The sequence below is a fragment of the Sphingobium sp. IP1 genome (assembly GCF_002708645.1).
GTDB classification, from domain to species: domain Bacteria; phylum Pseudomonadota; class Alphaproteobacteria; order Sphingomonadales; family Sphingomonadaceae; genus Sphingobium; species Sphingobium yanoikuyae.
Map to the genome: position 1 here is coordinate 114204 of NZ_NOIW01000001.1, position 57671 is coordinate 171874.

Genomic DNA, 57671 nt, shown 5'->3' on the forward strand with positions numbered 1-57671 from the left:
GCGACGGCATTGGCGATCTGGCCGGCATCACCGCCCATCTTCCCTATGTCGCCTCGCTGGGCGTCGACGCCATCTGGCTCTCGCCCTTCTTCAAGAGCCCGATGCGCGATTTCGGCTATGACGTGTCGGATTATTGCGATGTCGATCCGATCTTCGGCACGCTCGCCGATTTCGACGCGCTGATCGCCCGCGCCCATGACCTCGGCCTGCGCATCATCGTCGATCAGGTCTGGGCCCATACCTCCGACGAACATCCCTGGTTCATCGAAAGCCGTTCCAGCCGCCAGAACGACCATGCCGACTGGTATGTCTGGGCCGATGCGAAGCCCGACGGCACGCCGCCCAACAACTGGCAGTCGGTGTTCGGCGGCCCGGCCTGGACCTGGGACGCGCGGCGCGGCCAATACTACATGCACAATTTCCTGAAGGAACAGCCGCAGATCAACCTGCACAATGGAAAGGTGCAGGCGGCGGTGCTGGATATCGTGCGCTTCTGGCTCGATCGCGGCGTCGACGGCTTCCGCATCGACGCGATCAACCATTCGATGCCCGACCCGCAACTGCGCGACAATCCGCCCGCGCCCGAAGACGGCCGCATCCGCACGCGTCCCTATGATTTCCAGATCAAGCGCTACAGCCAGAGCCACCCGGACATTCCACTGTTCCTGGAAAAGGTGCGTTCGGTGTTCGACGAATATCCCGATCGCTTCACCGTCGCCGAAGTCGGCGGGGATGACAGCGATGCCGAGATGAAGGCCTTCACCCAGGGCGATCATCGCCTCAACACCGCCTATGGCTTCGACTTCCTCTACGCCCCCAAATTGACCGCGCCGTTCCTGAAAGACGCGCTGTCGCGCTGGCCGGCGGAGCAGGGGATTGGCTGGCCCAGCTGGGCGTTCGAGAATCATGATGCGCCGCGCGCCGTCTCGCGCTGGGCCGGCGACATCGACGCCCATGCCTATTGCCGGATGAAGATGCTGCTGCTCGCCTGCCTGCGCGGCAATATCTTCCTCTATTATGGCGAGGAACTGGGCCTGCCGCAGGTCGATATCGCATTCGAGGATCTGCAGGATCCCGAAGCGATCGCCAACTGGCCGCTGACCCTGTCGCGCGACGGCGCCCGCACGCCCATGCCCTGGACCGGCGCGGCGCTCTGGCTCGGCTTCTCCGATGCCAGGCCCTGGCTACCGGTGGGGGAGGCGCATCGCCCGCTCGCCGTCGATGCGCAGGAAGCCGACCCTGCCTCGCTGCTCCACTGGACGCGCGAGGTGCTGGCCCTGCGCAATGCCACCCCGGCGCTGCGCAGCGGCACGATCACCTTTCTCGACACGCCGGACGATCTGCTCGCCTTTGAACGGACGCAGGACGGGCAGCAGCGCCTCTGCGTCTTCAACCTCGGCACCAGCCCCGTCGCCTGGCGCCCGGCCGATGCGGACCGCTGGCAGGTCGAACTGTCGACCGGCCGCATCGCCGACTGGAATTTCGCCCCCGCATCCGGCCTCGTCGCCGCCTTTGACCATTCAGAATGACATTCTCCCTCGTCATTGCGAGCGTAGCGAAGCAATCCAAATGGACTGCCCATGGATTGCTTCGCTGCGCTCGCAATGACGCGCCGAAAGACAAGGATTTTTCCATGAAGCGACTGACCGCGCTCGCTCTCCCGCTCATTGCCCTGGCGCTCGCGCCCACCGCCGCGCGCGCCGATGTGGTGGCCAGGGCCGCCTCGCCCGACGGCCATATCACCCTCACCATCAGCCTCGATGGCGAAGGTCGCCCCAGCTATGCCGTGCAGCGCAATGGCAAGCCGCTGATCGCCGACAGTCGCCTCGGCTTCATGTTCACCGACGCGCCCAAGATCGAGCGCAACCTGACGCTGGCCGATGCCAGGCAGGCGAGCAGCGACACGAGCTGGACCCAGCCCTGGGGTGAATGGACTAGGATCCGCGACCATCATAATGAGCTGACGCTGGTGTTCCGCGAGAAGGGCGATCTCCAGCGCGAGATGGACGTGACCTTCCGCCTGTTCGATGACGGCGTCGCCTTCCGCTACAGCCTGCCCGACCAGGCGAATCTCCATCACGCCAACATTGCCGAGGAACTGACCCAGTTCGCCTTTGCTGAAGGGGGCACGGCCTGGTGGAAGCCCGCCTATGAGTGGAACCGCGAGGAATATCTCTACAACCGCACCCCGCTCGACGCGGTCGGCACTGCCCAGACGGTGATGACGGTGAAGCTGGCCGACGGCACTCATGTCGCCCTGCATGAAGCCGCGCTGGTCGATTATGCCGGCATGAATCTCGCCCGCGCCGAGGGCAACACGTTCCGAGCCGATCTGACGCCGGGGGCAGGCGCGCCCAAAGTGTCGCGCGACGCCGGCTTCTCCACCCCCTGGCGCACCATCGCCGTCGCCGACGATGCCGCCGGCCTCTACATGAACCACATGATCCTGAACTTGAACGAGCCCAACAAGCTCGGCGACGTTTCCAGCTGGATCAAGCCGGGCAAGTTTGTCGGCGTGTGGTGGAACATGATCAAGGGCGAATGGAGCTGGGCGCGCGGACCCAAACATGGCGCCACCACCGCCAATGTTCGCCGCTACATCGATTTCGCCGCTGCCAGCGGCATCCCCGCCGTGCTGGTCGAGGGCTGGAATGTCGGCTGGGACGGCAACTGGTTCGGCAATGGCAAGGATATGAACTTCTCGCAGCCGACCGAGGATTTCGACGCTGACGGCCTGGCCGCCTATGCGAAATCCAAGGGCGTCACCCTGATCGGCCATCATGAAACCGGCGGATCGGCCAGCCATTATGACGGCCAGCTCGATACTGCCTTCAAATGGGCGGCCGACCATGGCGAGCAGGTGGTGAAGACCGGCTATGTCACCGATGCCGGCCAGATCGAGCGGGTCGACGCCGATGGCGCGAAGCATCGCGAATGGCATGAAGGCCAGTGGATGGTGAACCATTATCTGCGCGTCGTGCAGACCGCCGCCAAATATCATGTCAGCATCGACAGCCATGAACCGGTCAAGGACACGGGCCTGCGCCGCACCTATCCCAACTGGGTCGCGCGCGAAGGCGGCCGGGGCATGGAATATAATGCCTGGGTCGGCGGCAAGAACCCGCCAGAGCATGAGGCGAACCTGGTCTTCACCCAGTTGCTGGGCGGCCCGATGGACTTCACCCCCGGCGTGCTCAGCCTGTCGGGTTCGGAAGGCAGCACGATCCACTCGACCATCGCCAAGCAGCTCGCCCTTTATGTCGTCCTCTATTCGCCGGTGGTGATGGCGGCCGACACGCCGGAAAATTACGCCAGATATCCCGGCCCCTTCCAGTTCATCAAGGATGTGCCGACCGACTGGTCCGATACCCGCGTCTTGAATGGCGAGGTCGGCGACTATGTCACCATCGCGCGCAAGGCGAAGGGCAGCGACGACTGGTATCTGGGCGCGGTCGGCGACGAACAGGCGCGCTCGTCCAAGGTCACGCTCGACTTCCTCGATGCCGGCCGCAGCTACACCGCGCAAATCTATCGCGACGGCCCCGGCGCCGACTATCGCACCGAGGCACGCCACGCGATCGTGATCGAAAAGAAGCAGGTCAAGAAGGGCGATGTCCTTAGCCTCGACCTGGCGCCGGGTGGCGGCCAGGCGATCCGCTTCGTCGCCAGCGGCGGCAAGCGCAAGCGGTGACAGTCCAGTGAACCTCGTCATTGCGAGGGCCGCAGGCCCGCGGCAATCCATTGGATTGCTTCACCCGGCTATCGCCGGGTTCGCAATGACGAAGCGGCTATGGCCTGTCCTACAGGAAGGCGCTCCTTTATGCTGCGGATTGCAAGGGCCCCGCAGAAGGCAGACTTTCCGATAGGATCAGGCGCTCGCAACTTAATGTCAAAATGTGCGGGAAATGTGCGAAGTTAAGGCGAAGGATGGGGATGGCCGGAATGAATGAGATGGGGCTGGAACCGGGCGCGACGACGTCCGATGGCCGGCCGCGCCAGGGCTTCTGGGGGCTGTGGAATATCAGCTTCGGCTTCTTCGGCATCCAGATCGGCTTCGCGCTGCAAAACGCCAACATGTCGCGCATCTTCCAGTCGCTGGGGGAAAATCTCGACAATCTCGCCCTGCTGTGGATCGCCGCGCCGCTGACCGGCCTGCTGGTCCAGCCGGTGATCGGTCATTATAGCGATCGCACCTGGTGCCGCCTCGGCCGGCGTCGGCCCTATTTCTTCGCCGGTGCGCTGTTCGCGGCGCTCGCTTTGTTCGGCATGCCCAATGCGCCCGGCCTGATGGCCGCCGCGTTGATGCTCTGGATCCTCGACGCCTCGCTCAACGTCTCGATGGAGCCGTTCCGCGCCTTTGTCGGCGACATGCTGGCGAAGGAACAGCATATGGCCGGCTATGCGATCCAGACCGCCTTCATCGGCACCGGCGCGGTGATCGGCTCCTCCACCCCCTGGCTGCTCGACCAGATGGGCGTCTCCAATGTCGCGCCCGCCGGCATGATCCCCGACACGGTGCGCATCAGCTTCTATATCGGCGGCGCCGCGCTGTTCCTCGCCGTGCTCTGGACCGTGCTCACCACCCGCGAATATTCACCCGAGCAGATGGCCAGCTTTGCCCAGGCCAGCGACGCGGCAAGCCAGGAGGCGGCGGCGCCGGTCCCCGCCGGTGGTCCGCTCTGGATCGTCGCTGGCCTCGCCATCATCGCCGCTGTCTGGGGCTGGGCGCTGGAAAAGGAGCTGTATCTGCTGGGCGGGCTGCTTGCCGCCTATGGCATCGCCCGCATCGTCGCGCGGGCCCTTCATGCGCAGGGTCGGACCGACAATCTGCTCAGCCATGTGGTCGGCAATTTCGCGACCATGCCGGCGATGATGAAGAAGCTGGCGCTGGTCCAGTTCTTCACCTGGTCGGCGCTGTTCATCATGTGGATCTATACTACGCCGGTGGTCGCCCAATATGTCTTCGGCTCGGCCGATCCGACCAGCGCCGCCTATAATGAAGGGGGCAATTGGGTCGGCATCCTGTTCGCCACCTATAACGGCGTCGCCGCCTTCGCCGCGCCCTTCCTGCTCCAGCCGCTTGCCCGCCGCATCGGCCAGGCCCGGACCCATGCGCTGGCGCTGACGCTCGGCGCGCTCGGCTTCCTGTCCTTCCTGGTCCTGCGCGATGCACAGGCGCTGCTATTGTCGGAAGTGGCGATCGGCATTGCCTGGGCCTCGACCCTCGCCATGCCCTATGCGATGCTCGCCTCCAGCGTGCCGCAGACCAAGCTCGGCATCTATATGGGGCTGTTCAACGCCTTCGTCGTCATCCCGCAATTGCTGGTGGCGACGGTGATGGGCACGATCATGCGCCATTTCTTCCCGACCGAACCGATCTGGACCATGGCCTTTGCCGGCGCCGTCATGCTGCTGGCGGCGCTCGCCACCCTGCGCTGCCGGGACTGACCGACAGCGCAGAGGGGAAGGGGGACTATCAAGGCGTGATGGGCTTTCCACATCACGCCTTGATCAAGCCCGGGCGGCGTCTGAGCGTTTCAAGCCGCTGATGCGCAGCATCATTGCGGCTTGCAATCACGCCGCCTGGCGTTCGGCCTCGCCGATGATGGCCTCGGCCATTTCGTCGGCGACCAGCGCGGGGGAGCGCTCCTCGCGCTTGGCCTGGTCCAGTATCTGGGCGACCCGGCCACCGATCTGGTCGACGCGGGCGGCGACGCTGGCGCGGTCCTCGCCCAGATATTCGGCCGACACGCTGATGATACCACCGGCATTGGCGACATAGTCGGGCACATAGACGATGCCGCGCGTCCGCAGCAGCTCGGCCACATCGGGCGTCGCCAACTGGTTGTTGGCCGCGCCGCAGACCAGGCGGGCCTGCATCGCCGCCACGCTCTGCGGATCGAGCGCGCCGCCCAGGGCGCAAGGAGCAAAGATGTCCGCCTCGACCGCGGCGATGTCGGCCACGTCCACCACATTCGCGTTCAGCACGGCGGCCAGCGTGTTGCGGCGGCGCGGATCGATGTCGGCGATCACCAGGCGGGCGCCGGCATCGGCCAGGCGACGGCACAGTGCCGCGCCGACATTGCCGGTGCCCTGCACCGCGACCGTCAGGTCGGACAGTTCGGCACCCAGCGACTGGCGGGCGGCCGCCTGCATCGCCTCGAACACGCCCAGCGCGGTCCAGGGCGACGGATCGCCGCCGGCCGCGCCCTCGGCGACATCCAGCCCGGCGACATGACGGGTCTGGCTGGCGACCGCCTGCATGTCGGCGACGCTGGTGCCGACATCCTCGGCCGTGACATAGGTGCCACCCAGTTCCTCGACCGCGCGGCCGAACGCCTGGAACAGCGCGACCCGGTCAAACTCGCCTTCGGGCCGGCGCAGCACCGCCTTGGCGCCGCCAAAGGGCAGGCCGGCCATGGCATTCTTGTAGCTCATGCCCTCGGCCAGGCGGCAGGCGTCGTCCAGCGCCGCGCCGATGTCGGCATAATGCCAGAAGCGGCAGCCACCGGCGCCCGGCCCGATCGCGGTGCTGTGGATGGCAATCACGCCGTCCAGCCCGCTGGCGGGATCAAGCAGCCGCACCGACTGCATCGGCGGGTTCAGGCGGGCAGGACGGGAAACCATATTCTTCTCCTCGGGATGATGCCGCCTTATCGCCGGTCTCTGGAGAAGAATCTTGCCTGATTTGAAGCCCGATATCGCCAATATGAGGATGAATTATCCTGCCATCGTCGATATGTAGGAAAATATGATCGAACTCGACCATTTCGAGCGGAAGATTCTCCGCGAATTGCAGCGCGATGCCAGCCAGACCACGGCGGAGATTGCGGACAAGGTCGGGCTGACCCCGTCGCCCTGCTGGCGCCGCATCGACCGGCTGGAAAAGGAAGGGCTGATCCGCAAGCGGGTGGCCTTGCTCGACCGGCGCAAGGTCGGCCTCAATGCCCAGGTCTTCGCTCAGGTAAAGCTCAACGCCCATGGCCGTGCCAATCTGGACGAATTCAGCGCCGCGATCGGCGGATTTCCCGAAGTGCTGGAGGCGTTCGTGCTGCTCGGCACGATGGATTTCATGCTGCGCATCGTGGCCAAGGATATCGAGGCCTATGAACGCTTCTTCTTCGAACGGCTGAGCAAGCTGCCCGGCGTCCAGGAAATCAACTCGACCGTCGCCCTGTCCGAAATCAAGTCGACCCACGAACTGCCGATATGACATGGCGGCCGGTAGGCACCGGCCGCCACGCCTCACATCTTATTTGCGCTGCGCCTGGCTGGCGTCGCGGGCCGCGCGGAATTCGCTGTCGCTCGACCAGTTGGGCCAGTCATGGCCGTCGGCCACGCGGCGACCGACATTGTAGAGCAGGGTCATGTCGCCCTCCCAGCTGCTGGTGTTCCAGCTGTCGTCATATTGGTCGGCCGGCTGGTGATAGCGATCGCGAGTATAGATATCGCCCAGTTCCTTGCCGCGCGCCGCGCCGCCATTCACCAGTTCGCGGCCCGGATTGAACGAGATGGCGGGCACGCCGCGCTTGGCCATCGGGAAATGGTCAGAACGGTAGAAGCTGCCCGCTTCGGGGCGCGCATCCGGCGTATAATGGCGGCCCAGCTTCTCGCCTTCCTGCGTCAGCAGGGTCAGCAGGTCCAGCTTGGCCGCGCCGGAGATGGAGAAATTGACCGTCTTCTCGGCGGCGAAGGGACCGTCCATGTTGATGACGCCGGCCGTGGTCGCCAGCGGGCGCAGCGGATTGTCGGCATAATATTCCGACCCCAGCAGGCCCTTCTCCTCGGCCGTCACCGCCAGGAAGAGGACGGAACGTTCGGGCTTCGGTCCCTTGGCATAGGCGCGGGCCAGTTCCAGCAGCGCGGCGGTGCCCGACGCATTGTCGCGCGCGCCATTATAGATGGTGTCGCCCTTCGCGTCCGGCGCGCCGATGCCCAGATGGTCCCAGTGGGCGGAATAGATGACGGTCTCGTCGGGATATTTGCTGCCCGGCAGGATTCCCGCGACATTGTGCGAGGTGATGATTTCCGACTTCACCGCATAGTCGGCGCTCATCGTCGCTTTCAGGGGAATGGGCTTGAAGTCCTTCTTGCGCGCGGCCGCCTTGGCCGCTTCGAAATCGACGCCCGACGCGGCCAGCAGCTTGGCGGCCAGATCCTTCTGGATCCAGCCTTCCATCTGGGTGTGGGCGCTCTTGGGATCGGCGCGGACAATGTCGAACATGGTGTTGGTGTTGCTGTTCTTGACCGTCGCCCAGCCATAGGATGCCGGCTCGCTTTCATGCACCACCAGCACGCCGGCCGCGCCCTGGCGCGCGGCTTCTTCATATTTGTAGGTCCAGCGGCCATAATAGGTCATCAGCTTGCCGCCGAAATCGCCTTCGCCGCCCTCGAAATCGGGGTCGTTGACCAGCACGACCATGATCTTGCCTTTAAGGTCCACGCCCTTGAAATCGTCCCAGCCGCGTTCGGGCGCCTTCACGCCATAGCCGACGAAGACCAGCGGCAGGTTGGCGAACTTGACCGCCGACTGGCCGGTCTCGGCCGCGCGCACGGCGATTTCCGTGCCCTGGGTCAGCGGCTGGGCCGCGCCGCCCACGGTCATCGACAGGCTGGGCGTGCCGGTGATGTTCGACATGCGCAGCGGCACGTCCTGGAACCATGTGCCCTTGTCGCCGGCGGGCTTCAGCCCGGCCGCCGCCATCTGCTTGGCGATATAGTCGATCGTCTTGGTCTCGGCGCGGGTCGCCGGGCCACGGCCTTCAAACTCGTCGCTGGCCAGGATCTTGATGTCGTTGACGATGCGCGCGACGTCGAATTGCGGCGCGGTCGTGGCCGCCACGGCCAGGGCGGAAGCGGACAGCAGCCCGGCACAGGCCAGCGTCCGCCATGCGGCGCGGGAGGCACGGGACAGCGGCGACATCGTCATGGGTAACTCCTTATCTCTCTTGGATATTGCGCGGCGCGAGTCAGCGGCCTGCAATGCGAGGGGATAATGCCCATGCGACGCCATATGTCGATATGGCGTGGAATTTTAGGGGCGATCGCCATTCAGATGATGACGTGACGAAAATGGTGGTTTTCCGTGACCCGGAGCGCAGCGTACTTAAAGTACGTGAGCACCGGAAGCACGGAGAACCGCCATTTGCAGGCCGTCAGGGCTGAATGGCGATTGGCCCTAGGTCGCCGCCGCCATCCGCAAGGGGATGGCGGCGGCGCTCGGGTCACACCAGCTTGTTGGTGCGCACCAGTTCGCGATACCAGTCGGCGCTGAGCTTGGGCGTGCGCTTCTGGGTCTTGAAGTCGACATGGTGGATGCCGAACAGCTTGGTATAGCCATCCTCCCACTCGAAATTGTCCATCAGGCTCCAGACGAAATAGCCCTTCACCGGCAGCCCCTCGCGGGTCGCGCGCTGCAGGTGGGTGAGGTAATTGCGCAGATACATGACGCGGTCGGTGTCATAGACTTTTCCGTCCGCCGCGACCGTATCGTCGGCCGAGCAGCCATTTTCCGAGATATAGAGGCCCTTGGGCTTCCAGTTCTCGGCTATGGCGCGCATCCCCCAATAGATGACCTCCGGCGTGACATAGAGCCAGGGGGAGGGCATGCGCGGCGCCTGGCCCGGATGGGGCAGGATCTTGTAGCCCGACGGCGCGGTCTCGTCTGCGCGGACGGTATTGCCGGTATAGACATTGACCGACAGGAAATCGAGCGGCGCGCCGATCAGCTTCATGTCGCCTTCCTTGACCACGGGCGCATCCTTGCCCTGCGCGGTCAGGTAGCTGTCGATATAGCGGCCTTCCATGATCGCGGTCAGGAACATGGCGTTCTCCTCGCGCACGGCCTTCTTCACCGCCTCGATATGCTCGGGCGTCTCGATCGCGGGGACATAGATGTTGGGATTGTCGGCAATGCCGACCTGCGTGCCCGACTTGGTCGCCGCGCGGATCGCCTGCACGCCCAGGCCATGGGCCAGCACGCCATGGTGGCGCACCTGGTTCACTTCCTTCATCGGCAGCTTCAGGCCCGGCGCTTTGCCACCGGTCATGTAGCTCAAATCGGTGAAGCAGCGCAGTTCGTTGACCGTCATGAAGTGATTGACGCGGTCGCCCAGCTTGCCGGCGGTGTAGCCGGCATAATCGGCAAAGGCGTAGCTGGTGTCGCGATTCTGCCAGCCGCCCGGCAGGGCATGGGGCAGATCCCAGTGGAACATGGTGACATGCGGGGTGATGCCCGCCGCCAGCAGCCCGTCGATCAGACGGTTATAATAGTCCAGCCCCTTGGCATTGGGCTTGCCCCGGCCATTGGGGAAGATGCGCGACCAGGCGATCGAGAAGCGATAGGCCTTGACGCCCAGCGCCTTGAGCAGAGCGATATCGTCCTGATAGCGGTTATAACTGTCGCAGGCGATGTCGCCGGTGTCGCCATTGGCGACCTTGCCGGGCGTGTGGGAAAACACGTCCCAGTTGGTCTGGCCGCGGCCATCGGCGTTCACGGCGCCCTCGATCTGATAGGATGCGGTGGCGCAGCCCCACAGGAAGTCGGCGGGGAAGGCGAGGCTGCCCTGCGGCGCGCCGGCGGCCGCCGCTGCGGCCTGCGCGTTCGCACCGGTGCTGCCGGCCAGGCCCGCGCCCAGCGCGGCGGCGCCCAGGCCCAGGCCCAGTTCGCGGCGATTGATACCCGTCATCTTCTTTGTCTCCTTATTGACCGACGATCTGCACCAGGCCGCTGATGGCCTGGCCGGTGGGCAGCTTCGTCTTGCTCGTCAGCGTCTTTGCCTTGTCGTCCCAGACCAGTTCGGCCTTCATGCCGCCCTTGCGATAATCATTGGTCTTGCCGTCATCGTCATAAAGGGTGAAGCGCGCGTCGGCACCCGGATAAACCCGGATGCTCTCCAGGGCCTGCTTCTCGGCCGTGCTCTTCACCTGCACGCCCATCGGCACGATCGAACCGGCCTTCACGAACAGCGGCATGCGGTTGATCGGGGCATCCACCTCGATCGTCTGGCCGCCCTCATATTTCTGGTTGGTCCAATAATCATACCAGGCGGTGCCGGCGGGCAGATAGACCGACCGCCTGGTCTGACCCTGCTTGGTCACCGGGGCGACCAGGAAGGCGGGGCCGAACATATATTGGTCGCCGATGTCCGACACCTTGGGATCGTTCGGGAAGTCCATGAACAGGCCACGCATGAACGGCGCGCCGGTGTCATAGGTGTGGCGGCCCAGCGCATAGATATAGGGGATCAGCGTGTAGCGCAGGCGCAGCCAGTCGGCCAGGATCGGCTCGGCCGCCTTGCCATAGGTCCACAATTCCGTGTCCGGGCGCTGGCCATGGATGCGCAGCGTCGGCGTGAACACGCTATACTGGAACCAGCGCACGAACAGCTCGGGATAATCGGTATAGTCCGCACCCGCCGCCGTCATGCCGGCCGGATCGAGCAGCACCGGATGCTGCGCCTTCGGACCGCTCGGCCACTGCCAGCCGCCAATGTCGCTGCCCCAATAGGCCAGGCCGGACGCGGTGAAGTTGAGGCCGGCGGGCACCTGCCGGTCGAGCGCTTCCCAGGTCGACTTGATGTCCGACGACCAGAACAGGCCGCCATTGCGCTGCGAGCCGAGATAGGCGGCGCGCGCCAGGATCATGTTGCGGAAATTGGGGCGGTCGCGCTCGGAGCCTTCGGCCACGCCCGACGTATGCACCAGCGGGAACAGGTTATGATAGCGGTCGCCCGAACCGATCGAATAGAAATAGCCGTCCGGCACCAGATCCGGCTCGGTCTCGTCCAGCCAGAACCAGTCGAAGCCCTGGCTCGCAATATTGTCGCGCAGCTTGCCCCAGAACCATTCCCGGGCTTGCGGATTGGTGCTGTCGATCAGCGCGCCGGCCCGGTCGGACCGCATCGGCAGGCCGTCGACCGGATTGCCGTCCTTGTCCTTCAGGAACCAGCCCTTGGACTTGAGATACTCGAAATAGCGGCCTTCGCGCTCGAACCGCGGCCACACGCTGATGATCGACCGCATGCCCATGGCATTGAGCTGGTCGTTCATCCCCTTGGGATCGGGATAATAGGTGCGGTCGATGTCGAGCTGGCCCATGCGGGTCCAGTAGAACCAGTCGAGCACCATGATATCGAGCGGCAGGTTGCGCTGGCGATAGCCATTGGCGACGTCGAGCAGCTCCTTCTGGCTTTCGTAGCGCGCCTTGCTCTGGATCAGGCCGAAACCGGCCTTGGGCGGCAGCGGCGTCGCGCCGGTCAGCTTGGCATAGCCGGCATAAAGCTCGTCGGTGGTCTTGCCGGTGATGACGAAGAAGGACACGCGTTCGCCGACCTGGCTCTGGAAACGGGTCGAGCTGTGCAGGCCCGGCCACACCAAAGTGCGCGCCGGATTGTCCCAGACGATGCCATAGCCCTTGTTGGTGACCAGGAAGGGGACGCAGACGGTCTCGCCGGCCGGCGCGTCATAGCTGTGCGAACAGTCGATCTGCTTGCCGCGCAGATCCATATAGCCTTCCTGGTTCTGGCCCAGGCCGTAATAATGCTCGTCCAGCGGCGCGTCGAAGCTGGCGCCGACCTTGAAGGTCTTCTCGCCATTGACGGTCACGGGCGCCATTTCCCAGCCGGTCATCTTGGTGAGGACGGTGCCGCTGGCATCCTTCACCGACAGGCTGACCGGCGGCAGGGCCGGCGCGAAATAGCGTTGCATCTGCGTCGGCGCGCCGGGCCAGGGCTGGGCATCGATGGTCAGCGAGATCGCCGAAGATGTGAAGATATCGCCGGTCGCGTCGCTGCTATGGGTCCAGCCGCTGGCATCGGCCTTGGCATTGGGGCCTTCGCCCGGTGCCGCCTGCGCCAGGTCCGGGTCCATTGCGATGGTGACGCGCACGATATTGGGGGCATAGGGTTCGATCGCGACCCGGCTGCCATTGCGATCCAGCAGCGCCATCGGCGCGGCCAGTGCCGGTGCGGCGATGGCGATGCAGGATGCACCCAATGCGATCCCGGCCAGTCTTGCCTTGAAGCCCTTTGCGATCATCCCAGTCATTCCCTGTACTTGCATTAAACCAGACCCCGGCCGTCGATGCGGACGGCGGGGACGAAATCGATGCCGTGCGGCATGGTGAAGTGGAGGCCCGCGCCATCCTGACGGAAGGCAAGCTGGCCGCCGCCGAGCAGCGTCACCCGCTCGATTGTGCCAGTCCCTTGGCCGCGCGCCAGTGAGCGGATGGTCGTAGATCCGGCCGGCTTGCCCAGGAACAGCGCATAGAGCGCGCCCTTGTTGGTGGTGAAGCGGATGTCCTGCGCGGTGAAGGGCTTGGCCTTCTCCTCATTCTGCATGCCCACGATCGCCTGGGTCGGCCCTTCGCCATAGCGCTTCCACGGCCGCGAACCGAAGATCGCCTCGCCGCCATGCACCATCCATCCGGCCATCGCGTCCAGTATCTTCTCCGCCTCGCTGTCGATGGAGCCATCGCCGGGCTGCGGAATGGACAGCATCAGATTGCCGTTCTTCGACACGACATCGGCCAGCCGCTGGATCACCTGCTCGGCGCTCTTGTAGCTTTTGTCGGTCAGGCGGGCGATATTGTAGAACCAGTCGCCGATGCAGGTATCGGTCTGCCAGGGCTCGTCCCAGATATGGTCGGTATAGCCGCGCTCGACATCCTGGACGATGCCGAACCGGGCATAGGGTTTCAGCTGCTTGCCGGTCATGACCACGTCGATCTTGCCGTGCCATTCGATCGAGCGGTTATAATAGTCCGCCGCCGCTTCCAGCCCTACCGGGCCGAAGGGCAGTTCATGATCGTCCATATAGACCATGTCGGGCTTGTATTTCGCGACCAGGTCGGTCTGGCGCAGCAGCCAGCGGGTGACATAGGCCGGGTCGTCCTTCGGCCCGGTCTCGATCCACTGGCCGTTATGGACGTCGTGCCACTTGTCCATCGCCTCGATCGTGTCGATGCCGTCGGGCAGCACGGCATGGCCGCCGGTATAGAGTTCGCGCGGGTCGAGACCGTCCCACCATTGGCCCTTGCCGTCTTCCTTGCGCAGCCGGTACGCGTCGTAACGCACGCCCTTTTGCGGGCCGACCGGATCATAGCCATAGGCCGGCTGATACCAGTGCCAGGCATGGGCGGCATGGTTCGACACGCCGAATTTCAGGCCGGCCTTGCGCGCCGCCTTTTCCCAGATGCCGACAATATCCTTCTTCGGCCCGACGCGCAGGCTGTTCCAGGCATGGTAGCGGCTGTCATAGCAATCGAGATTGTCGTGATGGCAGGCCAGCGCCATGAAATATTTCGCGCCGGCCTTCTGATATTTGGCCATCAGCGCATCGGGATCCCATTTGTCGGCGGTCCACAGATTCTGGATGTCCTTCATCCCCGCGACCGACGGATGGCCGTAGGTCTTGAGGTGGTGCTCGTACATCGGGTGGCCCTGCATATACATGAAGCGGCCATACCAGTCGCCCTGCGCCGGCACCGATTGCGGGCCCCAGTGCGACCACATGCCCAGCTTCGCGTCGCGGAACCAGTCGGGATAGCGGTAATTGTCGACCAGCGAGGGCCAGCTTGCCTGCACCGGGCCTTTGGCGGTGCCCATAGGGCTGGCCGCGCGGGCGGCATTGGCCAGGCCCAGCGCAGCCGCGCCCGCCAGGAAGGATCGGCGTCCGAAATCCTGCATCACTTTTCCCCCAAAGTCTTGGCGATCGCGGCCTCGGCCAGCGGGCGCATGATGGCATAGCCTTCCCTGGTCGGATGGACGCCGTCGCTCGACAGGCCCGGCTTCATCGCGCCATCGGGCTGCGCCATCGCCTTGTGATAGTCGACGAAGGTGAAGCCATTGGCGCGGGCATAGTCGGCCAGCCATTTATTGATCGCGGCGACCTGCGGCGCGGGCGTCATGCCGGGGCTCCAGGGGAAGGCGGCGGCAGGCGGCACGGAGGCGATGATGACCTTGATACCGTGCGCGCGGGCGAGGTCGGCCATGGTCTGGATATTGCCCAGCACCGTTTCCATCGTCGCCGCGCCGGTATTGCCGGCGATATCGTTGGTCATCGCCATGATGTGGACCGCCTGCGGCTTCAGTGCGATCACGTCATTGCGGAACCGCACCAGCATCTGCTGCGTCGTCTGGCCGCTGATGCCGCGATCGACCAGCCCGTTCTGGAACATGGTCGGGTCCAGGTTGATCCAGTTGTCGGTGATGGAATCGCCCATGAAGACGACGCGGACCTTTTGGCCCTCGATCGCCTTGTTGGCGGCGGCATAGCGGCAGAGCTGCCCGAAATCGCGGGTCAGCATGTGCAGGTTCCACAGCTTCCAGCCGGCCTCGTCGCTGGGCTTTTCATGGGTGGGGCAGGGATCGGCGACGATGCCGACCGGATCGTTCGCATGCGGATCGCCCGGCACCTTGGTTTCGGCGAGGGCCGGCACGGCCAGCGCCATTGCGCAGGCGGCGGCGAGAAGGGGGGCGGTGAAACGCAGCATCGTCGTCCTCATTTCCTTGTTCCTAGCGCCTGCGCGATCGCCCTGGCGGCGATCGGCGTCATCACGGCATAGCCATTGTCCAGCGGATGCACGCCGTCCTGCGTATAGATGGCGGCCATCAGGCCATTCTGATCCACCATCGCGGCATGATAATCGGCAAAGACATGGCCGTGCTGCGCGCAATAGGCACGCAGCCACTGGTTGAGCGCGACCAGTTCGGCCGGCTCGCGCTCCGCCACCACATCCTTCGCCGCATCCGTGTAGTTGTTGACCGGCAGGATCGATCCGAACACGACCCTGATATGATGGGCGGTGGCGATGTCGGCCATCGCTTCCCAATTGGCCTCGATCTGCTCGGGCCTTTCCTGTTGCAGGAAGCCCTGGACGTCATTGATGCCGGACAGGATCACCACGACCTTCGGCTTCAGCGCCACGACATCCTGATGGAAGCGCAGCAGCATCTGCGCCGTCACCTGGCTGCCGATGCCGCGATTGACATAGGGCTTGCCGGGGAAGCTTGCCGCCAGGTTCCAGCGATCGGTGATGGAATCGCCCAGGAACACGACGCGCTGCTCGCCAGGTTTCGGCGCGGGCAGCGCGGCATTGGCCGGGGCGTAAAGATAGCGTTCGCCAAAATCCTGCATCAGGCTGGGCACCAGTTTCGCGCGGAACGGGCCGAGCCATGGCCCCCAATCCTTTTCCGCGACGGTGCGGCGTTCGGGCGAGCTTTGATAGGAGTCCGGTGCCGCGGACGCAGCGCTGGCGACAAGCGCGAGCAGGCCTATCGACAGCGCTGTCTTCATTGCGCCAGCAATCCCTGCTTGGTGGCGAATGTCATGAACAGGCCGGGCCAGGCTGACGCCTGCATCGTCCTGGGCAGGCGCGTGCCGAAACCATGGCCGCCATCCTCGAAGATATGGAGCGCGACCGGGCGCCTGGCGGCCTCCATCGCCTGGAACAGGGCGATGCTGTTGGCCGGCGGCACCAGCCCGTCGTCGCTGGCATGGACCAGGAAGATGGGCGACGTGTCGGCGTCCACCCGCATCTCCACCGATCGCGCCCGGCGCATACCGGCGCTGGCGCCTTCACCCAGCAGCATGTCGCGCGACCCGCCATGGGTGAAGGGCGCGTCCAGGCTGACCACCGGATAGATGAGGCCGGCGACATCGGGCCGCGCGCTTTCGCGATCGGCGGCATCGACCGGGGCATAGACGCGCTCGCCATGGCGCGTCGCCAGCGATCCCGCCAGATGGCCGCCGGCCGAAAAGCCGAGCACGCCGACGCGGCTCTTGTCGACAGCGAAATTGACAGCCCGCGCGCGGATCAGTCGCATCGCGCGCTGGGCATCCTGCAACGGCACATCCTGCCGCTGCGCCCAGCCTTCGCCGGGCAGGCGATAGAGCAGGATGAAGGCGGTGATGCCCTGTTCGTTGAGCCAGGCGGCCTGGCTCGTGCCCTCATTGTCATAGGACAGGAAGCCATAGCCGCCGCCGGGCACCACCAGCATCGCCGCGCCATTGGGGCGGGCAGGGCGGCGCACGACCAGCACCGGGCGGGCGATCCCCGTCACCCAGCGATCCGGCTTGGCCGGGTCTTTCGACTGGTCGTCGATCTTGCGGACGATCCGCGCGCGCGTGTCGCCGGGCGGCGTGCCGGGCCATAGTTCGATCACCTCGTCGGCCGTCGTCGTCTGCGCGGCGGCAAGGCCGGGCAGGGCGGCAAGGCCGGCGGCGGCGATCAGCGCGCTGCGGCGATCCAGCAGGGTCATTGCTCTTCCTCCATGGCGGTGGCGCGGGACGGCGCATCCTTGATCGGCGACATGGCCGCGCCGATCGCCTGCGCGGCGGCGCGCACCAGATCATTGCACTGCTCGATGCTCGCCCGGTTGGCGGCGCCGTCGACAAAGGGCATGGTCAGCGATGCGCGGGCGATCCCGCCGACCAAGATCGGCGCCGACAGGTCGGTGATGCCGGTCAGCATCGGGCTGGGCGACACCGCGCCGCCCGCCGCGACGGCGGCGTCCAGTCGCGCGACCAAGTCCAGTTCCTCGATCATATGGTCGGCGGCCCGGATGTCCTTCAGCATCGCTTCGCGATTTTCGGGCGACTGGAAGGCGAGCAGGATGCGGCCGGAATTGGAACGGTGCAGCGGCCGGCGATAGCCCACGCGCACGGCAAAGCCGGACAGGCCCGGCGCCTCGATCGCGATGATGACGACCATTTCCGCGCCCGACACCACCGCCATGTGACAGCTTTGCCCGGCCTGGCGCGCCAGTTCCTGCATCACCGGCAGGGCGGTCGAGGCAAGGTCGCGAATCGGCGGCTGGCTCATGCCCAGGGTGAACAGCCGGTTGGTCAGGCGATAGCCATCCTCGGCGCGGGCGATATAGCCATGTTCCTCCAGCACCTGGAGCATGCGGAAAATCTCGCTGACCGACCGGCCAAGCGCGGCAGAGATGTCGGACATGATCAGCGGCTCGCTGGAACCGGCCAGAAGCTCCAGAATTTCCAGCCCTTTCTTCAGGGCCGGCGCTTGGTAGCGCGCCTTGCCTTCCATCCCGATCCCCTCACCAATCGGGCGCTATCTCGCCTTTGGTAGCGCCATCATCTGTTGGTCCTTCCCTACACACCATCTACAGGTGAAATCAATTTTTATATTTCACAAATTGGAAACGGAGAGTAATAGGGCGCCGCGTTGGTATCGCTCCCAATAGGGAAATATCACGGCAGGGGAATATGTTTTTGCCGCGGCATCGCGGCGCCGAATCGATCAGTGCTCCGACCAGGGGCCAGGGGAGAGGAAGGGACCAAATGTTCAAGAATTTTAACGTGCCGTCGCGTGCGGAATTGCTCGCCGGTATCTCGCTCGCCAGCGTCATGCTGGGATGCAGCGTGCAGGCGTACGCCCAGGATGTGGCTGCGGACCAGTCGAGCGATGCTCCTGCGTCCGAAGATGGCATCGTTGTCACCGGTGTCCGCGCCAGCCTTTCCAGCGCCCAGTCGATCAAGCGCAACAGCGACGTGATCGTCGACTCGATCGTCGCCGAAGACATTGGCAAGCTGCCCGACCGGAACGTCGCCGAAGCGCTGCAGCGCATCACCGGCATCCAGATTCAGCGCAGCTACGGCGAAGGCTCCTCTGTCGCCATTCGCGGCCTCAGCCAGGTTCGCACCGAAATCAACGGTCGCGACGTCTTCACTGCCAATGGCGGCCGCAATCTGAGCCTGGAGGATGTGCCCTCCGAACTGCTCGCTGGCGTCGACGTGTACAAGAACCCGTCGGCCGACCTGATCGAGGGCGGCATTGGCGGCCTCATCAACCTGCGCACCCGCAAGCCGTTCGACTTTGACGGGTTCAAGGCATCGGCCAGCGTGTCGAACAATTATTATGACCTGTATGGCAAGTCGCAGCCGCAGGCGAACCTGCTGTTGTCGGATCGCTGGAACACGGGCATCGGTGAAATCGGCGTCATGGTCGACGTCGGCTATCAGAAGACCGCCTTCCGTCAGGACCAGGTTTCGAGCCAGCCCTTCTATCTGCTCGATCCCAGCGATGCAGCGGATGCCGCCGTTCTCAGCGGTCTTGGCCGCACTGGCCAGACGACCTATCTCGCGCATGGCGTGGGCATCGGTCAGTATCTGGGCGATCGTCGCCGTCTGGGCATTGATGCCGCCGTCCAGTGGCGCCCCAGCGATACGCTGGAACTGACCGCCGAATATGTCCGGTCGGATTACAAGTTCCGTTACGGTGACTACAGCTTCTTCGCCTATACCGGCGACAATGACATCATCCCCGATTATTCGGCGCCCTTCACCTATGACGAAGACGGCAATTTCCGCAGCGGTACCTTCGTCAATGTGCCGATCAATTCGAACACCAGCCTGGAAACGCGCCATTCGGTGACGAGCGACTATTCGTTCAACGCCAAGTGGAAGCCGACCGATCACCTGTCTGTCACCGGCGATTTCCAGTATATCAAGGGTGTTACCGACGGTCAGCGCTCGATCGTGATCCTCTCCTCCACGGCCGAGCGTCTGTATCAGGAAGTCGGCAACGGTGTGCCGACGATGATCATCACGCCTGACAATGATGCTTCGAACGGCAATGGTCTGGTTGGCGATCCTGCCAATTATGCATCGGGTGCGGGCTATCTCGATCATATCGAACATTCGGTCGGCACCGAATATGCAGGTCGACTGGACGCGGAATATAAGTTCGACGACAGCTTCCTGCGGTCGATCAAGGTTGGCGCGCGCTATACCGATCGTTCGGCCGTCACTGACAGCAGCACCTATGCCTATTATGGTCTGAGCGCGCTGCCGGCGAGCCTGCTGGAAGTTCACAGTTTCAGCGATCTGTATCGCGGCAAGGCGAATGTGCCCGCCGGTGCGGTCTTCTTCGATCGCAACACGGTGCTGGATTATGATGCGACCCGTGCGGCGCTGGCGCCCTATACCGCCAATTCCGCTGCCCTGCTGCAAGGCGTGGGCTATCAGCCCAGCGATCGCAACACGCAGAGCGAAAAGACCTATACCGCCTATGCGCTGGCCAAGTTCGGGTCCGACGGCTTCGTCGTGCCGTTCGAAGGTAATATCGGCGTCCGCGTGGTGAAGACCAAGGTCGGCACCTCGGGCTTCCAGGGCTATTCGGAAGAGATCACCGACGATAACGGCCTGCCGGCCAACGGTCCGATCAACTATCAGGCGATCAACGTCAATTCGAGCTATACCAAGGCGCTGCCCAGCCTGAACCTGAACTTCCACCTGACCGACCGGCTGCAACTGCGTCTGGCGGCATCCGAAGCACTCAGCCGTCCGGACTTCACCCAGCTCAATCCGAACATCATCATCTATGAGCTGAACCCGACCGGTGCGCAGCGTACCTCTTCGTCGGGCAACCCCTATCTGAAGCCGCTGACGGCCAAGCAGCTTGATGCCAGCCTGGAATATTATTTCTCGCGCACCGGGTCGGTCTATGCGGCGGCCTTCTACAAGAAGGTTGACGGCTTCATCGCCAATGTGACCACGCCGGAAACCTACACCTTCGGCGATAACAGCTACACCTATCAGGTGTCGCGCCCGGTCAATGGCGACAATGGCAAGATCAAGGGCTTCGAAGTTGGCGGCAACACCTTCTTCGACTTCCTGCCGGGTCTGTGGTCGGGCTTCGGCGTGCAGGCCAACTTCACCTATGTCGACAGCAAGGCACCCAGCCCCGGCGCGACGGACAATGAAGGCAACCAGCTGTTCGTGCCGCTGGAGCAACTGTCCAAGTACAGCTACAACCTGATCGGTTTCTACGACAAGGGGCCGTTGTCGGCGCGCGTTGCCTATAACTGGCGCAGCAAATATGTCGTGACCACCAGCGGCAATGGTAGCGGCAACCTGCCGATCTTCAACGCGGCCCGTGGGCAGGTTGATGCGTCGCTGACCTACACCGTCAACGATCATTTCGGCCTGACCATCGACGGCGTGAACCTGACCAATACGGAAAACCGGACCTATTATGGTATTTCCAGCCGTCCCCAGTCGTCGGTAGTCAACGATCGCCGTGTCAGCATCACGGCGCGTTTGACCTACTGATCCGCATGGGAGGCGTATAACCTCCCCCGACTGCGCAGGCCCGATCCCAACAGGGACGGGCCTGCCATGTTCGCCAATAGAGAGGATGGGTGATGCAGGCAGATGCCAGGGTAGACAGACAGGAAGATAGCGGCGCCACAAAGATGGCGGTCATGCTGACGATCGGCCTCTTCTTCCTCTGGGGCCTTGCCAATAATCTCAACGACGTGCTGATCGCCCATTTCCGGCACGCCTTCGCCCTTTCGGACTTCGCTTCGGGCCTGGTCCAGTCGGCCTTTTATCTGGGCTATTTCTGCTTCGCCATTCCCGCCGCGCTGACGGCGCAGCGCTTCGGCTACAAGGCGACGGTGATCCTCGGCCTGCTGCTGTTCGCGCTCGGCGCCTTGCTGTTCCTGCCGGCCTCCGCCGCGGTCAGCTATCCCTTCTTCCTGTTCGCCCTGTTCGTGATCGCCAGTGGCCTGGCTTTCCTCGAAACCGCCGCCAACCCGATGGTTGCGGTGCTGGGTGATGCCGCCGGCGCCGCCCGTCGCCTCAATCTCGCCCAGGCATTCAATCCGCTCGGCTCGATCACCGGCGTGGCGCTCGGCGCAACGCTGATCCTGTCCGATGCCCCGGCACAGGGCGCCGCTGCCGCCTCGGCCGTGCGCCTGCCCTATCTGCTGATCGCGCTGGTCGTGCTGGCCTGGGCGGCCTTGCTCGCGCGCACACCCTTCCCGAAGGCGGCGGTGGAGGGCCATGCCGGCGCCGCCTCGCCGCTGGCCGGCTATCGCCAGTTGCTGCGTCGTCCGCGCTATCTGGCCGGGGTTGCTGCCCAATTCTTCTATGTCGGCGCCCAGGTCGGCATCTGGAGCTATCTCATCCGCTATGCGCAGGCGGCGCTGCCGGGCATCACCGCCCAGCATGCCGCCTGGCTGCTGACCCTGTCGCTCGGCCTGTTCATGGCCGGCCGCTTTGCCGGCGCGGCGCTGCTCTCCCGCTTCGATGGTGCGCGGCTGATGCGGCTGTTCGCGCTCGTCAATCTCGGCCTCGCACTGGTCGGCTCGATCTGGCTCGGCCTGCCCGGCGTCGTCGCGCTGGTGGCCGCCAGCTTCTTCATGTCGATCATGTATCCGACCATCTTCGTCCTCTCGCTCGACGGCCTCGGCCCGCTGACCAAGCCGGGCGCGTCGATGATCGTCATGGCCATCATCGGCGGCGCGGTGCTGACCGCGCTCATGGGCCTGATTTCCGACATGGCCGGCACGATCAACGCCGCAATGGTGGTGCCCGCACTCTGCTTCCTGGTGGTCGCGGCCTATGCCCATCGCATGCGTGGCAAGGGCGGGGTGGCATGATCGACGCTCATGTCCATCTCTGGCAGCTCGGCCGCAACGATTGCAGCTGGCCCGGCGAAGACCTGCCGGCGATCCATCGCGACTATGGGCTGGATGATCTGCTCGCGCAGCTCGATGCCAACAAGGTCGACGCCGCGATCCTGGTGCAGAGCCAGGAATCAGAGGCCGACACCCATTGGCTGCTGTCACTCGCCGCCGAAACCGATCGCATCGCTGGTATCGTCGGCTGGGTCGACCTCACTGGCGATGTCGCCGCTCGCGTCGCCGCGATGCAGGTTGCCGGCCCACTGGTCGGCATCCGACCGATGATGCAGGGCCGCGCACCCGATTGTTTCGACGATCCGGCGCTGGCGCCCGGCTTCGCGGCACTGGCCCGCCACGGGCTGGTGCTCGACGCACTGGTGCGGCCGCGACATCTCGCCTCGCTCGCCCGGCTGGCCCGGCGACAGCCCGACCTCAGCATCATCATCGACCATGCCGCCAAGCCGTTGGTGGGCGATACTATCCCGGCCGACTGGCGCGCCGCCATGGCCGATCTCGCCGCCTGCCCCAATGTCGCCTGCAAGCTGTCGGGCCTGCTTACCGAATTGGCGCCGGGGGCAGGGGAGGGCGCGGCTGCTCCCTTCATCGCCGAACTGCTCGCCCTGTTCGGCCCGGAACGCCTGCTCTGGGGCAGCGACTGGCCGGTGCTGACGCTCGCGTCCGACTATGCCGCCTGGCTCGACCTCGCCCGCGCATCGCTACCGGTCGCGGCGCATCGCGCCATCTTCGCCGACAATGCCGCGCGTCTCTATCGCGTCACGCAGGGAGCCGCCGCATGATCGATTTCCCGACCCTGGGCATGGGCACCGCGCCCATCGGCAATCTCTATCGCGTCGTCAGCGATGCGCAGGCGCGCGCCACCCTCGATGCCGCCTTTGCCGCCGGTATCGCCTATTTCGACACCGCCCCCCATTATGGCTTTGGCCTTGCCGAACGGCGGCTGGGGGCGGCGCTTGCCGAGCATGACCCGCAGGGCAGGGCGCGGGTCTCGACCAAGGTCGGCCGTCTGCTGCGGCCCACCGATGCGCAGGGCGAACGCCATGGCTTCGTCGACGCCGACCCGTTCGAGCCGCATTTCGATTATGGCCATGACGCAGTGCTGCGCTCCTTCGAGAGCAGCCAGAAGCGCCTGCGCCGCGACCGGATCGACCTGCTGCTCGCCCATGATATCGGCCGCCTGACCCATGGCGACGCGCATGATGATCATCTCGCCGCCTTCCTCGACGGCGGCTATCGGGCGATGCGCGACCTGCGGGACGCCGGCGCGATCGGGGCGATCGGCATCGGCGTGAACGAAGTCGCGATCTGCCACGAATTGCTCGATCGGGTGGAGCTGGACGCGATCCTGATCGCCGGCCGCTACACCTTGCTCGATCGCGGCGCGGAGGAACTGCTCGACCGCTGCGCCAGCGCCGATGTGCGGGTCATCGTCGGCGGCCCCTATAATAGCGGCATCCTCGCCCGCGATCTCAGCGGCCCGCTCCATTTCGACTATGCCGCCCCGGACGCGGCGATCCTCGCCCGCGCCCAGGCCATGGCGGCGCTCTGCCGCGACGCCGGCGTCGCGCTGCCCGCCGCCGCGCTGCAATTTCCGCTGCGCCACCCGCAGGTCATGGCCGTGATCCCCGGCCTGGTCGGCGCGGATCAGGTCCATGACACGATCGCCCGCCTGGGCGCCTCCATCCCCGACACGCTCTGGCCGGCGCTCGACGCCGCCGCCCGTGCCCATCCTCTTGCCAAGGCCCACAGCCATGCTTGAACATGACAGCCGCCTCATCCTGCTGCACCCCGACGACAATGTGCTGATCTGCGTCAGCGCGATCGAGGCGGGCGATATCCTGCCCGTCGCCGGCGGCACCATCCCCGCGCGCGAGGGCATCGCGATCGGCCACAAGATCGCCCGTGTGGCGCTGGCGCAGGGGGACAAGGTCATCAAATATGGCGCGCCGATCGGCTCGATGACTGCGCCGGTCGCGGCTGGCCAATGGGTCCATATGCACAATATGAAGAGCGATTATATCAGCAGCCACACCCGCACCGCGCTGGAGCAGGGCGCATGATCCAGGGCTGGCTCCGTTCCGACGGGCGCAAGGGCATCCGCAATGTCGTCGCCGTCGCCTATCTGGTCGAATGCGCGCACCATGTCGCGCGCCGCATCGTCGACAAGGCCGATGACCCCGATGTCCAGCTGATCGGCTTCCCCGGCTGCTATCCCAATGCCTATGCCGCCAAGGTGATGGAGGCGATCGCCACCCATCCCAATGTCGGCGGCCTCGTCATCGTCTCGCTCGGCTGCGAAAGCTTCAACCGCGAGAAACTGCGCGCCGTCGTGGAGGCGAGCGGCCGTCCGGCCGAACTGCTGGTGATCCAGGAAAAGGGCGGCACCGCCGCCACCATCGCCGCCGGGCTGGAAGCGGTCGAACGGGTGCGGGCGCAGATCGCATCGGTCGAGCGCGTGCCGATGGGCGTCGAGGAACTGGTCGTCGCCACCATCTGCGGCGGGTCGGACGGCACCAGCGGCATCACCGCCAATCCGGCGGTCGGCCGCGCCTTCGACCGGCTGGTAGCGGAAGGGGCGGCCTGCATCTTCGAGGAGACGGGCGAACTGGTCGGCTGCGAGAAGATCATGGCCGACCGCGCCGCCACGCCCGAACTCGCCGCCGCGATCGAGGCCTGCGTGCAGAAGGCGGAGGCCTATTATACCGTCATGGGCTTTGGCAGCTTCGCGCCGGGCAATGCCGAAGGCGGCCTCACCACCCAGGAGGAAAAATCCATGGGCGCCTACAGCAAGTCGGGCAGCTCGCGGATCGACGGCATATTGAAGCCGGGCGATATCCCGCCAATGGGCGGCCTCTATCTGCTCGACGTCGTGCCCGATGGCGAGCCGCGCTTCGGCTTCCCCAATATCTCCGACAATGCCGAGATCGTCGAACTGATCGCCTGCGGCGCGCATGTCACCCTGTTCACCACCGGGCGCGGATCGGTGGTCGGATCGGCGATCTCGCCGGTCATCAAGATCTGCGCCAATCCCGAAACCGGCCGCCGCCTGGCCGCCGACATGGATGTCAATGCCGGCCGCATCCTGGAGGGGGAAGCGACCCTCGATCAGGTCGGCCAGGAAATCTATGACGCGATCCTCGCCGTCGCGGCGGGCGAACGCAGCCTTTCCGAACAACTGGGCCATCAGGAGTTTATTTTGACCTACAAGGCTTTCGATCCCATCGGTCCCGAATGTCTGCCGATGGTGGCGCGCGCATGAGCGCCCCGCAGAACGGCCGCCTCGCCGGCAAGACCGCACTCATCACCGCCGCCGCCCGCGGCATCGGCCGCGCCTCGGTCGAGCGTTTCGTGGCGGAGGGCGCGCGTGTCTTCGCCACCGACCGCGATCTCGATGCGCTTGACGGGCTGGAGGGCTGCGAACGCCTTGCCCTCGACGTCACTGACGGTGCCGCCGTGCGCGCGCTCGCCGCAGACATCGCCCCGATCGACATCCTCGCCAACATTGCCGGCGTCGTCCATGCCGGCAATATCCTCGAATGCAGCCAGTCCGACTGGGACTTCGCCGTCGCGCTCAACATGACCGCCCAATATCACACCATCTCGGCCTTCCTGCCGGGCATGGTGGAAAAGGGCGCGGGTGCGATCGTCAACATGTCCTCGATCGCCAGCTCGGTGAAGGGCATCCCCAACCGCTTCGCCTATGGCGCGACCAAGGCGGGCGTGATCGGCCTGACCAAGGCGGTCGCCGCCGATTTCGTCGGGCAGGGCATCCGCTGCAACTGCATCTGCCCCGGCACCGTCGACACGCCTTCGCTGCAACAGCGTCTGCACGACACCGGCGACTATGAAGCCGCCCAGGCCGCCTTCGTCGCGCGCCAGCCGATGGGACGCCTCGGCAAGGCGGAGGAGATTGCCGGCCTGGTCCTCTATCTCGCCAGCGACGATGCCGCCTTCACCACCGGCGCGGTCCATGTGATCGACGGCGGCTGGGTGATGTGATGCGTCATGTATTGCTGATCGACCTCGCCGACGATGCGGCCGCCATCGCCCAATATGAGGCATGGCATGCGTCCGGCGCGCTGCCGCCGGCCATCGGCGCCAGCATCCGCGCTGCCGATATCCGGGCGATGGACATCTATCGCAGCGGCAACCGGCTGGTCATGCTGATGGAGACCGGCCCGGATTTCGACCCGGCGGCCAAGGCGGCGGCCGACGCCGCCGATCCGGCGGTGCAGGCCTGGGAAGCGCAGATGGACGGCGTCCAGCGGCCGTTGCCCTGGTCCGTCCCCGGCGCCAAATGGACCGCCGCCACCCGCATATTTTCCCTAGACGAACAGCCCTGAGAGACCCGATCTGATGCGCAATCTTCTTCCCCTGCTCACGGGCGCCATGCTGCTCGCCACTCCCGCGCTGGCTCAGAATGGCGGACAAGTGCCGCATATCGAGAGCAAAAATGGCCGCCACGCCCTGATCGTCGATGGCGCGCCCTTCCTGATGCTGGGTGGCCAGGTCAATAACAGCAGCAACTATGCCACCCCCCTGAAGCAGGTCTGGGACCGGCTCGACAGCATCCATGCCAATACGGTCGAAGTGCCGGTCGCCTGGGAACAGCTGGAACCCAAGGAAGGCCAGTTCGACTACAGCTTCGTCCAGACCCTGCTCGACGAGGCCCGCGCCCATGACAAGCGCATCGTCCTCCTCTGGTTCGGCGCCTGGAAGAATACCGGCCTTGCCTATACCCCCGACTGGGTGAAGCTCGACAATCGCCGCTTCCCGCGCATGAAGACCGCCGATGGCAAGGATCATGGCGTGCTCTCGCCCCATGGCGCGGCCACGCTGGCGGCGGACAAGCGCGCCTTTTTGAAGCTCATGACCTATGTGCGCGATCATGATGCGCAGAATACGGTGATCATGGTGCAGCCCGAAAATGAGGTCGGCAGCTACCAGAATCCCCGCGACTTCAGCGCCACCGCGCAGAAATTGTTCGACGGCCCGGTCCCGGCCGAACTGACCCGCGCGCTCAGGAAGCCGGCGGGCAACTGGAAGAGCGTGTTCGGCGATACCGCGGACCGCAGCTTCAACACCTGGTACACCGCCCGCTATATCGAGGAACTGGCCAAGGCGGGCAAGGCGATCAAGCCGCTGCCCATGTATGTGAACGCCTCGCTGACCGATCCCTACAAGCCGGTCGATCCGATGACCGTGTCGAGCGGCGGGCCGCAGGGCGACGTGATCGACATCTGGAAGGCGGCGGCCCCCTCGCTCGATCTCGCCGCGCCCGACATTTATGACCGGGGCAGCCGCAATGTCTTCAAGCATCTCGATCTCTACACCCGGCCCGACAATGCGCTGATGGTGCCGGAAATCGGCAATGCCGCCGAATATGCCCGCTATTTCTGGTCGGCGCTGGGGCGCGGCGCGATCGGCTTCGCGCCCTTCGGCATGGATGATGCCGATTATTTCAACTATCCGCTCGGCGCCAAGAGCTTCGACGATGCGACCATCCACGCCTTCGCCTCGAAATTCGGCGTACTCGGCGCGGCCATGCGTCCCTGGGCCAAGATCGCCTTCGCCCATCCGACCTGGGGCGCGGCGCGGCCGGACGACGGCACGCCGCTCAGCACCACCATGGGCGACTGGACGGTCACGGCCAGCTTTGGCCAGTGGCAGTTCGGCCAGCGCGAATGGTTCCCCAATGCCGACACCCCGGCCTGGGACAAGGCGATGGTCGGCGGCATGGTCGTGGCGCAACTGTCGGCCAATGAATTTCTCTTCACCGGCGACCATGTCCGCGTCCAGTTCGGCTCGCGCGAAGGCGCCCCGGCCAACGGCATGATCGTCAAGGTCGAGGAAGGTCATTTCGAAGGCGACAACTGGGTCTTCGATCGCATCTGGAACGGCGACCAGACCGATTATGGCCTCAACATCATCGACAAGCCGGTCTGGCTCAAGGTGACGATGGGCCGCTATCGCTGAACCTGCGGGCAAAGCCATCAATGCGGGCATCGGCTCCTCCAGTCACGGGAGGAGCCGATCACTACCGCTCGTTTGCGGACGCTCCCCTATCTCGTCATGCCGGCCTGCGCCGGGATGACGGAGTGGGGTGGTTAGCGGCCATCTCTTTCCCGTCATGCTGAACTTGTTTCAGCATCCATCAGGCCCAACAGGCCATGGCTCTATTGGGAGAAATGGACCCTGAAACAAGTTCAGGGTGACGATGAAGGTTAGGGCTGCTCTCGGTCGCCTGCGGTCGTCTGGCGGCGCTTTCCTACTTGGCCTTTCTCTGATCTATCCTGCCGGATGAAACAGGCCGCTCTTCCGACATCACGCCTTTTGCCGGTTCGCTATTCGGCGTCGCGCGCGCCGCCCGGCGCCGGTCCGACTGTCGCCTTGCTGTCGCTTCACTGTCGCCTGACTGTCGCGTCAAAGGAGCGTCAGTGTAGCGCCACTGTCGCTTCGTCGGCGCGTAACAGGCGCATTGCGCCCATTTTCGGCCCGCCAGCGCTGGCTATCGACACTATGAACTTTCAACTGTCGCGTCGGTGTGACCCTATCCCAGCCAGGCCAGCGCCCGGTCGCGCAACTCGGTCGCCGGCACATTGGTGGTCAGGATCATCGCCCCTTCCTCGGGCAGCGGCGGTTCCAGCGTGGCGAGTTGGCTGTCGAGCAGGCTGGCGGGCATATAATGGCCCGGCCGGTTGCCCAGTCGCGCCAGCAGTTCGTCGCGGTCATTGTCGAGCAGGATGAAATGCACCGGCACGCCGATCGCCGCGCGCAGCCGGTCGCGATAGGCGCGCTTCAATGCGGAGCAGGCGGCAACCGCCACACCTTGCGCAGCCACCGTGCCCGCGATCGCCGCGCCCAGCCGGTCGAGCCAGGGCCAGCGATCTTCGTCGGTCAGCGCTTCCCCGCCACGCATCTTCTCCACCGCCGCCGCCGAATGATAGCTGTCGCCCTCCAGGAAGGGGCAGTCCAGCGCCTGCGCCAGCATCGCGCCCAGCGTCGACTTGCCACAGCCGCTCACCCCCATGACGATGACGGCGCGTCCCACGGCTTTGGGCGAAACGGGGGCAGGGTCGGCGGAAATCGGCAAGCGGGCGTCCTTGGTCGCTGGGGCAGGGGGATTGGTTTTCCCGCTATAAGGCCGCGCCACCCCACAGGAAAACTACGACCTTTGTCGCAAGTGCCAAGCCGCGACCGCTCCCCTAGCCATGCACCATCTATAAAAATGAGGATGGGAGGCGGACATGATCGGACGCAGCATGATCGCGGCTTTGCTGGCGGCAACAAGCATTGGCGCACCGGCCTTCGCCGCGACGACCTCGGTTTTCCCCGTGGCACCGGCCGAGCCCCATGCGGTGACGGTGAAGGCGGTCGGCGACGGCCGTGCCGACGACAGCGCCGCGATCCAGCAGGCGCTCGACCAGGCCCGCGATACGACCGGCCATGGCATCGTCTTCCTGCCGTCGGGCACCTATCGCATCACCCGCTCGCTGATCGTGCCGGCGGGCGTGCGCGTCTATGGCGTCGGCCCGACCCGCCCGGTGCTGCTGCTTGGCGCCAACACCCCCGGCTTCCAGCAGGGCGTGTCGACCATGGTGATCTTCGCTGGCGGCGATCAATATCAGGTCGGCAAGGTGCCGGTCCCGGTGCCGACCGTCGTGCCTCGCGACAAGATCGTTCGCGACGCCAATTCGGGCACCTTCTATTCGTCGATGAGCAATGTCGATATCGAGATCGGTGCGGGCAATCCGGCCGCCGCCGGCGTGCGCTTCCGCATGGCCCAGCATGCTTTCTTGAGCCATATGGAATTCCGCCTCGGCACCGCCTTTGCCGGCGTCTATCAGGCCGGAAACGTGATCGAGAATGTCCATTTCCAGGGCGGCCGATACGGCATCGTCACCGAAAAGACCTCCCCCGCCTGGCAGTTCACCCTGCTCGATTCGACCTTCGACGGCCAGCGCGACGCGGCGATCCGCGAGCATGAGGTCGACCTCACCCTCGTCAATGTCGCGATCAGGAACACGCCGGTCGGGATCGAGATCGACCGCGGCTACAGCGACAGCCTCTGGGGCAAGGATGTCCGGTTCGAGAATGTGTCGAAGGCCGGCGTCGTCATCTCGAACGAGAAGAATGTCTTCACCCAGGTCGGCTTCGACAATGCGCTTGTCGTCAACAGCCCGGTCTTCGCCCGCTTCCGCGACAGCGGCAAGACGATCGACGGCAAGGGCAAGGCCTATAAGGTCGCCAATTTCTCCTATGGCCTCGCTGTCCCGGCACTTGGCCACACGGGCGAATACGCCACCACCGCCGACATCCAGCCGCTCTCCGCCATGCCCGAGCCGCGCGCGCCCGCGATCCGCGACCTGCCGCCGATGGACCAGTGGGTCAATGTCCGCACCCTGGGCGCGGTCGGTGACGGCAAGGCGGATGACACCGCCGCCCTGCAAAAGGCGATCGACGCCAACCGCATCCTCTATTTCCCGACCGGCTTCTACAAGGTGACGGACAAGCTGACCCTGCGCCCGGACAGCATCCTCATCGGCCTGCACCCGGCCATCACCCAGCTCTTCATTCCCGACAACGACCCCAAACATGCCGGCCTCGGCGCGGTCCTGCCGATCCTCGAAAGCCGCAAGGGTGGCGACAATATCCTCTCGGGCCTCGGGCTCTTCACCGGCCGGGTGAACCCGCGCGCTTCCGCCCTGCTCTGGCGTTCGGGCGAACAGAGCCTGGTCGAGGACGTCAAGATCATGGGCGGCGGCGGCACGCCCACCGCCGACGGCAAGATGCTCGGCACGCTGCGCGTCAACACCGGCGATCCGGTCACCGACAGCCGGCTTGATGCCCAATATCCCAGCATCTGGGTGACGGACGGCGGCGGCGGCACCTTCGCCGACGTCTGGAGTCCCAACAGCTTCGCCCAGGCGGGCTTCTACATCACCGACACCGACACGCCCGGTCATGTCTATGAAATGTCGGTCGAACATCATGCCCGCAATGAATTCGTGCTCGATAACGTCCATAATTGGGAGTTCCTGGCGCCCCAGACCGAGCAGGAGGTCGATGACGGCCCCGACGCCATCTCGCTCGACATCCGCAATAGCAGCAACCTGCTCTTCGCCAACTATCATGGCTATCGCGTCACCCGTACCTATGCGCCGGAAAAGAGCGCGGTGAAGATCACCAATTCGGGTAATATCCGCTTCCGCAACGTCCATGTGAATGGCGAGAGCGGCTATGCCACCTGCGACGATGAAGGCTGCGGCACCTTCCTGCGGGCCAGCAAATATCCGTTCGACAATGCGATCGAGGATGTCAGCCGCAAGCTGCTGGTGCGCGAACGCGAGTTCGCTGCTCTGGATATCGGCCCGGCCGGTAGCGCGGTCCCGGCGGTCGCACCGTCCGGCACCAAGGTCGAGAAGCTGGAGGATGGCTTCTGGTCCATCTCCGGCGCGGCAGTCGATGCACAGGGGGCGCTCTATTTCATCGATCGCCGCTTCCAGCGCATCCACCGTTGGAGCGAGGGCAAGGGGCTGGAAATCGTCCGCGACCATGCGCTCGATCCGGTCAATCTCGCCATCGACGCTTCGGGTCATGTCATGGTCCTGTCCTCGCTCGGCGCGAAGGGCGGCGCCTATTCTTTCGACCCGGCTGGCCCCAAGGACGCGCTGACGCTGATCCAGCCGACTCCGGTGCGCAGTGGCACGGCAAAGACGCTGCTGCCGGTCAACTGGTGGAATAATGGCGAGTTTCGCGACCAGCTCGACCCCAAGACCTACGAGTTCACCACCCTTGCCGAAATGTTCGCCCGCGATGTCGGCACGCCCAAGGCCAGGGAATATCTCTCCCCCGACGGTAGCCTGTCCCTGCCGGCCTTCCGCGTCTGGCAGCAGGGGCCGATCGACCATACCGGCTGGCGCTGGTCCGATGGCCTCAACGCCAATGGCTTCGTTTCCGGCAAGATCGGCGATCGCCTGTTCGTCACCAATGCGTCGGAAAATATCACCTATAGCGGAACGGTGGGCGCAGGCGGCACGCTGACGGCGCTGAAGCCCTTCGCCAATCGTGGCGGCGAGAGCGTCGCAGTGGACGGGCAGGGAAGGGTGTTCGTCGCCAATGGCCAGATCTTCGTCTACGGCCCCGACGGCAAGGAAACGGGCCGGATCGACGTGCCCGACCGGCCGCTCCAGATCCTGTTCGGCGGCCCCGACAAGCGCACGCTTTTCATCCTGACGCACCACGCGCTCTACGCCGCAAAGCCCTGAAAAAGCGACGGTTCGCCGCCGCCTACGACCTATGTCGTAAGTGCGGTGGCGACCGCTCGGGATTAATACTCACACAATAGCCCGCCATGGGCGCGCCGACGCCGGGAGGGCGCCTGGTGACAAGAGGGGAAGAGGAATGAACGTGCAGATCGCAATCCATCGGCATATGGCGGGCGTCAGCCTGGCCGCCGTCGCCATCATGGCGCTGGCCGGCACCGCCCAGGCCCAGACCGAACCGGCACCCGAACCTGCGCCGCAGGCCCAGACGAGCGAAACGCCGGCATCGCAGAGCGCCGACATCATCGTCACCGGATCGCGCATCACCACCAGCGGCTTCAATGCGCCGACGCCCACCACCGTCATCGGTGAGGAGCAGATCGCCAACAACGCCCAGCCCAACATCTTCAACACCATCGCCCAGCTGCCCTCGCTCCAGGGGTCGACCGGCGCCGCCACCGGCACCTTCTCCACCTCCAGCGGCCAGCAGGGCCTCAGCTCCTTCTCGCTGCGTGGCCTGGGCGCGATCCGCACCCTGACCCTGCTCGACGGCCAGCGCGTCGTTGGCGCCAATGTCACCGGCGTGCCCGACATCTCGATGTTCCCGCAGCTGCTGGTGAAGCGCGTCGACGTCGTCACCGGCGGTGCCTCGGCCTCCTACGGCTCAGATGCGGTCGGCGGCGTGGTCAACTTCATCACCGACACCCATTTCGAAGGCTTCAAGGGCAATGTCCTGGGCAGCATCACCAAATATGGCGATGACGAAACCGCGCTGGTCCAGGCCGCCTATGGCAAATCCTTCATGGACGATCGCCTGCATGTCGTCGTCAGCGGCGAATATGACCATGAAGGCGGCGTGGGCGCCGGCGACTTCGGCACCGACCTGGCCGGCAGTCGCGACTGGTATCGCGCGACCACGCTGATGAATACCGGCCAGACCAACAATGGCCTGCCGCAATATAATTACCGCGATTATGCCCAGCCCTATCAATATGCCCGCTATGGCCTGATCAACAATGGCCCGCTGCAGGGCATCGCCTTCGACCAGAATGGCAATCCCTATCAGTTCAACTATGGCTCGAACGGTACGCCGACCGGCACCGGCGCGGTCACCAACTGCTATCGCGGCAACAGCTTCTGCGAAGGCGGCGACCTGTCGGGCGCACCCGGCTCGGGCGCCTCGCTCAAATCCTCGCTGGAGCGCATCAACGGCTATGGCCGGATCGGCTATGATTTCGCCGACAACAACGAAGCCTATGTCACGGTCAATGTCGCGCAGGTGAAGACCAACAACCAGCCCAGCCCCGGCTATGGCCGCGCCAACCTGACCGTCCAATGCTCCAACCCCTATCTGCCCCAGTCGGTGCGCGACCAGTGCGCCACCGCCGGCATCACCTCCTTCGGCTTCGGCTCGTCCAACGCCGCCTTCCCCGATCCGCAGGTCTATACCGATCGCAAGCAATATCGCTTCGTCGCCGGCGCCAAGGGCAAGTTCGGCGCGGCCGGCACCGACTGGAATTATGACGCCTATTATGAGCATGGCATCACCATCTCGGACATCCGGGTGAAGGATATCGTGCTGCAGAACCGCTATGCCGCGGCGGCCAATGCGATCACCCTCAACGGCGCGATCGTCTGCGCCGATCCGGCCGCCCGCGCGCTCGGTTGCCAGCCGATCAACATCTTCGGCGGCTTCACCCCCTCGGCCGCCGCGCTCGCCTATGTCGCGCCGCATGACAATGGCCCGTTCCAGCACACCAAGCTGACCCAGGACGTCGCCAGCCTTAACTTCTCGGGCAATCCGGTGGAATTGTGGGCAGGGCCGCTGTCGGTCGCCTTCGGTGCCGAATATCGCCGCGAATTTTACCGCGTGAATGCCGATCCCTATGGCGCGGGCGTGTCCGATCTCAGCCCGAACAGCGCCGATTATCCCGCCGACCCGCTGCTCAATGGCGCACAGGGCAGCAACTGGGCGGCCGGCAACTACAAGAATGGCCGCGGCAAATATGAAGTCTATGAAGGTTTCGTGGAAATCGACATGCCGTTGTTCGACAGCGAAGCGGTCGGCCGCGCCAATCTGAACGCCGCGGGCCGTGGCACCCATTACAGCACGTCGGGCACGGTCTGGGCGTGGAAGGTCGGCGGCACCTGGGATACGCCGCTCGATGGCATCCGCCTGCGCGCCGTCACCTCGCGCGACGTCCGCGCGCCGAACCTGTCGGAACTGTTCGCCGCGCCGACCGTCACGACCCTGCCCAACTTCAGCGATCCCTTCCAGGGCGCAGCGGTTCAGGCATTCCAGAACACCATCGGCAACCCCAATCTGAAGCCGGAAATCGCCCGCAACACCGAAATCGGCATCGTGCTGGCGCGTCCCTCCTGGCTGCCGGGCCTCAGCCTGTCGTTCGACTATTATGACATCAAGCTGAAGGGCGTCGTCTCCAGCCTGTCGGCGCAGCAGATCGTCCAGTTCTGCTATGACGGCAATCAGGCCTTCTGTGGCGGCTTCAGCCTCGACAATGCCAATCCCAGCCTCAACTATATCAATGTCCAGCCGTTCAACCTTGCCTCCTGGCGGACCAGCGGCTTCGATATCGAGGCGAGCTATCAGTGGCAGCAGCCGCTCGGCCTGCCGGGCAACTTCACCGTCCGCGCGCTCGGCACCCATATCCGCAAGTTCATTGTGGAGGCGGGCATTGCCGGTGTCGATCCGGTCGACCAGGCCGGCGCCAATAACGGCAACACGCCCGACTGGAAATGGCTGGCGGTGCAGACCTATGACAGCGGCAAGTTCAGCCTGACGGTGCAGGAACGCTGGATCAGCGACGGCACGTTCGGCAACCAATATGTCGTGTGCCAGTCGTCCTGCCCGACCTCGACCGCGAACCACCCGACCATCGACTATAACAAGATGAAGGGGGCCTTCTATGTCGACATCGGCGCCACCTTCAAGTTCAGCGACCGTGTGTCCCTCTATGGCAAGGTCGACAATCTGTTCGACAAGGATCCGGTCGCCTCGCCCCAGACCAACACCGGTCTCGACATCAACCCGGCGCTCTACGACACGCTGGGCCGCATCTACCGCGCCGGTGTCCGCTTCAATTTCTGATAAAACATAACATCTCTCCCCCCCAAACTTGTCCCGGTCCTGCACGGCCGGGACATCTTCTTTTTACGGAGCCTGGCTGATGTATCGTGGATTGAGTGGAGCCTGTGCATCGGTGTTGCTATGTCTGGCGGCGGCGCAGCCGGCTTTCGCGTCCCCGTCCGTCTACACCGCCATGCCCGACGATGCGCGCGCCGTGACGGTGAAGGGCGTGGGCGATGGCCGCGCCGATGACAGCGCCGCGATCCAGCAGGCGCTCGACGCCGCCGCCGCGACGCCCGGCGGCGGCATTGTCTTCCTGCCCCAGGGCACCTATCGCATCAGTCGCACGCTGTTCCTCTGGCCGGGCGTGCGCATCTTCGGCATCGGCGCCCAGCGCCCGACGATCCTGCTTGGCGCCAACACGCCCGGCTTTCAGCGCGGCGTTGCCCATATGCTGATCTTCACCGGTGGCAAGCGCCAGACCGACAAGGAAAGCTGGCCCGCCGCCTTCCCGCCGGCCGGCAGCGTGCCGTTCGACAAGACAATTGCCGACGCCAATCCGGGCACCTTCTATTCCGCTCTCGGCAATATCGATTTCCGCATCATGGACGGCAATCCGGCGGCGACCGCGATCCGCTTCCATTCCGCCCAGCACAGTTTCGTCAGCCATGTCGATTTCGACATCGGTTCGGGCCTTGCCGGCCTCTACCATGTCGCCAACGAGGCGGAGGATCTGCACTTCAAGGGCGGCCGCTATGGCATACTCGCGGAAAAGACCTCGCCCGCCTGGCCCTTCGCCCTGGTCGATGCGACGTTCGAGGGACAGCGCGACGCCGCCATTCGCGAGCATGAAGCGGGCCTGACCCTGCTCAATGTCGCCTTCCGCAACGTGCCGGTCGGGATCGAGATCGACCGGGGCTATGGCGACTGGCTCTGGGGTCAGGATGTCCGCTTCGAAAATGTGTCGAAGGCCGGCGTCATCATCTCCAACGAGAAGAATGTCTATACCCAGGTCGGCTTCCAGAATGTGCTGGCCGCCAACATGCCGACCTTCGCCCGCTTCCGCGAAAGCGGCCGGACGGTGGCGGGGCAGGGGAAGGCTTACAAGGTCTCCGCCTTCACCCATGGCCTGACCCTGCCGGGCCTTGGCCGGATCGGCGACTACAAGACCGACATGCAGGCGCAGCCGATCGCCAGCCTGCCCGCACCCGGCGCGCCCGCCATTCGCCCGCTGCCGCCTGTGTCCGAATGGGTGAATGTCCGCGCCTTGGGGGCGAAGGGCGACAATGTCACGGACGACACCGCCGTGCTGCAAAAGGCGATCGACAGCCATCGTGTCGTCTACCTCCCCGCCGGCTTCTACAAGGTCAGCGACACGCTGCGGCTGCGCGCCGACACGGTGCTGATCGGCCTCCACCCCAGCCTGACCCAGATCGTCCTGCCCGATGGCACGCCTGCCTTCCAGGGCGTCGGCGCGCCCAAGGCACTGGTGGAAAGCGCGCAGGGTGGCGACGCGATCGTCGCCGGCCTGGCGCTCGATACCAATGGCGCCAATCCGCGCGCGACCGGCCTGTTGTGGAAGGCTGGCGCCAACTCCATGGTCAACGACGTCAAGTTCCAGGGCGGCCATGGCACCGACGCCTTCGATGGCAGCCGGCGCAGTCCCTACAACAACAATGCCACCGCCGATCCCGACGCATCGCGCCGCTGGGGCGGCCAATATGCCAGCCTCTGGGTGACGCAGGGGGGCGGGGGCACCTTCGCCAATATCTGGAGCCCCAGCACCTTCGGCCATCCAGGCATATTGATCTCCGACACGCAAACGCCGGGCCGGCTGATTCAGGCCTCGGTCGAACATCATGTCCGCACCGAAATCGGCCTCAACCGCGTCGCCAACTGGGAATTGCTGGCGCCCCAGACCGAAGGCGAGGCGGGCGAGAGCGGCGACGCCGTCGCGCTCGAAATCCGCGACTCGCGCAACATCCTGGTCGCCAATTTCCACGGCTATCGCGTCACCCGCACGCGCAAGCCCGCGCCGACCGCCGTGTCGCTCTATAATTCGCACGATATCCGCTTCCGCAACGTCCATGTGAACGCGGAAAGCGGGGTCGGCACCTGCGACGAAAATGGCTGCGGCACCTTCCTGCGGCTCACCAAATATCCGTTCGAAAACGCCATTCAGGATATCACCCACGGCCTGGAAGTGCGCGAGCGCGAATTCGCCGTACTGGACGTGCCGGCGAAACCCGATCCGGTCGCCCCCTCGACCTTCGGCGGCGCGAGCGTTCAGAAGCTCGCTGACGGTTTCTATGGTCTGGGCGGCGGCGCGGTGGACGCACAGGGCCGGCTCTATTTCATCGACCGTTTCTTCCAGCGCATCTGGCGCTGGTCCGACGCGGGCCGGCTGGAGATGATCCGCGACGCCGCGCTCGATCCGGTGAACCTGACCATCGACAAGTCGGGCAATCTGCTCGTCCTCTCTTCCTATGGCCGCAACGGCACCGTCTACAGCGTCACCCCCGGCGCGCCCGACACGCAGGTCAGCGTCATCCCGGCGACGGCTGCGGGGCAGGGCGCTGCCGCCACCATCTTCCCGGTCAACTGGTGGGTGAATGGCGAGTTCAGGGACCAGATCGATCCCAGGACCTATCAATTCACCACGCTTGCCGACATGTTCGCCCGCGACGCCGCCCAGCCCAATGCGCAGGCCTATGTCTCGCCCGACGGCAGCATCGCCCTGCCGGCCTGGCGCGTCTTCGCCCAGGGACCGGTCGACCATCGCGGCCTGCGCTTCTCCCACACGCTCGACAGCTATGGCTTCGTTCAGGGCAAGCCGGGCCAGCGCATCTATGTCACCAACGGATCGGAAAATCGCACCTACAGCGCGCTGGTCGCGGGCAACGGCACGCTGACCGACCTCAAGCCCTTCGCCGATCGTGGTGGCGAGGGCGTGGTCAGCGACGCGCAGGGCCGGGTCTATGTCGCCAATGGCCAGGTCTTCGTCTACGCGCCCGACGGCAAGCCGATCGGTCGGATCGACGTGCCCGAACGGCCGCTACAGCTGCTGTTCGGCGGCCCGGACGGCAAGACCCTGTTCATGCTGTCGCATCACGGCCTCTACGCGGCGCGGGTCGAGTAGGGGATCAGACGATCAGTCCGGGGATGATCTTGTTCGTCTCCAGGCTGCCCGTGCCCCAACGGTCGACCGGCACGCCCATCGCCTGTTGCAGGGTCAGGCCGACCCGGCTGACCGGCGATCCGTCGCCGGTAATATATTGGCCGGTATGGATGCGCTCGCCCGCCGATCCGGCCGTCATCATCGGGATATTGTCGATGGTGTGGAATTTGGCGAACTCGGTCTCGCTATGGGCAAAGACCAGGCTGTTATCCAGCAGGGTGCGGTCGCCTTCCTTCACCGCGTCCATCGCCTTGATGAAATAGGTCCAGGCTTCCATGCACTTGTCGACATAGAAGGTGACTTCGGGCTGATAGCCCAGCCGGTTATCCAGCACCTCCTCATGGGTCAGCTGATGATGGGTGATGGTGCTGCCCACCCGCGTCAGGGACGACGCGCCATTGTTGAAGTTCATGTTGAACAGCCGGACATTGTCGCACGCCATCGCCATCACCAGCAGATCGGTCATGATCTCGTGATTGCGCATGACATTCTCGATCTCTGCATTGACCGGCAGGTCCGGCACCTTGGGCGGGACGATACAGGCCTGCATCGGCGCCGGCTTGGTCAGTTGCACGTCGAGCTGGTTTTCGAGCTGCCGCAGCGAGGTGAAATATTGGTCGAGCCGCTGCCTGTCGGCCGCGCCCAGCCGCGCCTCCAGCGCCTGCCGCTGGTCGGACACGCCGGACAGGACGCTGCGCCGAGCCATGACCGCCGGATCGGGGGTGAAGGTCGCGCTGTTGGGATCATGGAAGCCGGCGCCGAACAGCCTTGTATAAAGGGCGGCGGGCGACACTTCCGCCGGGTTGAGATTGCCATTGCCGCGCCCGGACAGCGAATTGCGCGGATCGCCGGTCGCCGACAGCTCGATCGAACGGAAGCGGGTGCGGGTGCCGATCACATCGCCGATCGACACGTCGAAGGACGGCCCCGGCAGGCCCCGGTCGGAATCGATCGCCATGCCGGTGCGGATGCCGATGCCGCCGCTGATGTGCGGCAGGTTGGGCTTGCCGTCGAGTGGCAGGGTGAAGTCGCCCAGGATATTGACCTTGTGCTTGAGCGCCTCGATCGAGGCCAGCTCGACCTTCAGCTCATAATCCTTGCCGGCGGCGCTGGGGAACCAGCGCGGCGGATTGACGCCCAGCCCCCAGAACCAGGTGCCGAAGCGGATCGGCATCGGTGCGCCGGTCGACGCCATGGCGGTGCCGTTGCCGTCGAGGAAGATGTCGAGCAGCGGCAGGCCGACGGCCACGGCCATGCCGTTGACCATGCCGCGCAGCGCGGTGCGGCGATCGAGGGGGAAGCTCATGGGCGGTCTCCTTCACGGATATGCGGGCTGGTCATCATCGCGACCTGCGGCTTGGCCAGCGGTGGGGTGCTGACGCGATAGGCATCGGCCATGGTCGCGACCCGCAGGAACAGCGCCTGGATGCGATAGCCATCGGCGGCGAAGCCCTGTTCCAGTGCCATCGCGGTCGCCTCCTCATCCTCCGGCATGCGCCCGGTCGCATATTGGAAAGCGCGGCCGGCAACGCATTCGGTGGTCGACTTGCTCGCCGCCAGCGCCTGACCCAGGCCGACATTGCCCTGGAAGGCCGTGCCCTCGAACACGCCGGCGGTATCGATCGGCGCGTCATTCTCGGTCCGGCGGAAGGCGCCGATGCCGTCGAACCGCTCCAGCGGCAGGCCCAGCGGGTCGGTGATCTTGTGACAGGCGGCGCAGACCGGGTCGCTATTATGGGCGTTCAGGCGAATGCGCGCGGTCGGCATCGCCTTGTTGCCGACATCCTGCACGGCGGTGAAATTGACGTTGCCTGGCGGATTGCGCACCGGCTGGCACAGCAGCAGCTCGCGGATCGCCCGGCCGCGCAGGGTTGGCGAACTGCGGCCCGAATGGGAATAGAGCGCCAGGAAGCCGGCCTGGCCCAGCAGCCCGGCGCGATCGTCGCCATCGGCAAATTCATAGGGCACCCAGCCCTGCATGCTGGACACCTTCGCCTGATAGAGCGGCCCCAGCGCCCGGTTGATGAAGGTCCGCCGGGTGGTGAACAGGTCGCGATAATCGCCCTGCCGCGTCACCAGCTGGTCGACGATCATGCGCAGCATCTGTTCGGACAGGGCCGATGCGACATCGGGGTTGAAGCGGGGATAGACGATCTGGTCCTTGGCCATTTCGTCGAACTTCTCGAACAGCAGCATGTCGGCGAAGAAGGCGCGCACGCCATCCTCCAGCCGGGGCGAGCGCACCATTTTCTGCGCGATCGCCGCAAGTTGCGCCGGATCGGTGAGCTTGCCCTCGTCGGCAGCGCGCAGCAGCGCCTCATTGGGCGTCGTGTTCCACAGCAGATAGCTCAGCCGCGCGGCGCGGGCATGGTTGTCGAGCCGCAGGCTGCCGGGCGCCTCCGGGTCGGGCTCTGCGCTCTCGATGATGTAGAGGAATTGTGGCGATACCAGCATGGCGGCGAGCGCCAGCTGCATCCCGTCATAGAAACCCTGGCCATCGCCAGCGCCCTTGCCGGCCATCATGACGAAGGCGCCGATCTCCTCCTGCGTCATTGGCCGGCGGAACAGGTAGCGACCGATCGGCATCAGCATCCGCGCGGCGCAATCGGCATCGGGCGCGGCCGCATCGCGCGGGGCGCAGGGCATGAACTGGGCGCGGCGATCCGGCGCGAACACCTGCGCGGCGATATTGCGCGCCATTGCGTCGAACTGCTCCAGTCCGGCGGGCGAGATGGTCGATGCGCTGGCGCCGGTCGCGATAAGCTCATGCACCGGCCGCACGATCGGCTCGAACCGGCCGGCGACCTTGATGTCGGGGCCGAAGATATCGGCGATGCTGTTGCGATATTGCGCTTCGGTCAGACGGCGCATCCCCGCCACCTGGCCCAGCGGCGTCTTCAAGGGCGCGAAGCTGGCCTCGGGCGTGGCGGCGGTCTGCGGCGCCTTCTCGACCGTGCAGGCGCTCAGCAGCAACCCGGCGAACAGCGTCCAGCGCGCCCTGTGGCGAAACGGCCCGCTCATCGCTGCGCCACCTTGGGCTGGGGCAGACGGTCGGTGACGAAGGCGGGCACGGCCCAGGCCTCCATGCCGCTCGAAATGCGGCGGCACTGGCCGGTCGCCGGATCGCGATCGCCATCGGCCATCGCCTTCAACGCCGCATACATGGCGGCGCAGTCGTAGCCGGCCGTAGTCGCCGCGCCCTCGCCACCGACCGAGGCGCTGGCCATCACGTTCCAGATCGGCTGATAGCCGCCGACGATGCCCTTGATCGATCCGTCCGGCTGGAAGGTGAAGCGCAGCCGCGCTTTGGTGAAATCATATTCGTTGCGCCGGCCACGAATGTCGCGCTCCGACCCTTGCCCCCAATTCTGCTTCAGGCGGATATGGGCCGGCTCGGTGGTGAGCACGCCATTGACGATCCGCCCTTTCAGCACATTGCGATGGGCGGCATTGGCGGTGACGCTGTAGCTGGCGCCGGGGATGAAATTCTGGCGCGAATCCACCACCGCCCGATCCTCGGTATTGGCGTAGATCACCGTCACGTCGGGATCATTTTCCAGACTGTCGACGCCGCTCAGCAGCAGCAGCTGGCTATGTTCGCCGCTCACCAGAAACTGGGTCAGGCCCTTGACGATGTCGCCGCCCGTGCCGTCGACCCCGCGCCAGGTCCGGACGCAGCCCATTGCCCGCCACATCTGGTTGTCGACGCCCGGCTCGCCGGCTGGCCCGGTAAAATTGGCATGGCCGCAGCTGTCGTCCGCCGCCGCGCCATCCGCATCATCGTCCAGGTTCAGCCCCTGCGCGACCTTGCCCTGCACCATGCGCTGGGGCGGCCGGTCGAACTTGTCGGGATGGGTGCAGATGTTGAGATTGTCGGGACCGAAGGCATAGCCTGTCCAGCGCGCGGTCAGCTCCTTCTCGTTCGCCTTTTCCAGCAGCCGCGTGCGTTCCCCCACCGGCTGGGTCTGGAGATAATTTTCGCGCAGGGTCGCGGCGAGGCCCTGCGGGCAATCCTCCTTGCCCTGATAGATGGCGGGCGCGAAATGGCTGACGACGAAACCCATCTCGCCATTGGCTGGCGGGGCGGGCAGCGTGGCAGGGACGGCGGACTTCGCGGGGGCGTCCCCCTGCGCTGACACCGATGCCGGCACCGACGCCGCGAGCGGCAGCGCGCCCAGCAGCAGGATCAGTTTGCGATGATTCTGCACGATCATCCTCTCCTTGCGAAATGTCATGGGATCAGCGGTTCGGCCTCGGCGGGAATGTCCGCCGGGTCGTCGCCCGCGATGGTGAAGACCGGCCGGTCGCGATAGGCCCATTGGGCGCGGTCGCCATCGGGCCGCACGGTCCAGGCGCCCATGCCCCGTCGCGCCATGCCCGCCGGGAAGACGCGCCAGTCGGCGCAGGCCGTGCCACAGGCCTTGCCCTTATGCGTAATCAGCAAATTGCCCTGACCATCGACCAGCAGATAGCGTCCGTCCACCAGCCGCGCCGTCACATCGGCCGGCGCGTCGATCTTGGGCGCGGCCGGCACATATTTGAGGCTGTTCCAGACGAGCCCGTCCTCGCCCTCATGCCCGATCGTGCCCGGCCGCTCGCCGGCATGGGTGAAGACCAGATTGACCCGCTTATAGACCCATTGCGGCCCGCTCGGCCCCTGCATCACGATCCAGTCGGCGCCATCCTGCTTCAGCCGGGGCGCCTTGCGATCGCCGCCGAACTCGGGCGGCGCAGGCACGATCTCCGCCTTGGCGGGCGCGGCGAGCGGCGTCCATTGGGTCAGGCAATCACCCGAACACCAGAGCGGCTGATGCCCGGTCCGCCCGGTCACGGCGCGCATGTCCATGCCATAGAGGGTGCGGCCATGGGCATCGACATAGACGTTTTGGTCACCGACCTTGCGGACGCTGACCCCCGCCGGCAGCGGCTCGCCGCTCGCGGCCTCGGGCGGCAGGTCGGCGGCCTGCGCCCAGAGCGCGGCCGGCTGCACCAGCCACAGGATCGCGGCCGCCCGGCGCCACATCAGCGCTTCTCCTCGACGCGGAAGCTGCGATGGCAGGTGCCACAGCTTTGCCCCAGCGTCTTGGCCGCAACCCGCATCTTCGCCACGTCGCCGCTCGCCGCGACGGTGGCGAAGCTGTTGGCCTGTGCGGTAAAGCCGTCCTGCGCCGCCTTGAATGCGGCTGGCTGGCTCCAGATTTCCGGTTTGGCGGCCGTCTTGACGCCGGGTTTCGGGCCGCTGCCGGCCGGGAACCAGCCCTGCTGCTGGCGCGCATAATCGCGGATCTGCCGCGCCGAAATCTGGATCACATAGGTTTGCGGTGTGGCCGATTTCAGCTCGTCATTGATATTCTTGAACGCCGCGCCGACCTCGCGGAAGCCCGCGATCCGGGTGGCGACGATATCGCCGGGTGCCGCCGCCAGCGGCGCCGCGCAGAGCAGTGCCAGCATCGCGATCGGCCGCTTCATCCGCGCTGTATCGTGTATCCTCATCCTCGTCCCTTTCATGTCTGTCACAGCATCGGATCGGCAAAGACCCACCAGGCGAGGCTGCCCGCCAGCAGGATGGCGACGGCGAAGGCGACAGGCGAAGCGCGCCGCACCGCTACCGGCTCGCCGGTCACTTTCGCCCGGCCGCTAACCATCGGCCCGATCAGGTTGCGGCGGCGCACCAGCAGGTAGAACAGCACCGCCAGGACATGCAGGCCGATCAGCATCTGCAGGATGGTGAAGCTGATGCCATGGATGTCGGAGGCGAGCCGGCCCTGATCGAAATCGACCAGATGCGACAGCGGCCCGGATTCGATGCCGTCGATATCGACCGCGAACAGGCCGGTGCCGACCTGCACCGACAGCGCCAGCAGCATCGCTACCACGCTCCAGCCGCCCAGCGGATTATGGCCCGGCGCGGCGGGCGCACGGCCGGTCAGATAGGCGAAGATCGCGCGCGGCCCGCGCAGGAACTGGGCAAAGCGCGCCGGCCCCGACCCGATCAGGCCCCAGATCAGGCGAAAGGCGATCAGGAACAGCACGGCCTGACCCGACAGGCGATGCCAGTCCATGTGATAGGTTTCCGCGCTCCACCAGGAAAAGCCGATCAGGCCGACCAGCGCCCAGTGAAACAGCCGGATGGGCAAGTCCCAGACATATTGGCGCGCGGGGTTCGCCATCAGCTCTTCTTCGCCCAGCTGTCGCACACGCCCTCGGCCGGCACGATGCCGCCGCTCAGCAGCGCGCATTTGCCGCAGCCCGGCTGGGCGGCGGTGAAGAAGGCGCACAGGCCGCAGCGCTTGGTCGCATCGCTCGACGTGCGAAAGCCCAGCGACTTGCGCATGCTCTTCTGCGCGGCGGACAGGCTGGCCGGATCGACGCACTCGGCGGCATTGGCCATGCTCGCTAGCCCCAGCGGCACGCAGGCGATCAGGCCCAATGCCGATCGGCGGCTCCAGTGACGGACATGATGATGGCTTGCCGCCATGCGGCCCACTCCTCTTCCCTGCCGGCCCGGTTGCTCCGGTCCTCTTGTGCGATCCTTCTAGCAGGGGGGCGCCGGATTAATTTGTCAGCGCCGACAAAATCGGCGCAGAATGCAGGCGCTTATTCCGCCCTTTGTGTCGGGCCTGACAAAATCCGGCGCGGGCCGGCGGCTAGAAGGGGCGGAATGGGAAGAGGAGAGGTAAGGGTGACAGCGAAGCTGACAGGCGACAGCGCGCCGGGCGACACGCATATCCTGATCGTCGATGACGATCCGTCGCTGCGCGCGCTGGCCCGCGCTTTCCTGATGCAGGAAGGCTATGTCGTCAGCGAAGCGGCCGATGGCCCGGCGATGCGCGCCATCCTTGCCCGTCAGCCGGTCGATATCATCGTCCTCGACGTCATGATGCCGGGCGAGGACGGGCTGTCGATCGCCCGCTCGCTCGCGGGGCAGCAGGATGCCGGCATCATCATGGTGTCGGCGCTGGGGACGGAAGGGGACCGGATCACCGGCCTGGAAATGGGCGCCGACGATTATCTGCCAAAGCCGCTGTCGCCGCGCGAACTGCTCGCCCGCATCCGTGCGCTGCAGCGCCGCCGCCGCCCGGTCGCCGACACCCGCCAGCCGGTGCTGGCCCATTATCATTTCGAAGGGTGGCAGCTCGATCCGGTACGCCGGGTGCTGCGCGATCCCGCCGGCATCATCATCAGCCTGTCGGAGGGGGAGTTCGCCCTGCTGCTTGCCTTCATCGAACATCCCCAGCAGATATTGAACCGCGACGCGCTGGTCGAACTGGCGCGGGGCGAGGATGCCGATGTGTTCGACCGGGCGATCGACACCCAGGTCAGCCGCTTGCGCCGCAAGCTCGGCACCCGCGCACGCGGCGAACTGATCCACACCGTCCGGTCCGAAGGCTATATCTTCCAGGCGCCGGTGCAGCGCGGATGAAGGCGGGCTTCCTGCGCTGGGCCAATTCGATCCACGCCCATCTGCTGGCGCTGGCCCTGGTCGTGATCCTGACGCTGACCGCCTTCAGCCTGACCCTGCTGCTCTATTTCATTCCGCCCGAACGGGTGCCGCTGTCGGTCTATGAGATTGCCCGCATCGTCCATGGCCAGCCCCTGCTGCGCGATGAGCCGGTGGTGCATGAGGTGCGCCAGGCGGCCGCGCCGCCGGCATCGACCGACCCGGCCGATCGGCTGATCGCCGCGCTGCTGGCCCGGCGCCTCAGCCTGCCCGCGGCCGATGTGCGCATCCGCCTCGACCCCGGCGATCGCGAGCGGATCGGCCAGTTCGTCGAGGAGATGCAGCTCTACGGCCCCGATGGCGTCGCCGATCCCTTCATCCTGGGCACCTTCACCGCCGCGATCCGCCAGCCCGACGGTCAGTGGCGGATGATCACGCGGGAAGCGCGGGGCGGGCGGTCGCTCTGGCGGCTGCTCGGCCAATATGCCTTCCTCGTCGGCATCCTGCTGGTGGTGCCGCTCAGCCTCTGGTTCAGCGCGCGGCTGACCCGCCCGATCCGCGCCTTCGCGGCCTCGGCCGAGCGGATGGGGGCAGGGCAGGAGGAACAGCCGATCCCGCTCGACGGGCCGAGCGAGATCCGGCTGGCGGCGCAATCGATCAACGAGATGCAGGCGCGCATCGCCCGCTATGTGCGCGAACGCACCTCGGTCGTCGGCGCGATCGCGCATGATCTGCGCACGCCGCTGTCGCGCCTCCATTTCCACCTCACCGCCGCGCCCGCGCCGGTGCGGATCGCGGCCGAGGAGGAAATCCGCCAGATGGAGGCGCTGATCGGCACGACGCTGGATTTCGTCGACAATGAAAACCGCCCCCGGCTCAAGGAACCGCTCGACCTTGGCCTGCTGGTCGAGGGGCTGGTCGATGACTTCGCCGACATGGGCCGCGACGTGACCCTGACCGGCGCGGAGCCTGTCATCATCGCGGGTGACATGATCCTGCTCAAACGGCTGTTCACCAACCTGATCGACAATGCGATCAAATATGGCGACCGCGCGCGGGTGCAGGTGATGCGCGACGAGGGGCGGGCGATCGTCACGATCGAGGATGACGGGCCGGGCATGGAGCAGGCCGATATCGCCCGCGCCTTCGAGCCCTTCTATCGCGGCGAACCCTCCCGCAACCGCAGCACCGGCGGCGTGGGTCTCGGCCTGTCGATCGTCCAGTCGGCAGCGCAGGCGCATCAGGGGCGAGTGTCGCTGGCGCGCACTCCCGATGGCGGGCTGCGCGCGCAGGTCGAGCTGCCGGTTTAGAGCGTTTTCTAATCAGGTGGAATTACCTGATGACTCGGAAAACGTTTTAAACCAAAAACTTAGAGCAACCGATCTGACGCAGTCGGATCGGAATTTGCTCTAGAGCCCTTCCGCCTCCACCCATTGCGCGCCGGTCAGCGCGCGCGCCATGTCCCAGCTATGGCGGCGGATATCCGGCACGGCGACGATCTCCCAATGGGCGCCGCGCGTCATCGGCCCGACCACCAGCAGCCGTTCCTGCGCGCTGCCGTCGCGTGCGATGGCATGGCCCTGCCGGTTGGTGTCGATGCCGATCGCCAGCGCATCGGGCCGGATTGCGCCGCGATCCGCCAGCCGGCGCAGCAGCACATCGTCGGCGCGGCCAAGGTCGGCCAGCGGCCCGGTGCAATTGACCACCCGCGCCACCCGGATATCCTGCACCTGTTCGCCGCCGCGCGGCCGCCATTGCACGATCAGTCCCTGGTCGGCGTCCTGCGCGCCGATGATCCGGCCCGCCGCGATCCGCAGCCGCCCGCTCGCCTGCATCGCGGCGATTCGTTCGGCCACCTGCGGCGCGATGCGGTGGCGATGCACGTCCCAATAGGGCCGGGCATGGCGCAGGAAGCGCGCCCGTTCGACCGGGGAGGCCGCCCGCCATATATCCTGGGTGAAGGGGCGCAGTTCATCGACCGCGCGGCGCCAGCCAACCGCCTCGGCCCGCTGGCGGATGGTGCGGACCAACCCGGCGCAATGGGCGGCGGGCCGCTCGCGCAGGGCGGGGAAGGGCGCGGCCGGCGCATGGCTGTGCGGCACCAGCCCGCGCCGCGACAGCGCCAGGATCGATCCGCGAAAGCCCGCGCTGTCCAGCGTCTGCGCGCAATCCACCGCGGTCAGGCCCGTGCCCAGTAGCAGTATCTTGTCGCTCGGCGTCAGCCCCTCGGCAATGTCCGCGCCCCAGGGTTCGGACACATAGAGCGGAGCCGCCTTGTCCCGGAATGGCGGCAGGTCATGCGGCGGCAGATTGCCCGGCGCCAGCGCCACCGCGTCGGCCGCCAGCGTCTTGCCCGACGCCAGTTCGACGACACAGCCATCGCCGGTCATGCGGATGTCGACCGCCGCGTCATCGATCACGTCCAGCCGGTCGCCCGCCTCGGCGCGGGTCTTGTCCCGCCACTCGTCTCCGCCAGCCATTGCGCGAAATGGCCCGGCTGGTCGGGAAAGGCGCTCATGTTGCCGGCGCGGACATTGAGGATATGGTCGGGCAGGGCGCTGCCGAACGCGACGCCCTTGCCCAGCCGTTCGGGCCGCCGCTCGACCAATGTCACCCGCATCGTCCCGTAGCGCAGCAGGTTGATCGCCAGCAGCGTACCGCTGAACCCGCCACCGACGATGACCAGGTGGGAAACTTGGAACATGGGGGAAATCTCTCCGGGGCAGGGAAGGGGCCTGCCAGATAGAGCAGCCCGTCGGGTCTCTGTCGAGGGGGCGGCACAGGTCGCGTCTCATGCCCGCCTCGTCCCGCAGACGGGGCGATCCGACCGAAGGTCCAATTGCACCGGCGGCCTGCTTTGCCATCTTCTGAAGGCTGAAAGACGATCACAAAATCGACCCAGGAGACAAGATGATGCTGCAACAGGCGCTGGATAAATTCGCCGGCCAGACCCTGATCCGCGACCGCTACGACAATTATATCGGCGGCCAGTGGACGGCACCGGCCAAGGGGCAATATTTCGACAATATCTCGCCGGTCACCGGCCAGGTCGTGTGCCAGGTCGCGCGCGGCACGGCCGAGGATATCGAGGCCGCGCTCGACGCCGCCCATGCCGCCAAGGACGCGTGGGGCAAGATGTCGTCGACGCAGCGATCGAACATCCTGCTCAAGATGGCCGATCGCATGGAGGCCAATCTCGACCTCATCGCGCTGGCCGAGACGATCGACAATGGCAAGCCGATCCGCGAAACCACCCATGCCGACATTCCGCTCGCCATCGATCATTTCCGCTATTTCGCCGGCTGCGCCCGCGCCCAGGAAGGATCGATCAGCGAGATCGACCATGACACCATCGCCTATCATTTCCATGAGCCGCTGGGGGTCGTCGGCCAGATCATCCCCTGGAACTTCCCGATCCTGATGGCAGTGTGGAAGCTGGCGCCTGCGCTCGCCGCCGGCAACTGCATCGTGCTCAAGCCTGCCGAGCAGACGCCGATGTCGGTGCTGGTGCTGGCGGAGATCATCGGCGACCTGCTGCCGCCGGGCGTCCTCAATATCGTCAACGGCTTCGGCGTGGAAGCGGGCAAGCCGCTGGCGTCGAACAAGCGGATAGCGAAGATCGCCTTCACCGGCGAGACCACGACCGGTCGGCTGATCATGCAATATGCGTCGGAAAACCTGATCCCCGTCACGCTGGAACTGGGCGGCAAGTCGCCCAACATCTTCTTCGAGGATGTGATGGATGCGGACGATGATTATTTCGACAAATGCCTCGAAGGCTTCGCCATGTTCGCGCTCAACCAGGGCGAGGTCTGCACCTGCCCGAGCCGTGCGCTGATCCAGGAATCGATCTACGAAAAGTTCATCGAACGGGCGATCGCGCGGGTGAAGGGGATCAAGCAGGGCAGCCCGCTCGATCCCTCGACGATGATCGGCGCCCAGGCGTCGAACGACCAGCTCGAAAAGATCCTTTCCTACATCGCGATCGGCAAGGAAGAGGGCGCACAAGTGCTGACCGGCGGCGATCGTGCCACCCATGACGGCGAGCTGGCCGATGGCTTCTATGTGACGCCCACCGTGCTCAAGGGCCATAACAGGATGCGCATCTTCCAGGAGGAGATTTTCGGCCCGGTGCTGGCCGTCACCACCTTCAAGGACGAGGCGGAGGCGCTCGCCATCGCCAATGACACGCTCTATGGCCTAGGCGCAGGCGTGTGGACCCGCGACGGCGCCCGTGCCTATCGCATGGGCCGGGGCATCCAGGCCGGTCGCGTCTGGACCAACTGCTATCATGCCTATCCGGCCCATGCGGCCTTTGGCGGCTACAAGCAGTCGGGCATCGGCCGCGAAAATCACAAGATGATGCTCGACCATTATCAGCAGACCAAGAATCTGCTGGTCAGCTACAGCCCCAAGGCGCTGGGCTTCTTCTGACGGATCCACCGCGGAGCGCCCCTTCTCTCTCCTTTCTTGGCGCTCCGCACCTTTGGCGGGCATCCTCCCCCGGATGCCCGCCAGCTTTGGTTCTGCCAGTTTTGCCTATGGCGGTTTTGGTTCTGAAGGATCGGATCGATGGCCGATTGTCCTGCTCGCATTCTCGCTACGCCAGCGGCCGAAGCGCTGATCGCGCGCCTGACCGACCAGCATGGCCCGCTGATGTTCCACCAGTCGGGCGGCTGCTGCGACGGTTCCGCGCCGATGTGCTTCCCGCGCGGCGAGTTCCGGGTCGGCCCGCAGGACGTGCTGCTGGGCCATGTCGCGGGTGATGTGCCGGTGTGGATCGGCGCGGCCCAGTTCGAATATTGGCGCCATACCCAGGTGACGATCGACGTGGTGCCGGGGCGGGGCGCCGGCATGTCGCTCGAAAGCCCGGAGGGGCAGCGCTTCATCGTCCGCTCGCGCGTCTTCACCGATGCGGAGGCGGATCTGCTGGAAGCCGCTGGAGAGCCGGCGCGTGGTGGCTGAGCGGCGCTTCACCGAACATGCGCTGCGCCCGCAGGTGGTGGGCGAGATGCAATTGCGCCGCGAGCCCGCGCTGACGGTCCCGGCACGGATGATCCAGCTTGTCCGCCTGCTCGATGCGGACGCGCGCACGGCGGAACTGGCGGCCTTGCCCGCCATGCCGGGCGATCTGCGTCCGGGGCATGACAGCCGCCATCGCGAGACCCGGCTGGGCGCCGACATCCATCTCCACTGGGAACAGCATAGCGAGGCCAGCACGGTCACCCTGGTGCGCGGCGGCAGCGACCCGGTCGGCTGGGATTTTCCCGACGCGGCCGACGCCCGTGCCGCGATCGCCTGGGCCGAATATCTGCCGGGCGCGGTGATCCGCGCCGTGCGGCTGGCGATCGTCGCGGATGAAGGCGCTGCCGCTGAGCTGGTGGCCAGTGCCGGGTTCCCGGCGGGCCAGCTCGTCACCTGTCATGTCGGTGGCGGCGCGCGCATCTGGACCGATTTCCGCATCCATGATGATGGCTATGGCCGGATGGTGGTGGCCGCCAATGGCCTGCTGCCCGGCGATCTTGCCCGCTGCGTCCAGCGGCTGCAGGAACTGGGCAATTATCGCAATCTGGCGCTGCTTGGCCTGCCGCCGGCGCGCACGGCCTGGGCCGATCTTGACTGGCTGGAACAGGCGCTGGAGCAGGTCGGCCGGGCGCTGGCCGCCGGCGAGGTGCGCGACGATGTCCTGCTGGGGCGACTGATTCAGTTGTCCGCCGACATATTGTCGATCGACAGCGGGTGCGCCTATCGGATGAGCGCGACCGCCGCCTATGGCCGGATCGTCGCCAGTCGCCTCGCCGAACTGGATGTCGTGCCGATCGCCGGTCATCGCTCGCTCGCCGACTTCACCGAAAGGCGGCTATGGCCCGCCGTGCGCACCTGCGCGGCGCTGACCGACCGGCTGGCGCTGCTCAACGGCCGCGCAGCGCAGTTCACCGCCCTGCTGCGCACCCGGATCGAAACCCATATCGAGAACCAGAATGGCCGCCTGCTCGCCTCGATGGACCGCAGCGCGCGGATGCAGCTCCAGCTTCAGCAACTGGTCGAAGGACTGTCGACGGTTGCCGTCAGCTATTATGCGCTGGGCCTGCTCTCCTATCCGCTCAAGGCGGTGGAAAAGCACTGGCCGCGCCTGTCCGCGACGCTGCTGCTGGGGCTTGCCATGCCATTCGTCGCATTGCTGGTCTTCCACCTGATCCACGGCGCCAAAAACCGGCTTGTTTCGCGTGACAGGCCGGCGGAACGCGCTACATGATAATGCCCCAAAGCATAAGAAAATGGGCGATGGGGAGAGACAATGGCGACAGGCGCAGGGGTAAGGGCAGGGATAGGATTTGCGTCCTCCCATGCCGACGATCCGTTCGAGGCGATGGCGGATCTGGTGGATCAACTCGGCACGGAGCCGCTGGCCGGCGCCGTGATCTTCTGTTCCCAGCATTATGACCGGGACAGCCTGGCGCGGGCGATCAACCTGCATAGCGAATGCACCACCGTGATCGGCTGCACCAGCTCGGGCGAACTGACCGATGCGGGCTATGATCATGACAGCCTGACCGTGATCGGCTTTCCTGCGGCCGATTTCTGCATGACCTCCCATTGTTTCGACGACATCGACAATTTCGATCCGGTCGCCGCGCGCGAAGTCGTGCGCGCGCTGGCGGCGCAGGCGGAACGGGACAGCCGCCGGCTGGGCGGGCTGGTCAATCATGTCGCGCTGTTCCTGGTCGACGGCCTCTCGCATCGGGAGGAATTGCTGACCATGACGATCCAGGATGCGCTGGGCGACATTCCGCTGATCGGCGGATCATCGGGCGACGATCTCGCCTTCCGCCAGACAGCGATCTTCGATGGCGGCCGCTTCCATGCCCGCGCCGCCGTGGTGGCGATCCTCTCCTCGACCCGGCCGATGCACGTCTTCAAGGCGCAGCATTATCAGCCTGGCGCCGCCAAGATGGTGATCACCGGCGCGATCCCGCACGAACGCATCGTGACCGAGATCAATGCAGAGCCCGCCGCCGCCGAATATCTGCGTCTGGCCGGGCATGCCGGCGAGGAATTGGGGATGGAATTTTTCGCGGCGCATCCGCCGATGGTCCGGGCCGGCGGCGAATATCATGTCCGCTCGATCCAGAGCGCCAATGCGGACGGCAGCCTGACCTTCTATTGCGCGATAGACGAGGGGATCGTCCTTAATATCGGCGAGCCGGTGGATCGGATCGCCGGCATGCGCCAGCTCTTCTCCGACCTGCATGCCCGCGTGGGCGAGGTGGATCGGATCATCGCCTTCGACTGCGTCCTCAACCGCATCGATGCCGAACAGCGCCAGATTTCGCGCGATGTTTCCGCCCTTTATGCCGGCAACCGGGTGATCGGCTTCAACACCTATGGCGAGCAATATCATGCGTTGCACGTCAACCAGACCTTCAGCGGATTGGCGATCGGCCGATGAGCGAGCTGCGCACCGCCCTTGAAACCGACGCGGAGCTGGATGCCCTGCGCGAGGAGGTGCGCAAGCTGCGCAAGATCAACGGCGCGCTGATGGATCGGGTGGAACGGTCGACCGACATGTCGGCCAACGCCTTTTCCATGTTCGAAACCGCCATCTCGCTCGAAGCCAAGGTGCGCGACCGGACGCTCCAGCTGGAGGATGCGCTGGGTCGCCTCGCCAAGGCCAATGCCGATCTGGCCGAAGCCCATGCCGATGCGGACGCCGCGCAGGTCCGCCTGCGCGATGCGATCGAATCGATCAACGAAGGCTTCGTGCTGTTCGATGCCGAAGACCGGCTGATCCTCTACAATGAAGCCTATCTCGGCTTCTGGCCGCAGGTCGCCGAACGGCTGGATCAGAATCTGACCTTCCACGACATCGCCCGCATCGCTGCCCACAGCCAGGGGCCGGCCGGGGCACAGGTCGCGCCCGATCGCTGGGTGTCGGATCGCCTGGCCAAACATGGCATCGCCGATGGTGGCCAGGTGCAGCGGCTGGCCGATGGTCGCTGGATACAGATCAACGAACTGCGCACCAGCGAAGGCGGCATCGTCGGCATCTATACCGACATTACCGAGGCGAAGGCAGAGGATGCCCGCGCCCGTGCCCGCGAACTGGCCGAACGCAACGTCGTGCTGCAATCCACGCTCGACAATCTGTCGGAGGGGGTCTGCGTGTTCGACGGCAGTGGGCAACTGGCCGCCTGGAACGATGCGCTGCGTCGGCTGCTCGCCCTGCCGGAAAATTTCGCCGGCGCGCTTGGCAGCCATGCCGAATTGCAGCGCTGGTGCCGCGAAACGCTGGCGATGGACGATCAGGGCTGTCTCGACTGGCGCGGCGGCGGCGCGGACCAGCAGGCGATGGTCTGCCTCTGCACCGCCGGGGAACGGCATTTCGAATTGCGCAGCAACGCGATGGCCGATGGCGGCCAGGTGTTCGGCTTCACCGACGTCACCGACATGCTGCGCGCCCAGGCCAGCCTTCAGGAAACGGCTGAAACGCTGGAACGGCGCGTGTCGGAACGCACCGGCGAACTGGTCGAGCTCAACCGCAAGCTGGAAGGGGAAGTGGCCGAGCGCCGCGCGATCGAGGCGGCGCTGATCGATGCCAAGATCGTCGCGGAAAAGGCGAACCTGTCCAAGACCCGCTTCCTCGCCGCCGCCAGCCATGACCTGCTCCAGCCGCTCAATGCCGCGCGGCTGTTCGTCGCGGCGCTGGGGGACCGGCGGCTGGCGCTGCCGACCCGTGCGCTGGTCAACCAGACCTCGACCGCGCTCGACTCGGTCGAGGATCTGCTGGAGGCACTGCTGGAAATCTCGCGCCTCGACGCCGGTGCGATCCAACCGGAAATCGGCCCGTTCCGCATCGACCGGCTGCTCCAGACGCTGAATGTCGAATTTGCCCCCATGGCCCGATCGGCTGGCCTTGCCTTCCGGATCGAGGCGCAGCCGCTCTGGGTCGAGACCGACCTGCGCCTGCTGCGCCGCATCCTCCAGAATTTCATCTCCAACGCCATCCGCTACACGCCGCGCGGGACGGTCTCGGTCGCCTGCATCCAGCATGACGACCGGGTGGAAATCAGCGTGACCGACAGCGGCCCCGGCATCGCGCCCGAGCAGCAGGCGCTGATCTTCGAGGAATTTCGCCGGCTCGACACCCGCAGCCAGGGCAAGGGGCTGGGCCTCGCCATCGTCAAGCGCGCCAGCGACATGCTGGGCCACCCCATTACCTTGCGCTCGCAGCCGGGGCAGGGGGCGACCTTCGCCATCGCCCTCCCCATCGGCCAGCCCCAGCGCGAGGAGGATGGCGACACCGGCCAGCCGACCCGCGACCGGTCGATGCGCGACCTGTCGGTGCTGGTGGTCGACAATGAAAAGCAGATCCAGTCGGGCATGCGCACCCTGCTCACCGGCTGGGGATGCAGCGTCGTCACCGCCGACGGCTATGACCAGGCGGCCGCCCTGTTCGCCGATGGCCGCCGGCCCGACATCATCCTGGTCGACTATCATCTCAAGGACGGGGAAACCGGCGACACGGTCATCACCCGCCTGCACGATCATTTCGGCGCCCGCATCCCCGCCGTCATGATCTCTGCCGATCGCGGCGAACCGCTCAAGACCCAGCTCGCCGCTGCCAACATCCCCCTGCTGAACAAGCCGGTAAAGCCCGCCCAGCTGCGCGCGCTGCTGCGGACCATGCTGGCCTGAAAGGGGACGGGGCAGGGCGTGCCGCGCCATCTTCCCCCGCAGGCCGAATCCCGGTAAGGGCTGGCGATGACTTCATCGCCCGCGCCGCTGACCCGCTCCCTCTTCGTCTTTTCCATCCTCTATGGCGGCATGGTCTGCATGGCCGGCGTGCTGGGGGTGAAACAGGTCGCCCTGGGGCCGCTCGCGGTGGAGGCCGGCATCTTCGCCTTCCTGCTGCTGGTCATCATTTCCAGCGCCGTGTCGGAACTGCACGGGCAAAAGACCGCGACCGCGCTGGTGCGGCTGGGCTTCGTGCCGCTGCTGGTGTCGGCCGCGCTCATTCATATCGTCATCGCCCTGCCGCATGATCCGGGCATGTATCCGCCCGCCGTCGATGCCTTCCCGATCGTCGTGGGACAGGGATCGCGCATGATGCTGGCGGGCCTCATTTCCTATGGCACGTCGCAGACGCTCAACGTCTTCATCTTCTCGCGACTGGCCGGGGGTGAAGGCCGTCTGGTCTGGCTGCGCGGCATGGTGGCCAGCGTCGTGTCGCAGATCGTCGACACCCTGCTGTTCATCACCATCTCCTTCTATGGCGAGCGTCCGATCATGGACCTGATGGTCGGGCAGATGATTACCAAGGTGCTGCTGTCGATCATCCTGGTGCCGCCGCTCATCTCGGCCGCGGTCGCATTGGGCCGTCGCCTCGATCGATAACTTGCCGTAGCGCGCATATGGGCTTATGCGCGCGCGCATGACCAGCAACTACGCCCCCGATCCCGCGCTCCTCGCGAAGGCCGAAACCCTTGTCGAGGCGCTGCCCTATATGCAGCGCTATGCGGGCAAGACCTTCGTCGTGAAATATGGCGGCCACGCCATGGGCGATCCGGAGGCTGCACGCGACTTCGCCGAGGACGTCGTCCTGATGAAGGCGGTCGGCATCAATGTCGTCGTCGTCCATGGCGGCGGGCCGCAGATCGGCGCCATGCTCAAGAAGCTGGGCGTCGAATCGCAGTTCGTGAACGGCCTGCGCGTCACCGACAAGGAAACCGCCCAGATCGCCGAAATGGTGCTGGCCGGTTCCATCAACAAGGAAATCGTCGGCTGGATCAGCGGCGCGGGCGGCCGCGCGGTCGGCATCTCGGGCAAGGATGGCGGCCTCGTCCTGTGCGAGAAGGTCGGCCACAGCCGCGCGCCCGATCCCAATTCGGGCATCGAACGCCATGTCGATCTGGGCTTCGTCGGCGATCCGGTCTCGGTCGATCGTCGCATCCTCGACACGCTGACCCAGGACGGCATCATCCCTGTGGTCGCGCCCGTGGGCATCGGCGCCGATGGCCATACCTATAATGTCAATGCCGACACCATGGCTGGCGCGATCGCCGCCGAGCTTCAGGCGTCGCGCTTCTTCCTGCTGACCGACGTGCCGGGCGTGCTGAACAAGGACAAGGAATTGCTGACCGATCTCGATCCGGCGGCGATCCATGCGCTGCAGGTGGACGGGACCATCACCGGCGGCATGATTCCGAAGCTGGAAACCTGTGTCAAGGCGGTCGAGAGCGGCGTCGAC

Annotated in this window: 42 protein-coding genes and 1 pseudogene (2 of these 43 cut by a window edge); 25 read left to right on the forward strand and 18 right to left on the reverse strand. The window is 65.6% G+C overall.

Annotation, left to right across the window (positions count from 1 at the left end; genetic code table 11):
- From CG471_RS00510 to CG471_RS00520, 3 genes are all read left to right on the forward strand, one after another.
- A protein-coding gene (locus CG471_RS00510; protein ID WP_099229832.1) for an alpha-glucosidase crosses the window boundary here: on the forward strand, positions 1-1529 show its 3' portion. Its footprint begins 88 nt before the window's first position; 1529 of the gene's 1617 nt are visible here — the last part of the coding sequence; the start codon falls outside the window, past its left edge; its stop codon occupies positions 1527-1529.
- A gap of 104 nt (positions 1530-1633) precedes the next feature.
- Positions 1634-3691 carry a glycoside hydrolase family 97 protein gene (locus tag CG471_RS00515; protein ID WP_099229926.1) on the forward strand — a complete coding sequence of 686 codons (2058 nt, stop codon included), beginning with the start codon at positions 1634-1636 and terminating at the stop codon, positions 3689-3691.
- A 251-nt stretch (positions 3692-3942) separates the two neighbouring features.
- The gene (locus tag CG471_RS00520; RefSeq protein ID WP_099229834.1) at positions 3943-5448 is read left to right on the forward strand and encodes an MFS transporter; all 1506 of its coding nucleotides are present in this window, start codon (positions 3943-3945) and stop codon (positions 5446-5448) included.
- 126 nt (positions 5449-5574) lie between these two features.
- On the opposite strand, the gene CG471_RS00525 is transcribed toward CG471_RS00520, so the two are convergent.
- Positions 5575-6627 (reverse strand): Glu/Leu/Phe/Val dehydrogenase dimerization domain-containing protein, encoded by a 1053-nt coding sequence (locus CG471_RS00525; protein WP_010338936.1) that lies wholly within the window; start codon positions 6625-6627, stop codon positions 5575-5577.
- A gap of 124 nt (positions 6628-6751) precedes the next feature.
- Here CG471_RS00525 and CG471_RS00530 point away from each other — a divergent pair, with 124 nt between their 5' ends.
- Entirely contained in the window at positions 6752-7213 is a 462-nt protein-coding gene (locus tag CG471_RS00530; protein WP_004208390.1) for an Lrp/AsnC family transcriptional regulator, read from the forward strand.
- 39 nt (positions 7214-7252) lie between these two features.
- Here CG471_RS00530 and CG471_RS00535 read toward each other — a convergent pair whose 3' ends face one another.
- From CG471_RS00535 to CG471_RS00570, 8 genes are all read right to left on the reverse strand, one after another.
- Positions 7253-8929 (reverse strand): M28 family metallopeptidase, encoded by a 1677-nt coding sequence (locus CG471_RS00535; protein WP_069337403.1) that lies wholly within the window; start codon positions 8927-8929, stop codon positions 7253-7255.
- Between the two features lie 295 nt (positions 8930-9224).
- A complete protein-coding gene (locus CG471_RS00540; RefSeq protein ID WP_099229836.1) occupies positions 9225-10688 on the reverse strand; it encodes a GH1 family beta-glucosidase in 1464 nt (487 codons plus the stop codon).
- Between the two features lie 13 nt (positions 10689-10701).
- Positions 10702-13038, reverse strand: coding sequence for a glycoside hydrolase family 31 protein (locus CG471_RS00545; protein ID WP_099229838.1), 2337 nt, complete (start codon positions 13036-13038; stop codon positions 10702-10704).
- Between the two features lie 23 nt (positions 13039-13061).
- The gene (locus tag CG471_RS00550) at positions 13062-14687 is read right to left on the reverse strand and encodes an alpha-L-fucosidase (RefSeq protein WP_099229840.1); all 1626 of its coding nucleotides are present in this window, start codon (positions 14685-14687) and stop codon (positions 13062-13064) included.
- Positions 14687-15493 carry an SGNH/GDSL hydrolase family protein gene (locus CG471_RS00555; RefSeq protein WP_099229842.1) on the reverse strand — a complete coding sequence of 269 codons (807 nt, stop codon included), beginning with the start codon at positions 15491-15493 and terminating at the stop codon, positions 14687-14689. The genes CG471_RS00550 and CG471_RS00555 overlap by 1 nt, the downstream gene beginning before the upstream one ends.
- Before the next feature lie 8 nt (positions 15494-15501).
- Positions 15502-16296, reverse strand: a complete 795-nt coding sequence (locus tag CG471_RS00560; RefSeq protein WP_099229844.1) for a GDSL-type esterase/lipase family protein — start codon at positions 16294-16296, stop codon at positions 15502-15504.
- Complete coding sequence (locus CG471_RS00565; protein ID WP_099229846.1) at positions 16293-17261, reverse strand: alpha/beta hydrolase; 969 nt, start codon at positions 17259-17261, stop codon at positions 16293-16295. The genes CG471_RS00560 and CG471_RS00565 overlap by 4 nt, the downstream gene beginning before the upstream one ends.
- Entirely contained in the window at positions 17258-18049 is a 792-nt protein-coding gene (locus tag CG471_RS00570) for an IclR family transcriptional regulator (protein ID WP_099229848.1), read from the reverse strand. Before CG471_RS00570 ends, CG471_RS00565 begins: the two co-directional genes overlap by 4 nt.
- A gap of 254 nt (positions 18050-18303) precedes the next feature.
- On the opposite strand from CG471_RS00570, the gene CG471_RS00575 reads away from it, so the two are divergent.
- From CG471_RS00575 to CG471_RS00615, 9 genes are all read left to right on the forward strand, one after another.
- A complete protein-coding gene (locus CG471_RS00575) occupies positions 18304-21075 on the forward strand; it encodes a TonB-dependent receptor (RefSeq protein ID WP_099229850.1) in 2772 nt (923 codons plus the stop codon).
- A 152-nt stretch (positions 21076-21227) separates the two neighbouring features.
- Positions 21228-22409, forward strand: coding sequence for an L-fucose:H+ symporter permease (fucP, locus tag CG471_RS00580; RefSeq protein ID WP_257211363.1), 1182 nt, complete (start codon positions 21228-21230; stop codon positions 22407-22409).
- Positions 22406-23230 (forward strand): amidohydrolase, encoded by an 825-nt coding sequence (locus CG471_RS00585; protein WP_099229854.1) that lies wholly within the window; start codon positions 22406-22408, stop codon positions 23228-23230. The genes fucP and CG471_RS00585 overlap by 4 nt, the downstream gene beginning before the upstream one ends.
- Positions 23227-24210, forward strand: coding sequence for an aldo/keto reductase (locus tag CG471_RS00590; RefSeq protein WP_099229856.1), 984 nt, complete (start codon positions 23227-23229; stop codon positions 24208-24210). Before CG471_RS00585 ends, CG471_RS00590 begins: the two co-directional genes overlap by 4 nt.
- Complete coding sequence (locus tag CG471_RS00595) at positions 24203-24511, forward strand: UxaA family hydrolase (RefSeq protein ID WP_037520171.1); 309 nt, start codon at positions 24203-24205, stop codon at positions 24509-24511. Before CG471_RS00590 ends, CG471_RS00595 begins: the two co-directional genes overlap by 8 nt.
- Complete coding sequence (locus CG471_RS00600; protein WP_099229858.1) at positions 24508-25710, forward strand: UxaA family hydrolase; 1203 nt, start codon at positions 24508-24510, stop codon at positions 25708-25710. The genes CG471_RS00595 and CG471_RS00600 overlap by 4 nt, the downstream gene beginning before the upstream one ends.
- The gene (locus CG471_RS00605) at positions 25683-26450 is read left to right on the forward strand and encodes an SDR family oxidoreductase (protein ID WP_099229860.1); all 768 of its coding nucleotides are present in this window, start codon (positions 25683-25685) and stop codon (positions 26448-26450) included. Before CG471_RS00600 ends, CG471_RS00605 begins: the two co-directional genes overlap by 28 nt.
- A complete protein-coding gene (locus tag CG471_RS00610; protein WP_099229862.1) occupies positions 26450-26794 on the forward strand; it encodes an L-rhamnose mutarotase in 345 nt (114 codons plus the stop codon). Before CG471_RS00605 ends, CG471_RS00610 begins: the two co-directional genes overlap by 1 nt.
- A 13-nt stretch (positions 26795-26807) precedes the next feature.
- A complete protein-coding gene (locus tag CG471_RS00615; protein WP_099229864.1) occupies positions 26808-28427 on the forward strand; it encodes a DUF5597 domain-containing protein in 1620 nt (539 codons plus the stop codon).
- Between the two features lie 574 nt (positions 28428-29001).
- Here CG471_RS00615 and CG471_RS00620 read toward each other — a convergent pair.
- Positions 29002-29544 carry a gluconokinase gene (locus CG471_RS00620; RefSeq protein ID WP_099229866.1) on the reverse strand — a complete coding sequence of 181 codons (543 nt, stop codon included), beginning with the start codon at positions 29542-29544 and terminating at the stop codon, positions 29002-29004.
- A gap of 154 nt (positions 29545-29698) precedes the next feature.
- Here CG471_RS00620 and CG471_RS00625 point away from each other — a divergent pair, with 154 nt between their 5' ends.
- The 3 genes from CG471_RS00625 to CG471_RS00635 all read left to right on the forward strand — a co-directional run bounded on the left by CG471_RS00625 (position 29699) and on the right by CG471_RS00635 (position 38943).
- Positions 29699-32719, forward strand: coding sequence for a glycosyl hydrolase family 28-related protein (locus CG471_RS00625; protein ID WP_099229868.1), 3021 nt, complete (start codon positions 29699-29701; stop codon positions 32717-32719).
- 136 nt (positions 32720-32855) lie between these two features.
- Positions 32856-35825, forward strand: a complete 2970-nt coding sequence (locus CG471_RS00630) for a TonB-dependent siderophore receptor (protein WP_099229870.1) — start codon at positions 32856-32858, stop codon at positions 35823-35825.
- 79 nt (positions 35826-35904) lie between these two features.
- A complete protein-coding gene (locus CG471_RS00635) occupies positions 35905-38943 on the forward strand; it encodes a glycosyl hydrolase family 28-related protein (protein WP_099229872.1) in 3039 nt (1012 codons plus the stop codon).
- Between the two features lie 4 nt (positions 38944-38947).
- Here CG471_RS00635 and CG471_RS00640 read toward each other — a convergent pair whose 3' ends face one another.
- The 7 genes from CG471_RS00640 to CG471_RS00670 are packed head-to-tail and all read right to left on the reverse strand — an operon-like array spanning position 38948 to position 45460.
- Entirely contained in the window at positions 38948-40288 is a 1341-nt protein-coding gene (locus CG471_RS00640) for a DUF1552 domain-containing protein (protein WP_099229874.1), read from the reverse strand.
- The gene (locus CG471_RS00645) at positions 40285-42003 is read right to left on the reverse strand and encodes a DUF1592 domain-containing protein (RefSeq protein ID WP_099229876.1); all 1719 of its coding nucleotides are present in this window, start codon (positions 42001-42003) and stop codon (positions 40285-40287) included. The genes CG471_RS00640 and CG471_RS00645 overlap by 4 nt, the downstream gene beginning before the upstream one ends.
- A complete protein-coding gene (locus CG471_RS00650) occupies positions 42000-43196 on the reverse strand; it encodes a hypothetical protein (protein ID WP_099229878.1) in 1197 nt (398 codons plus the stop codon). The genes CG471_RS00645 and CG471_RS00650 overlap by 4 nt, the downstream gene beginning before the upstream one ends.
- 17 nt (positions 43197-43213) lie before the next feature.
- Positions 43214-44005 carry a hypothetical protein gene (locus CG471_RS00655; protein ID WP_099229880.1) on the reverse strand — a complete coding sequence of 264 codons (792 nt, stop codon included), beginning with the start codon at positions 44003-44005 and terminating at the stop codon, positions 43214-43216.
- Positions 44005-44475, reverse strand: coding sequence for a cytochrome c (locus CG471_RS00660; RefSeq protein ID WP_257211366.1), 471 nt, complete (start codon positions 44473-44475; stop codon positions 44005-44007). The genes CG471_RS00655 and CG471_RS00660 overlap by 1 nt, the downstream gene beginning before the upstream one ends.
- 20 nt (positions 44476-44495) lie before the next feature.
- Positions 44496-45152, reverse strand: coding sequence for a cytochrome b/b6 domain-containing protein (locus CG471_RS00665; RefSeq protein ID WP_099229884.1), 657 nt, complete (start codon positions 45150-45152; stop codon positions 44496-44498).
- Positions 45152-45460 (reverse strand): high-potential iron-sulfur protein, encoded by a 309-nt coding sequence (locus CG471_RS00670; RefSeq protein WP_099229886.1) that lies wholly within the window; start codon positions 45458-45460, stop codon positions 45152-45154. The genes CG471_RS00665 and CG471_RS00670 overlap by 1 nt, the downstream gene beginning before the upstream one ends.
- 204 nt (positions 45461-45664) lie before the next feature.
- Between CG471_RS00670 and CG471_RS00675 the strand changes: the two genes are divergently transcribed.
- Positions 45665-46405: a response regulator gene (locus CG471_RS00675; protein ID WP_099229888.1), complete on the forward strand. Its 741-nt coding sequence runs from the start codon at positions 45665-45667 to the stop codon at positions 46403-46405.
- Positions 46402-47733 carry a cell wall metabolism sensor histidine kinase WalK gene (locus CG471_RS00680; RefSeq protein WP_099229890.1) on the forward strand — a complete coding sequence of 444 codons (1332 nt, stop codon included), beginning with the start codon at positions 46402-46404 and terminating at the stop codon, positions 47731-47733. Before CG471_RS00675 ends, CG471_RS00680 begins: the two co-directional genes overlap by 4 nt.
- 99 nt (positions 47734-47832) lie before the next feature.
- On the opposite strand, the pseudogene CG471_RS00685 reads toward CG471_RS00680, so the two are convergent.
- Positions 47833-49127 (reverse strand): annotated as a pseudogene (locus CG471_RS00685) (FAD/NAD(P)-binding protein).
- A gap of 209 nt (positions 49128-49336) precedes the next feature.
- Here CG471_RS00685 and adh point away from each other — a divergent pair.
- The 7 genes from adh to argB all read left to right on the forward strand — a co-directional run.
- The gene (gene adh, locus CG471_RS00690; protein WP_099229928.1) at positions 49337-50857 is read left to right on the forward strand and encodes an aldehyde dehydrogenase; all 1521 of its coding nucleotides are present in this window, start codon (positions 49337-49339) and stop codon (positions 50855-50857) included.
- A 138-nt stretch (positions 50858-50995) separates the two neighbouring features.
- Positions 50996-51388: a DUF779 domain-containing protein gene (locus CG471_RS00695; protein WP_099229892.1), complete on the forward strand. Its 393-nt coding sequence runs from the start codon at positions 50996-50998 to the stop codon at positions 51386-51388.
- Positions 51378-52679 (forward strand): DUF3422 domain-containing protein, encoded by a 1302-nt coding sequence (locus CG471_RS00700; RefSeq protein WP_099229894.1) that lies wholly within the window; start codon positions 51378-51380, stop codon positions 52677-52679. The genes CG471_RS00695 and CG471_RS00700 overlap by 11 nt, the downstream gene beginning before the upstream one ends.
- A 42-nt stretch (positions 52680-52721) precedes the next feature.
- Positions 52722-53873: an FIST N-terminal domain-containing protein gene (locus tag CG471_RS00705; protein ID WP_048937584.1), complete on the forward strand. Its 1152-nt coding sequence runs from the start codon at positions 52722-52724 to the stop codon at positions 53871-53873.
- Positions 53870-56119 (forward strand): NahK/ErcS family hybrid sensor histidine kinase/response regulator, encoded by a 2250-nt coding sequence (locus CG471_RS00710; protein WP_099229896.1) that lies wholly within the window; start codon positions 53870-53872, stop codon positions 56117-56119. Before CG471_RS00705 ends, CG471_RS00710 begins: the two co-directional genes overlap by 4 nt.
- Positions 56120-56185: 66 nt before the next feature.
- A complete protein-coding gene (locus CG471_RS00715) occupies positions 56186-56818 on the forward strand; it encodes a queuosine precursor transporter (protein ID WP_010338459.1) in 633 nt (210 codons plus the stop codon).
- Positions 56819-56843: 25 nt separating this feature from the next.
- A protein-coding gene (argB, locus tag CG471_RS00720; RefSeq protein WP_004208351.1) for an acetylglutamate kinase crosses the window boundary here: on the forward strand, positions 56844-57671 show its 5' portion. Its footprint extends 90 nt past the window's final position; the window shows 828 of its 918 coding nt (coding positions 1-828); it begins with the start codon at positions 56844-56846; its stop codon lies beyond the right edge, outside the window.

Coding starts and splice junctions, on each gene's coding strand:
- CG471_RS00515 (WP_099229926.1), top strand. CDS start 1,634: ATGAAGCGACTGACCGCGCTCGCTCTCCCGCTCATTGCCCTGGCGCTC.
- CG471_RS00520 (WP_099229834.1), top strand. CDS start 3,943: ATGAATGAGATGGGGCTGGAACCGGGCGCGACGACGTCCGATGGCCGG.
- CG471_RS00525 (WP_010338936.1), bottom strand. CDS start 6,627: ATGGTTTCCCGTCCTGCCCGCCTGAACCCGCCGATGCAGTCGGTGCGG.
- CG471_RS00530 (WP_004208390.1), top strand. CDS start 6,752: ATGATCGAACTCGACCATTTCGAGCGGAAGATTCTCCGCGAATTGCAG.
- CG471_RS00535 (WP_069337403.1), bottom strand. CDS start 8,929: ATGACGATGTCGCCGCTGTCCCGTGCCTCCCGCGCCGCATGGCGGACG.
- CG471_RS00540 (WP_099229836.1), bottom strand. CDS start 10,688: ATGACGGGTATCAATCGCCGCGAACTGGGCCTGGGCCTGGGCGCCGCC.
- CG471_RS00545 (WP_099229838.1), bottom strand. CDS start 13,038: ATGATCGCAAAGGGCTTCAAGGCAAGACTGGCCGGGATCGCATTGGGT.
- CG471_RS00550 (WP_099229840.1), bottom strand. CDS start 14,687: ATGCAGGATTTCGGACGCCGATCCTTCCTGGCGGGCGCGGCTGCGCTG.
- CG471_RS00555 (WP_099229842.1), bottom strand. CDS start 15,493: ATGCTGCGTTTCACCGCCCCCCTTCTCGCCGCCGCCTGCGCAATGGCG.
- CG471_RS00560 (WP_099229844.1), bottom strand. CDS start 16,296: ATGAAGACAGCGCTGTCGATAGGCCTGCTCGCGCTTGTCGCCAGCGCT.
- CG471_RS00565 (WP_099229846.1), bottom strand. CDS start 17,261: ATGACCCTGCTGGATCGCCGCAGCGCGCTGATCGCCGCCGCCGGCCTT.
- CG471_RS00570 (WP_099229848.1), bottom strand. CDS start 18,049: ATGGAAGGCAAGGCGCGCTACCAAGCGCCGGCCCTGAAGAAAGGGCTG.
- CG471_RS00575 (WP_099229850.1), top strand. CDS start 18,304: ATGTTCAAGAATTTTAACGTGCCGTCGCGTGCGGAATTGCTCGCCGGT.
- fucP (WP_257211363.1), top strand. CDS start 21,228: ATGCTGACGATCGGCCTCTTCTTCCTCTGGGGCCTTGCCAATAATCTC.
- CG471_RS00585 (WP_099229854.1), top strand. CDS start 22,406: ATGATCGACGCTCATGTCCATCTCTGGCAGCTCGGCCGCAACGATTGC.
- CG471_RS00590 (WP_099229856.1), top strand. CDS start 23,227: ATGATCGATTTCCCGACCCTGGGCATGGGCACCGCGCCCATCGGCAAT.
- CG471_RS00595 (WP_037520171.1), top strand. CDS start 24,203: ATGCTTGAACATGACAGCCGCCTCATCCTGCTGCACCCCGACGACAAT.
- CG471_RS00600 (WP_099229858.1), top strand. CDS start 24,508: ATGATCCAGGGCTGGCTCCGTTCCGACGGGCGCAAGGGCATCCGCAAT.
- CG471_RS00605 (WP_099229860.1), top strand. CDS start 25,683: ATGTCTGCCGATGGTGGCGCGCGCATGAGCGCCCCGCAGAACGGCCGC.
- CG471_RS00610 (WP_099229862.1), top strand. CDS start 26,450: ATGCGTCATGTATTGCTGATCGACCTCGCCGACGATGCGGCCGCCATC.
- CG471_RS00615 (WP_099229864.1), top strand. CDS start 26,808: ATGCGCAATCTTCTTCCCCTGCTCACGGGCGCCATGCTGCTCGCCACT.
- CG471_RS00625 (WP_099229868.1), top strand. CDS start 29,699: ATGATCGGACGCAGCATGATCGCGGCTTTGCTGGCGGCAACAAGCATT.
- CG471_RS00630 (WP_099229870.1), top strand. CDS start 32,856: ATGAACGTGCAGATCGCAATCCATCGGCATATGGCGGGCGTCAGCCTG.
- CG471_RS00635 (WP_099229872.1), top strand. CDS start 35,905: ATGTATCGTGGATTGAGTGGAGCCTGTGCATCGGTGTTGCTATGTCTG.
- CG471_RS00640 (WP_099229874.1), bottom strand. CDS start 40,288: ATGAGCTTCCCCCTCGATCGCCGCACCGCGCTGCGCGGCATGGTCAAC.
- CG471_RS00645 (WP_099229876.1), bottom strand. CDS start 42,003: ATGAGCGGGCCGTTTCGCCACAGGGCGCGCTGGACGCTGTTCGCCGGG.
- CG471_RS00650 (WP_099229878.1), bottom strand. CDS start 43,196: ATGATCGTGCAGAATCATCGCAAACTGATCCTGCTGCTGGGCGCGCTG.
- CG471_RS00655 (WP_099229880.1), bottom strand. CDS start 44,005: ATGTGGCGCCGGGCGGCCGCGATCCTGTGGCTGGTGCAGCCGGCCGCG.
- CG471_RS00660 (WP_257211366.1), bottom strand. CDS start 44,475: ATGAGGATACACGATACAGCGCGGATGAAGCGGCCGATCGCGATGCTG.
- CG471_RS00665 (WP_099229884.1), bottom strand. CDS start 45,152: ATGGCGAACCCCGCGCGCCAATATGTCTGGGACTTGCCCATCCGGCTG.
- CG471_RS00670 (WP_099229886.1), bottom strand. CDS start 45,460: ATGGCGGCAAGCCATCATCATGTCCGTCACTGGAGCCGCCGATCGGCA.
- CG471_RS00680 (WP_099229890.1), top strand. CDS start 46,402: ATGAAGGCGGGCTTCCTGCGCTGGGCCAATTCGATCCACGCCCATCTG.
- adh (WP_099229928.1), top strand. CDS start 49,337: ATGCTGCAACAGGCGCTGGATAAATTCGCCGGCCAGACCCTGATCCGC.
- CG471_RS00695 (WP_099229892.1), top strand. CDS start 50,996: ATGGCCGATTGTCCTGCTCGCATTCTCGCTACGCCAGCGGCCGAAGCG.
- CG471_RS00705 (WP_048937584.1), top strand. CDS start 52,722: ATGGCGACAGGCGCAGGGGTAAGGGCAGGGATAGGATTTGCGTCCTCC.
- CG471_RS00710 (WP_099229896.1), top strand. CDS start 53,870: ATGAGCGAGCTGCGCACCGCCCTTGAAACCGACGCGGAGCTGGATGCC.
- CG471_RS00715 (WP_010338459.1), top strand. CDS start 56,186: ATGACTTCATCGCCCGCGCCGCTGACCCGCTCCCTCTTCGTCTTTTCC.